General features: G+C 76.4%; 43 protein-coding genes (1 of these 43 running past the window's edge). 29 read left to right on the forward strand and 14 right to left on the reverse strand.

The genetic code is table 11. The features are described 5' to 3' along the window. Positions 1-179 precede the first annotated feature (179 nt). The 6 genes from nirB to bla all read left to right on the forward strand — a co-directional run bounded on the left by nirB (position 180) and on the right by bla (position 7,149). Positions 180-2,753 carry a nitrite reductase large subunit NirB gene (nirB, locus tag JIG38_RS17710; protein ID WP_199424585.1) on the forward strand — a complete coding sequence of 858 codons (2,574 nt, stop codon included), beginning with the start codon at positions 180-182 and terminating at the stop codon, positions 2,751-2,753. Continuing rightward, entirely contained in the window at positions 2,750-3,079 is a 330-nt protein-coding gene (gene nirD, locus JIG38_RS17715; protein ID WP_199424584.1) for a nitrite reductase small subunit NirD, read from the forward strand. Before nirB ends, nirD begins: the two co-directional genes overlap by 4 nt. Next, positions 3,076-4,359 (forward strand): uroporphyrinogen-III C-methyltransferase, encoded by a 1,284-nt coding sequence (gene cobA / locus JIG38_RS17720; RefSeq protein ID WP_199424583.1) that lies wholly within the window; start codon positions 3,076-3,078, stop codon positions 4,357-4,359. Before nirD ends, cobA begins: the two co-directional genes overlap by 4 nt. After that, complete coding sequence (locus JIG38_RS17725) at positions 4,356-5,069, forward strand: sirohydrochlorin chelatase (protein WP_199424582.1); 714 nt, start codon at positions 4,356-4,358, stop codon at positions 5,067-5,069. The genes cobA and JIG38_RS17725 overlap by 4 nt, the downstream gene beginning before the upstream one ends. A 223-nt stretch (positions 5,070-5,292) precedes the next feature. Continuing rightward, positions 5,293-5,973, forward strand: coding sequence for a DUF6803 family protein (locus JIG38_RS17730; protein WP_199424581.1), 681 nt, complete (start codon positions 5,293-5,295; stop codon positions 5,971-5,973). Positions 5,974-6,066: 93 nt separating this feature from the next. Then, on the forward strand, positions 6,067-7,149 hold the full coding sequence (bla, locus tag JIG38_RS17735) for a class A beta-lactamase (RefSeq protein ID WP_307844953.1): 1,083 nt from the start codon (positions 6,067-6,069) through the stop codon (positions 7,147-7,149). On the opposite strand, the gene JIG38_RS17740 is transcribed toward bla, so the two are convergent. Beyond that, on the reverse strand, positions 7,100-7,753 hold the full coding sequence (locus tag JIG38_RS17740; protein ID WP_199424580.1) for a class I SAM-dependent methyltransferase: 654 nt from the start codon (positions 7,751-7,753) through the stop codon (positions 7,100-7,102). The two genes, bla and JIG38_RS17740, sit on opposite strands and share 50 nt — an antisense overlap. A 100-nt stretch (positions 7,754-7,853) precedes the next feature. Beyond that, positions 7,854-8,801, reverse strand: a complete 948-nt coding sequence (locus JIG38_RS17745) for an alpha/beta fold hydrolase (protein ID WP_233405063.1) — start codon at positions 8,799-8,801, stop codon at positions 7,854-7,856. 55 nt (positions 8,802-8,856) lie between these two features. Here JIG38_RS17745 and JIG38_RS17750 point away from each other — a divergent pair, with 55 nt between their 5' ends. After that, a complete protein-coding gene (locus tag JIG38_RS17750) occupies positions 8,857-9,324 on the forward strand; it encodes a MarR family winged helix-turn-helix transcriptional regulator (RefSeq protein WP_199424579.1) in 468 nt (155 codons plus the stop codon). Positions 9,325-9,343: 19 nt separating this feature from the next. Here JIG38_RS17750 and JIG38_RS17755 read toward each other — a convergent pair whose 3' ends face one another. Continuing rightward, on the reverse strand, positions 9,344-10,396 hold the full coding sequence (locus JIG38_RS17755; RefSeq protein ID WP_307844952.1) for an FAD-dependent oxidoreductase: 1,053 nt from the start codon (positions 10,394-10,396) through the stop codon (positions 9,344-9,346). Positions 10,397-10,482: 86 nt separating this feature from the next. Then, entirely contained in the window at positions 10,483-11,169 is a 687-nt protein-coding gene (locus JIG38_RS20460; protein WP_233405062.1) for a TetR/AcrR family transcriptional regulator, read from the reverse strand. A 109-nt stretch (positions 11,170-11,278) separates the two neighbouring features. On the opposite strand from JIG38_RS20460, the gene JIG38_RS17760 reads away from it, so the two are divergent. From JIG38_RS17760 to JIG38_RS17770, 3 genes are all read left to right on the forward strand, one after another. Next, positions 11,279-12,070: an SDR family NAD(P)-dependent oxidoreductase gene (locus tag JIG38_RS17760; RefSeq protein ID WP_199424578.1), complete on the forward strand. Its 792-nt coding sequence runs from the start codon at positions 11,279-11,281 to the stop codon at positions 12,068-12,070. After that, positions 12,067-13,242 (forward strand): PQQ-dependent sugar dehydrogenase, encoded by a 1,176-nt coding sequence (locus tag JIG38_RS17765; RefSeq protein ID WP_307844951.1) that lies wholly within the window; start codon positions 12,067-12,069, stop codon positions 13,240-13,242. The genes JIG38_RS17760 and JIG38_RS17765 overlap by 4 nt, the downstream gene beginning before the upstream one ends. Before the next feature lie 142 nt (positions 13,243-13,384). After that, entirely contained in the window at positions 13,385-14,455 is a 1,071-nt protein-coding gene (locus tag JIG38_RS17770; protein WP_199424577.1) for a DUF808 domain-containing protein, read from the forward strand. A gap of 27 nt (positions 14,456-14,482) precedes the next feature. Here the strand turns inward: JIG38_RS17770 and JIG38_RS17775 are convergent, their stop codons facing one another. Further along, on the reverse strand, positions 14,483-16,135 hold the full coding sequence (locus JIG38_RS17775; protein WP_199424576.1) for an LCP family glycopolymer transferase: 1,653 nt from the start codon (positions 16,133-16,135) through the stop codon (positions 14,483-14,485). 39 nt (positions 16,136-16,174) lie between these two features. Between JIG38_RS17775 and JIG38_RS17780 the strand changes: the two genes are divergently transcribed. The 5 genes from JIG38_RS17780 to ligD all read left to right on the forward strand — a co-directional run bounded on the left by JIG38_RS17780 (position 16,175) and on the right by ligD (position 21,490). Then, positions 16,175-17,467 carry a flavin-containing monooxygenase gene (locus tag JIG38_RS17780; protein ID WP_233405061.1) on the forward strand — a complete coding sequence of 431 codons (1,293 nt, stop codon included), beginning with the start codon at positions 16,175-16,177 and terminating at the stop codon, positions 17,465-17,467. A gap of 69 nt (positions 17,468-17,536) precedes the next feature. Continuing rightward, complete coding sequence (locus tag JIG38_RS17785) at positions 17,537-18,097, forward strand: YqgE/AlgH family protein (RefSeq protein ID WP_199424575.1); 561 nt, start codon at positions 17,537-17,539, stop codon at positions 18,095-18,097. A gap of 156 nt (positions 18,098-18,253) precedes the next feature. Next, positions 18,254-18,475 carry a hypothetical protein gene (locus JIG38_RS17790; RefSeq protein ID WP_199424574.1) on the forward strand — a complete coding sequence of 74 codons (222 nt, stop codon included), beginning with the start codon at positions 18,254-18,256 and terminating at the stop codon, positions 18,473-18,475. A gap of 111 nt (positions 18,476-18,586) precedes the next feature. Then, on the forward strand, positions 18,587-19,840 hold the full coding sequence (locus JIG38_RS17795) for a hypothetical protein (protein ID WP_199424573.1): 1,254 nt from the start codon (positions 18,587-18,589) through the stop codon (positions 19,838-19,840). A gap of 33 nt (positions 19,841-19,873) precedes the next feature. Further along, positions 19,874-21,490 (forward strand): non-homologous end-joining DNA ligase, encoded by a 1,617-nt coding sequence (gene ligD, locus JIG38_RS21160; protein WP_307844950.1) that lies wholly within the window; start codon positions 19,874-19,876, stop codon positions 21,488-21,490. 125 nt (positions 21,491-21,615) lie between these two features. Here the strand turns inward: ligD and JIG38_RS17805 are convergent, their stop codons facing one another. From JIG38_RS17805 to JIG38_RS17815, 3 genes are all read right to left on the reverse strand, one after another. After that, positions 21,616-23,148, reverse strand: coding sequence for an ATP-dependent DNA ligase (locus JIG38_RS17805; protein ID WP_199425059.1), 1,533 nt, complete (start codon positions 23,146-23,148; stop codon positions 21,616-21,618). Positions 23,149-23,196: 48 nt separating this feature from the next. Continuing rightward, positions 23,197-25,278, reverse strand: a complete 2,082-nt coding sequence (locus tag JIG38_RS17810; RefSeq protein WP_199425060.1) for a S9 family peptidase — start codon at positions 25,276-25,278, stop codon at positions 23,197-23,199. Positions 25,279-25,339: 61 nt separating this feature from the next. Continuing rightward, positions 25,340-26,842 (reverse strand): helix-turn-helix domain-containing protein, encoded by a 1,503-nt coding sequence (locus tag JIG38_RS17815; protein ID WP_199425061.1) that lies wholly within the window; start codon positions 26,840-26,842, stop codon positions 25,340-25,342. Between the two features lie 127 nt (positions 26,843-26,969). Between JIG38_RS17815 and JIG38_RS17820 the strand changes: the two genes are divergently transcribed. The 5 genes from JIG38_RS17820 (at position 26,970) to JIG38_RS17840 (ending at position 37,698) form a co-directional block, all read left to right on the forward strand. Further along, entirely contained in the window at positions 26,970-28,886 is a 1,917-nt protein-coding gene (locus JIG38_RS17820; RefSeq protein ID WP_199425062.1) for a phosphoenolpyruvate carboxykinase (GTP), read from the forward strand. Between the two features lie 145 nt (positions 28,887-29,031). Further along, the gene (locus tag JIG38_RS17825; RefSeq protein ID WP_199425106.1) at positions 29,032-29,286 is read left to right on the forward strand and encodes a hypothetical protein; all 255 of its coding nucleotides are present in this window, start codon (positions 29,032-29,034) and stop codon (positions 29,284-29,286) included. A gap of 373 nt (positions 29,287-29,659) precedes the next feature. After that, the gene (locus tag JIG38_RS17830) at positions 29,660-34,267 is read left to right on the forward strand and encodes a multicopper oxidase domain-containing protein (RefSeq protein ID WP_307845011.1); all 4,608 of its coding nucleotides are present in this window, start codon (positions 29,660-29,662) and stop codon (positions 34,265-34,267) included. 238 nt (positions 34,268-34,505) lie between these two features. Further along, the gene (locus JIG38_RS17835; RefSeq protein ID WP_199425064.1) at positions 34,506-36,677 is read left to right on the forward strand and encodes a M66 family metalloprotease; all 2,172 of its coding nucleotides are present in this window, start codon (positions 34,506-34,508) and stop codon (positions 36,675-36,677) included. Positions 36,678-36,783: 106 nt separating this feature from the next. Then, entirely contained in the window at positions 36,784-37,698 is a 915-nt protein-coding gene (locus tag JIG38_RS17840; protein ID WP_199425065.1) for a hypothetical protein, read from the forward strand. A gap of 27 nt (positions 37,699-37,725) precedes the next feature. On the opposite strand, the gene JIG38_RS17845 is transcribed toward JIG38_RS17840, so the two are convergent. Further along, on the reverse strand, positions 37,726-38,754 hold the full coding sequence (locus JIG38_RS17845; protein WP_307845012.1) for a LacI family DNA-binding transcriptional regulator: 1,029 nt from the start codon (positions 38,752-38,754) through the stop codon (positions 37,726-37,728). 318 nt (positions 38,755-39,072) lie between these two features. Here JIG38_RS17845 and JIG38_RS17850 point away from each other — a divergent pair, with 318 nt between their 5' ends. The 4 genes from JIG38_RS17850 to JIG38_RS17865 all read left to right on the forward strand — a co-directional run bounded on the left by JIG38_RS17850 (position 39,073) and on the right by JIG38_RS17865 (position 44,289). Continuing rightward, on the forward strand, positions 39,073-40,404 hold the full coding sequence (locus JIG38_RS17850; protein ID WP_199425067.1) for an ABC transporter substrate-binding protein: 1,332 nt from the start codon (positions 39,073-39,075) through the stop codon (positions 40,402-40,404). 84 nt (positions 40,405-40,488) lie between these two features. Continuing rightward, the gene (locus JIG38_RS17855) at positions 40,489-41,469 is read left to right on the forward strand and encodes a carbohydrate ABC transporter permease (RefSeq protein WP_307845013.1); all 981 of its coding nucleotides are present in this window, start codon (positions 40,489-40,491) and stop codon (positions 41,467-41,469) included. 3 nt (positions 41,470-41,472) lie between these two features. Continuing rightward, positions 41,473-42,345, forward strand: coding sequence for a carbohydrate ABC transporter permease (locus tag JIG38_RS17860; protein WP_199425068.1), 873 nt, complete (start codon positions 41,473-41,475; stop codon positions 42,343-42,345). Between the two features lie 3 nt (positions 42,346-42,348). Beyond that, positions 42,349-44,289 carry a glycoside hydrolase family 127 protein gene (locus JIG38_RS17865; protein ID WP_199425069.1) on the forward strand — a complete coding sequence of 647 codons (1,941 nt, stop codon included), beginning with the start codon at positions 42,349-42,351 and terminating at the stop codon, positions 44,287-44,289. Positions 44,290-44,310: 21 nt separating this feature from the next. On the opposite strand, the gene JIG38_RS17870 is transcribed toward JIG38_RS17865, so the two are convergent. Beyond that, a complete protein-coding gene (locus JIG38_RS17870; RefSeq protein ID WP_307845014.1) occupies positions 44,311-45,063 on the reverse strand; it encodes a class I SAM-dependent methyltransferase in 753 nt (250 codons plus the stop codon). An 85-nt stretch (positions 45,064-45,148) separates the two neighbouring features. On the opposite strand from JIG38_RS17870, the gene JIG38_RS17875 reads away from it, so the two are divergent. From JIG38_RS17875 to JIG38_RS17890, 4 genes are all read left to right on the forward strand, one after another. After that, positions 45,149-46,597: an outer membrane protein assembly factor BamB family protein gene (locus JIG38_RS17875; protein ID WP_199425070.1), complete on the forward strand. Its 1,449-nt coding sequence runs from the start codon at positions 45,149-45,151 to the stop codon at positions 46,595-46,597. A 195-nt stretch (positions 46,598-46,792) separates the two neighbouring features. Next, entirely contained in the window at positions 46,793-47,425 is a 633-nt protein-coding gene (locus JIG38_RS17880) for a DnaJ family domain-containing protein (RefSeq protein WP_199425071.1), read from the forward strand. A 66-nt stretch (positions 47,426-47,491) separates the two neighbouring features. Continuing rightward, positions 47,492-47,671 (forward strand): hypothetical protein, encoded by a 180-nt coding sequence (locus JIG38_RS17885; RefSeq protein WP_199425072.1) that lies wholly within the window; start codon positions 47,492-47,494, stop codon positions 47,669-47,671. Positions 47,672-47,736: 65 nt separating this feature from the next. Next, positions 47,737-48,648 (forward strand): DNA-3-methyladenine glycosylase family protein, encoded by a 912-nt coding sequence (locus JIG38_RS17890; RefSeq protein ID WP_199425073.1) that lies wholly within the window; start codon positions 47,737-47,739, stop codon positions 48,646-48,648. 61 nt (positions 48,649-48,709) lie between these two features. Here the strand turns inward: JIG38_RS17890 and JIG38_RS17895 are convergent, their stop codons facing one another. Beyond that, positions 48,710-48,850 (reverse strand): hypothetical protein, encoded by a 141-nt coding sequence (locus JIG38_RS17895; protein WP_199425074.1) that lies wholly within the window; start codon positions 48,848-48,850, stop codon positions 48,710-48,712. 157 nt (positions 48,851-49,007) lie between these two features. Here JIG38_RS17895 and JIG38_RS17900 point away from each other — a divergent pair, with 157 nt between their 5' ends. Then, the gene (locus tag JIG38_RS17900) at positions 49,008-51,689 is read left to right on the forward strand and encodes an ATP-binding protein (protein ID WP_199425075.1); all 2,682 of its coding nucleotides are present in this window, start codon (positions 49,008-49,010) and stop codon (positions 51,687-51,689) included. 278 nt (positions 51,690-51,967) lie between these two features. Here JIG38_RS17900 and JIG38_RS17905 read toward each other — a convergent pair whose 3' ends face one another. The 3 genes from JIG38_RS17905 to JIG38_RS17915 form a co-directional block, all read right to left on the reverse strand. Continuing rightward, the gene (locus tag JIG38_RS17905) at positions 51,968-52,633 is read right to left on the reverse strand and encodes a hypothetical protein (protein WP_199425076.1); all 666 of its coding nucleotides are present in this window, start codon (positions 52,631-52,633) and stop codon (positions 51,968-51,970) included. A gap of 66 nt (positions 52,634-52,699) precedes the next feature. Next, complete coding sequence (locus tag JIG38_RS17910) at positions 52,700-55,438, reverse strand: FtsX-like permease family protein (RefSeq protein ID WP_199425077.1); 2,739 nt, start codon at positions 55,436-55,438, stop codon at positions 52,700-52,702. Beyond that, positions 55,435-57,671, reverse strand: partial view of an FtsX-like permease family protein gene (locus JIG38_RS17915; RefSeq protein WP_199425078.1) — the 3' portion only. The gene runs 1,027 nt beyond the window's last position; 2,237 of the gene's 3,264 nt are visible here — the last part of the coding sequence; its start codon lies off the right edge, out of view; the stop codon is at positions 55,435-55,437. Before JIG38_RS17915 ends, JIG38_RS17910 begins: the two co-directional genes overlap by 4 nt.

A 57,671-nucleotide genomic window follows, 5' to 3' on the forward strand; every position in this document is an offset into this window, starting at 1 on the left:
TACTACGCCCGCCCGGGCGCACCCAACCCCAGCTGACGCGTCGCCGCCGGGCCGGGGCCCGCCGGCACACGCCGGCGGGTCCGGGCCCTAGGGCCCGAGTTCTCACGTCGAGCGCCGGGAAAACTCGTCACGGCGGTCTCGACCGCCCTCACCACCCACCACCTCGGGAGCAACGCACCATGACCGCCAGGGCCCTCGGCCGGATCGTCGTCGTCGGAGCCGGCATGGTCGCGCACCGCCTCACCGACCAGCTCACCACCCGCTCGCCCGACGGCGCGTGGCAGCTCACCGTCCTGGGGGACGAGCCCGGCCTGCCCTACGACCGCGTCCACCTCTCCGAGTTCTTCTCGGGCCGCGACGCGCAGGCGCTGGCCATGGAGCCGGCCGTCTGGGACGACCCGCGGGTGCAGCTGGTGACCGGGGACCGCGTCGAGCGCCTCGACCGCGACGCCCAGACCGTCACGACCCGCTCCGGCCGCGTCGAGCCGTACGACACCCTGGTCCTGGCCACCGGCTCGTGGGCGTGGACCCCGCGGACGGAGGGGACCGACCTGCCCGGCGTCTTCAGCTACCGGACGATGGCCGACGTCACGGCGATCCAGGACTGGGTCGGCCGGCGCCGCGAGCAGCTCGGGCGGCCCCTGTGCGGTGCCGTCGTGGGCGGCGGCGTCCTCGGGCTGGAGGCGGCGGCCGCGCTGCAGACGCTCGGTGCGGCCCCGACCGTCGTGGAGTTCGCCGACCGGCTCATGAACGTCCAGCTCGACGACGGCGGCGGCGAGGCCCTGCGCGTCCTCGTCACGGGCCTCGGCATGGAGGTGCGTACCGGGACGGCGGCGACCCGCCTCGGGGCCGGTCCCGACGGGTCGGTGGCCACGCTCGACCTGTCGTCCGGCGAGAGCCTGGCTGCGGACGTCGTCATCTTCTCGACCGGCATCCGCCCCCGGGACCGCCTCGCCCGCGAGAGCGGCCTGGCGATCGGCGAGCGTGGCGGCGTCGTCGTCGGTCCGACGTGCCGCACGTCGGACCCCGCGGTCTGGGCCATCGGGGAGTGCGCGTCCTTCGAGGGCGAGTGCGTGGGTCTGGTCGCTCCCGGCAACCTCATGGCCGACGTCGTCGCCGACCAGCTGCTCGGCGGCACCCGCACCTACCGGCCGGCGCCCGAGGGCACCAAGCTCAAGGGCGTCGACGCCGAGGCCGCGAGCTTCGGCGACGTCTTCGCGCTCACCCCCGGGGCGCTCGAGGTCACGCTCGCGGACCCCGTCGCGCGGACCTACCGCAAGATCGTCGTCTCCGACGACGCGCGCACGCTCCTGGGCGGCGTCTTCGTCGGCGACGCGAGCCTGTACGCGTCGCTGCGCCCGCTGCTCGGCCGCCCTCTCGGCGCGGACCCGTCGGCGTTCCTGGCGACCGAGGGAGCCGCGCCGGCGCCGGGCGGCGACGTGCCCGACGACGTCGTCGTCTGCTCGTGCGCGAACGTCTCGGCCGGGACCGTCCGCGCGGCAGTGACCGACCACGGCTGCACGACCGTCGGCGCGGTGAAGGCGTGCACGAAGGCCGGCACCGTGTGCGGGTCGTGCGTCCCCCTCCTGACGAAGATCGTCAACGGGACCCTCGAGAAGGCCGGCATCACCGTCTCGCGCGCCATGTGCGAGCACTTCGCGATGCCGCGCGCGGACCTGTACGCGCTCGTGCGCGACGGCGGCCTGCGGACGTTCACCGAGATCGTCGCCGCCCACGGCACCGGGCGCGGGTGCGCGATCTGCAAGCCGGTCGTCGCCTCGATCCTGTCCTCGGTCGGCGCCGGGCACGTGCTGGAGCGCGAGCTCTCCGCCCTGCAGGACACCAACGACCACCTCCTCGCGAACATGCAGAAGGACGGGACGTACTCGGTCGTCCCGCGGGTACCCGGCGGGGAGATCACCCCCGAGAAGCTCGTCGTCATCGGGCAGGTCGCGGCGGAGTTCGGGCTCTACACGCGCATCACCGGCGCCCAGCGCATCGGCATGTTCGGCGCCCGGATGGACCAGCTGCCGGCGATCTGGCGCCGCCTCGTCGACGCCGGGTTCGAGTCCGGGCAGGCGTACGGCAAGTCGCTGCGCGCGGTGAAGTCGTGCGTCGGGCAGGCGTGGTGCCGGTTCGGCGTCCAGGACTCCGTCGGCATGGGCGTGCGGCTCGAGCTGCGCTACCGCGGCCTGCGCACGCCGCACAAGTTCAAGGTCGGCGTCTCCGGGTGCGCCCGCGAGTGCGCGGAGGCGCGCGGCAAGGACGTCGGCGTCATCGCGACGGAGAAGGGCTGGAACGTCTACGTCGGAGGCAACGGGGGCTTCACCCCGCGTCACGCCGAGCTCCTCGCCGAGGACCTCGACGACGACCGGCTCGTCCAGGTCATCGACCGCTTCCTCGCCCACTACATCCAGACCGGCGACCGGCTCCAGCGCACCGCGCCGTGGGTGGCGGACTACCCGGGCGGCATCGAGGAGCTGCGGCGCGTCGTCGTCGAGGACTCGCTCGGCATCGGCGCCGAGCTCGACGCGATCGTCGTCGAGCACGTCGAGGGCTACGCCGACGAGTGGCGCGCGACCCTCGAGGACCCCGAGAAGCTGCGTCGCTTCGAGGCCTTCGTCAACGCGCCCGGCGAGCACGACCCCGACCTCCGCTACGCCCCCGAGCGCGGCCAGGCACGCCCGGCCCGTCCCGGCGAGGCCGGCCACCACGACCCCGTCATCGCCCGCACGCTGGAGGTGCCGAAGTGAGCTGGACCCCCGTCTGCGGCCTCGCCGACCTCGTCCCGGAGCGCGGTGTCGCCGCGCTCGTCGACGGTGACCAGGTCGCCGTGTTCCGCCTCGCCGACGACCGTGTGATGGCCGTCCAGCAGAAGGACCCCTTCTCCGGTGCGAACGTCCTCGCGCGCGGCATCGTCGGCAGCGCCGGCGAGGAGCCCACGGTCACCTCGCCCATGTACAAGCAGGTGTGGTCGCTCGTGACCGGGGAGTGCCTGGACGCGGCCGGCAAGGCGCCCCAGGCGCTGCGCACCTACGCCGTGCGGGTCGTCGGCGGCACGGTCGAGGTGTCGCCGTGACCACGCTCGTGGGCCTGGACCTGACCGGGCGCCGGGTGCTGGTCGTCGGCGGCGGGCAGGTGGCCGCCCGTCGGCTCCCTGCGCTCGTCGCCGCGTCCGCGAGGGTCGTCGTGGTGACGGAGGTGGCGACCACCGAGGTCGCCGCACTCGCCGCGACCGGGCGGGTGGAGCTGGTGGAGCGGCGCGTCGTCGAGGCCGACGTCGACGGCGCGTGGCTCGTGCACACGTGCACCGGCGACGCGGTCGTCGACGCGCAGGTCGCCCGGTGGGCCGAGCAGCGCCGGACGTTCTGCGTCGTCGCCTCCCGGTCCGAGGCCGGCAGCGCCCGCTTCCCGGCGACGACCACGACGGGCGACGTCGTCGTCGGCGTCACCTCCGCCGGCGCGCCCGACCCCAGACGCGCGGCGGGTCTCCGGGACGCGATCGCCGACCTCCTCCTCACCGGTGCGCTCAGCGCCCGTCGGCACCGGGCCGGCGGGACCCTCGCGCCCGGGTCCGTGGCGCTCGTCGGCGGGGGACCGGGTGACCCGGACCTCATGACGGTGCGCGCCCGGTCGCTGCTCGCCCAGGCCGACGTCGTCGTCGCGGACCGGCTCGGCCCGACGTCGGTCCTGTCCGAGCTCGGGGACGAGGTGGAGGTCGTCCACGTCGGGAAGAGCCCGGGGGCCCACCAGGTGCCCCAGGGCGAGATCGAGGAGATCCTCGTCCGCCACGCCCGCGCCGGCCGGCGCGTCGTGCGCCTCAAGGGCGGCGACCCGTTCCTGTTCGGTCGCGGCGGCGAGGAGGTCCTCGCGTGCCGGCGCGCCGGTGTCCCGGTCACCGTGGTCCCCGGCGTCACGACCGCGGTCGCGGCACCCGCACTGGGCGGCATCCCCGTCACCCACCGCGGGACGGCCGACCGCGTCCACGTCGTCAACGGGCACGGGGACCTGCGGCCTGCGGACCTGGCCGCCCTCGCCAGCACCGACACCACGGTGGTGGTCCTCATGGGTGTCGCCGGCCTCGCGCGGCTGTCCGCCCAGGCGACGGCGGCGGGCGTCGACCCGGCCACCCCCGCGGCGGTCGTCTCCCACGCCGGGCTCCCCCAGCAGCGCACCGTCCGGGCCCGCCTGGACCAGATCGCGCGGGTCTGCGCGGAGGAGGGCGTGCGCTCGCCGGGCGTCGTCGTCGTCGGCGGCGTGGCCCGCGAGGACCTGCTCGTCCCGGATCTCGCCGCCGGCCCGCCCGACGGGCCGGTCGAGGCGCACCGGACGCGCGAGCTCGTCGGCGCCCCCGCATGACGGCGCCGGTCCTCGTCGCGTGCTCGCACGGGACGCGCAGCCCTGCCGGGCGTGCGGCGATCCGTCGGATCGTCGACGACATCCGTGCCCTGCGCCCCGAGCTCGACGTGCGGCCCGCCCACGTCGACGTCGAGGCGCCGGCGGTCGCCGACGTCGTCAGCGCCGCCCTGACCGGCCCGGGGGGCGGCGCCGGACCGGTTCCCGGCGTGGTCGTCGTGCCGCTCCTCCTGTCGACCGGGGTCCACGTGCGCCACGACATCGGCGCGGCCGTCCGCGCACCGCGGGCCGCGGCCGCGCGCCACCTGGGGCCCGACGAGCGCCTCGTCGACGTCCTCCACGAACGTCTGACGGAGGTGGACGTCGGGCCCGGCGACGCGGTCGTGCTGGCCGCCGCCGGGTCGAGCGACCCCAGCGCCCGGCACGACGTCGAGCAGGTGCACGCGTGGCTGGCGCAGCGGCACAGCGGCCCGGTCACCGTCGGCTACTGCGCCGCGAGCGGCCCGTCGGTCCCGGAGGCGGTCGCGCAGGCGCGCGCCGGGGGAGCGACGCGCGTCGTCCTCGCGAGCTACCTGCTCGCGCCCGGCTTCTTCCACTCCCTGCTCTCCGGGGCCGGCGCGGACGCCGTCACGGCACCGCTCGCGCCGCACCCGCTCCTCGCGCACATCGCCCTGGACCGGTACGAGGAGCGCGCCCGACGTCCCCAGCCCTGACGGTCGCCCCTGACGGTCGCCGCTGCGGCGGTCGTGGCCGGCTCGGGCGTCCCGCGCGACCCGACCGCGGCCGGCCTGGGCCCCTGGTCCCGTCGGCCGCGGTGCGCGGGCGGTCGACCCGCGGGCTTCATGCGTTCTTCATCGTTCCTCAGCACGACCTCGACCTGCGCCGTCGACGGTGAGGTGGCGCCGGACAGCCCGGCGCGCACGACGGAGGACTCCCATGGTCGCCACCGCACCCACCGCACCCAGCACGGCCGGCACGGCCGGCACGCCCCTGGCCCCGACGAGCAGGCGCGGCAGCCGCATCGCCGTCGTGACGGCCGTCCTCCTGGCCATCGCCGTCGTCGCGCTGCTGCTGCCGGCCTGGCCGGCCGGGGAGGACATGGGATCGACGCACTACATGGGCCTGCTCGCGGCGAACCAGCCGTGGAACCTGCTGCTGTTCATGGCGGTGCCCGTGGTCCTGGCCGAGACGATCGCCGTGACCGAGCTGGCGATCCTCTTCCGCCGCACCGTGCCGCCGGTCGTCGCGGGCCTCAACCGGTACGCCGGCCTGGTCTCCGGCTTCTACTTCCTCGGCGTCGTCGTCTACCTCACCAAGAACGCGGTCGTCCCGCTGACGACGGGCGGCGGCTGGCGTGGGTGGGTCGACGTCGTCGCCGTCGGGTTCTACCTGCTCGGCATCGTCCCGCTGCTCGGCATGAGCCTGCTCGAGACGCGCGTCGTGGGCGCGGCGTGGGACGACCAGCGCCGCCTCAAGGTCCACGCCACCCTGGTGGGCCTGTTCCTCGTGGTCGCCCACGTCGCGATGATCGCCGGCATGCTCGACCCGGCCGTCGCCGGGTGGGACCCCACGCACGTCATGGAGGACGGCGCGCGCATGGACGGCATGACGCACTGAGCCCGGGTCGCGCCCCGGCTGACGCGGGGCGGTCCGGCGGTCGTCACCGCGGAGTTGCGCACGGCGCGCGCGTGCGTCGCGGAGGATGGGCGGGTGCTCCCGGACCTGACGCGCCGCGCGGCCGCGGCGACGACCGCCGTCGTGCTCGCCGGGCTCGTCGCGTGCGCCGGACCGGTGCCCGGGGGGCCGTCGCCCGCGCCGGCCCCGCCGAGCACGTCCGTCGCCCCGGACGATCCGTCGCCGGGCGCCCCGCCGTCGGCGCCGGCCGAACGGGCCCTCGACCTACGTGAGCTCGAGGCGCAGTTCGGTGCGCGCGTCGGTGTCCACGTCGTCGACACGGGCACGGGCGCGACCGTGACCTGGCGCGCCGACGAGCGCTTCGCGTACGCGTCGACGATCAAGGCGCTCGCGGCCGGGGCGGTGCTCGACCTCGTCGGGGTCGCCGGCCTCGAGCAGCAGGTGCGCGTCGAGACCGCCGCCCTCGTCCCGTCCTCGCCGGTGACCGAGGCCCACGTGGGCGGCACCCTCAGCCTGCGGGAGGTGGCGGAGGCGGCCGTCACGCGCAGCGACAACACGGCCGGGAACCTCCTGCTCGAGGTCCTGGGCGGTCCGGCGGGGCTCGACGCCGCGCTGACCGCCCTGGGCGACGACGTCACCGTGGTGTCGCGCGTCGAGCCGGACCTCAACGAGGCGGTGCCCGGCGACGACCGCGACACGACGACGCCGCGCGCCCTCGCCGGCGACCTCCGTGCCTACGTCCTCGGAGACGTGCTGGACGAGGCGGAGCGGGGCGTGCTGCGGGACTGGCTCGTGGGGTCGCAGACGGGCGCGACGCTCGTCCGCGCCGGCCTGCCCGCCGGCTGGGTGGTGGGGGACAAGTCCGGGACCGGCGGCTACGGCACCCGCAACGACGTCGCGGTGGCCTGGCCTCCCGGTGGGTCGCCCGTGGTCGTCGCCGTCATGTCGGACCGCGGCGTACCCGACGCCGAGCGGGGACGACCGGCTCGTCGCCGAGGCCGCGGCCCAGGCGGTGCAGGCGCTGACCGCGGGCTGACGCGCCGCCGCCGGCCGCCCGCCGCCCGCCGCCCGCCGCCCGCCCGCTGCGCGACGCCCCCCGCCGGGCCCGCTACGCGGTGCGCCGGGCGAGGAGCGTGGAGTCGTCGACGTCGTGCGTGACGCCGTCGCGCGTGACGGTCCGCGGTCGCTGCTCGACGACGAGCACCTCGAACCCCTCGGGCAGGCCCGGCAGGAGGTCCTCGGCGAGGAACATCGCGCGGCGGTGCGCGCTCGTGAGCTGCGTGTGCCCGTCAGACGGTGCGTGGCCGACGACGAGCAGGTGCCCGCCCGGGGCGACCGCCGTCGCGAGGCGCCGCGTCGTGGCGACCATGCCGCCGTCCGGCGGGTGCAGGAAGTGGGTCGTCACGAGGTCCCACGTCCTGCCGGCGGCGTCGAAGGCGCGGGCGTCGACCTGCCACCAGTCGACGCGGTCCGCGACACCGGCCGCCGCGGCGTGGCGCGCCGCGCGCGCCAGGCCGTTGGCGGAGAAGTCGGCCCCGGTGACGCGCCAGCCCTGCTGCGCGAGCCAGACGACGTCGGCCCCCTCGCCGCAGCCGACGTCGAGCGCCGTGCCCGGCGCGAGCGGCGTCACCTCGGCGACGAGCTGGGCGTTGGGGCGCCCGGACCACACGGGCGCGTCCCCGGAGTACCGCTCCTCCCAGCCGTGCGGCTCGAACAGGGCCGCGGCCTCGTCCTCGGTCGGGCGGTGCTCGTGCGCGGTCATCGGGCGGCTCGTCTCGGTCCCATGCCGGGAGCGTGCGCGCCGCGGCGCCCCGGTGACAAGTCCCGTTGCCGGAACGGCAAGCGCACGACGGGCCCCGGGCTCACCCCTGGGAGGACGGCGCCGGCGGCGCGGTCGCCGCGTCGACCCGGGCGACGAACTCCAGGACGGCCGCCGCGAGCCGGTCGGGCGCCTCGAGCGCGGCGTAGTGCCCGACGCCGTCGAGCTGGGCCTGCGCGACCTCGCCGCGCGTCACCTGGGCGAGGGTCGCCGCCGTGAACGGGCCGCCCCCCGCCCCGACCGCCAGCACCGGCATCGTCAGCGGCCGGGTCGCCGCCAGGTCACGGAGCTCGTCGCCCTCGGTGAGCATCGACCGGTAGAGGCCGGACGCGCCGCGCCAGCCGCCCGGGACCGCGTAGGCGCGCGCGAGCTCGGCGACGTCGTCGGGACCGACGGCGTCGGGCGTGGCGGTCAGCGGCCCGAACGCCCAGCGGCGGAGCAGCTCCTCCTCGCGCCCGGGGAAGAGCAGGTCCGCGACGCCCGGGGTCGCGAGCGCGCCGATGTGCCACGAGCCGCCGGCCCGGACGTCGGCGAAGGCCTCGAGCCCGAACCCGGCGAGCCCCATCTCGACCGCGGTGAGGCTCCGGACGTCCTCCGGGTGGGTCGCGGCGAGGCGGAAGGCCGTGCCGCCGCTGATGTCCTGCGCGAGCAGGTGCACGGGCCCGGCACCGAGGTGCGCGACGAGCTCGTGGAGGTCCTGGGCCGACGTCGCGCTGTCGTACGGGCCGTCGCCGTGCGACGAGTCGCCGAAGCCCCGCAGGTCGACCGCGACCACCCGGTGGCGCGTCGCGAGGCGCGGGACGACCTCGTGGAACGCCCACCACGTCTCCGGGAACCCGTGGACCAGCAGGACCGGCGAGCCCGTCGACCCCGCCGAGACGTAGTGCAGCTCGGTGCCGTTGACTGCGGCCCGGTGGTGGGTGAGCCCCTCGACGTGGGACTGCTGCTGGACGACCATGACGACCTCCTTGAAGACAACCTGGTTGACCATTATAGACAACCTGGTTGACGGATGTCGATCGGGCGGCGGCCGTAGCCTGAGCCTCATGTCCCGATCCGGCGCCGAGCTGGCGCTGCTCCTGCTCGGCAGCTACCGCACCCTCGTGGACGCCGTGGTCCGTGAGCTCGCCGACCGGGGGTACGACGACGTCCGGCCGGTCCACGACTTCGCGATGCGCGCGATCGTCGCGGGCGCGGACAGCGCGTCGGCGCTCGGCCGGAGCCTGTCGGTCTCCAAGCAGGCCGCCGCGAAGACGATCGCCGTGCTCGTGGACCGCGGCTACGTCGCGACCGCCCCCGACCCCCGCGACGCCCGCCGCAAGCGGCTCGAGGTGACGCCGCTGGGGCACGAGGTCATGCGCGAGGGCGAGGCGGTCTTCGACCGGCTCCACCGCGAGCTCGCCGCGACCCTGGGCGCGGACGCGCTCGCCCTCCTCGAGGAGCAGCTCCGTGTCGTCGTCGGGGACACGCCCGTCCGGCTCGAGGCCCCGGGATGGGTCGCGCAGGACCTCTGACGAGCCGCCGCGGGCACGCTCAGGCCGCGACGGCGCCGAGCCGGTCGAGGACCGCGCGCGCGGCGACGCGGCCGGCGCGGTTCGCGCCGATCGTGCTCGCCGACGGCCCGTAGCCGACGAGCTGCACGCGCGGGTCGCGGACCGCCGTCGTGCCGTCGAGGCGGATGCCGCCGGCGGCCGCGCGCAGGCGCAGCGGCGCGAGGTGGCCGACGTCCGGCCGGAAGCCCGTCGCCCAGAGGATCGCGTCGGCGCGCTGCCGGCTGCCGTCCGGCCAGACGACGCCGTCGGGCTCGATCGAGGAGATCATCGGCCGCCGGTCGGCGTACACGCCGCGTGCGGCAGCCGCGCGCTCCTGCGCGCGGAGCATGAGTCCCGTGACGCTCACGACGCTCTGCGGCGGCAGACCCTGCCGCACCCGCTCCTCGACGAGCGCGACGGCGGCGCGTCCCTCGTCGGGCGTGAAGGGCGTGGTGCGCCACACGGGCTCGCGGCGCGTGACCCAGGTCGTCGACGCGACCTCGCTCAGCTCGGCGAGGAGCTGGACCGCGGAGAGCCCGCCGCCGACGACGACCACGTGGAGGCCGGCGAGCTCGTCCGGCCCGCGGTAGTCGCGGGTGTGCAGCTGCCGTCCGGCGAACGTGCCGGCGCCCGGGACCGCGGGGACGAACGGCCGCTCCCACGTGCCCGTCGCGTTGACGAGCGTCCGCGTGGTCCACGTGCGCCCGGACCCCGTGACGCGCAGCAGCCCGGCGCCGTCGTCCTCGACGCGGTCGACGCGGACCGGGCGCACCACGGGGAGGCCCTGGCGCCGCTCGTAGTCGCCGAAGACCGCGGGCACGACGGCGTTCGCGCGCTCGCGCGAGGTCGGCGGTGGGGCGTCGTCGGGCAGCGCGGCGACGCCGTGGACGTCGGCCATGGTGAGCGTGTCCCAGCGGTGCTGCCACGCGCCGCCGGGTGCGGGGTTCGCGTCGAGGACGACGACGTCGGTCCACGGGCGCAGGCCCAGGCGGAGCAGGTGGTGCGCCGCGGAGAGGCCGGCCTGCCCGGCCCCGACGACGACGGACTGCAGCACGGGCTCCACGTCGGGGCAACGCCGGTGCGCGGGGAACTCTTCCGCGGCATCAGCGCACCGGAGGCGCGGCGACGACGGAGGCGGCGTCAGCCCTCGGCGATCCGGCCGAGCCACTCGGCCAGCAGTGCGCGCTCGGGCTCGGTGAGGCGTGTCAGCCCCGGCAGGGCGGCCGTCAGCGTGCGGGCGGCGACGGCGACGGGCTCGGCGCCGGCGCCCGGTGCCGCGTCCGTGGTGATCGCGGCGACGACCGCCTCGCGCGTGACCTCGGCGACGTGCAGGTCGCGCTCGTCGGGCGGCTGCGTGAGGAGCAGCAGCGTGGTGCCGCGGCCGGCGGCCTGCACGACGCGGGCGGCGGTCGCCTCGTCGACCCGGAGCCTGCCGGCCGCGGCGATGCGGCGCACGATGCCCAGGAGGATCTCGTCCGAGCGCCGGACGGCCGGCGACGGCTCGCCGGGTCGCGGGACGCCGTAGATCGCGGTGTAGACGGCGGGGTGGGTCAGGCCGAACTCGAGGTGGAGGTCCCAGCCACGGCGCAGGTCGTCGACCGGGTCCTCGGCGCGCTCGCGGGTGGTCTTCGCGACCACGTACTGCTCGAAGCCCCGCTCGGTGACGGCGTCGAGCAGGCCCTGCTTGTCGCGGAAGAGCCGGTAGATCGCGGGCGCCTGGACGCGGGCCGCCGCGCTCACGGCGCGCGTGGACATCGCGTCCGGCCCTCCCTCGTCGAGCAGGCGCGTCGCCGCCTCGAGGATGCGGTCGCGCGTCGTCGTCGGCATGCGCCGCACGGTAGCACCGTTGGCTCCCCCTGATATTGCCAACGCTAACTCTTGACAGGTATCGGCGATTCGGTAACGTTGATGTTATCGCCGATACCAAGGAGCCACGATGACCGCCACGACCACCGCCCGACCCTCGTCCGCAGCCCTCCTCGCGCTCGTCACCGGCGGCAGCCGCGGGCTGGGCCGCAGCAGCGTCCGCCACCTCGCGCAGGCCGGGGTCGACGTCGTGCTCACCTACCGCAGCAACGAGGCGGAGGCGCGCGCCGCCGTCAGCGAGGTCGAGGACGCGGGTCGCCGCGCCGTCGCGCTGCCGCTCGACACGTCGACCACCGCGGGCATCCCCGCGTTCGTCGACGAGCTGGCGCACGTCCTTCCCGAGCGCTTCGGCCGCGACACCGTCGACCACCTGGTCAACAACGCGGGCACCGGGCTGCACCGGCCGCTCGCCGAGACCACCGAGGCCGAGCTCGACGAGCTGCTCGCGATCCACGTCCGCGGACCCCTGTTCCTCACCCAGGCGCTCCTGCCGACGATCCGCGACGGCGGCCGCATCCTGTTCACGTCCACCGGGCTCACGCGGTTCACGCTGCCGGGCGGGTACGGGGCGTACGCGGCGGCGAAGGCGGCGGTCGAGGCGCTCGCGCGCTACTTCGCGCTCGAGCTCGGCCCGCGCGGCATCGCCGTCAACACCATCGCGCCGGGCGCCGTGCAGACCGACTTCGCGGGCGGCGTCGTGCGCGACGACCCGGCCGTCAACCAGGCGGTCGCCTCGATGACCGCGATGGGGCGCCCCGGCCTGCCCGACGACGTCGGTGCCGCCGTCGCGGCGCTGCTCACCGGAGGGACGGGCTGGATCACCGGGCAGCGGATCGAGATCTCCGGCGGGCAGCGGCTGTGAGCGGCGTGGACGGGCGCCGCCCCGCCGGACGTGCGCGACCCGGCCGGGTCGCCGGTGTCGCGCTCGCGGTCGTGGTCGGCGGCGGGCTCGCCGGGTGCACGCCGCCGCCGACGCCGGCCGAGGGGCCGACGCCGGTCCCGAGCGCGTCCGCCGCGCCCGCGTCCGCGGCGGGCGCCCGAGTCGTCCCCGGCGCCGTGGCCGAGGTCGCGAGCGGGCTCGTCATGCCGTGGGGCCTGGCCTTCCTGCCCGACGGGACGGCTCTCGTCTCGAGCCGGTCCACGGGGGAGGTGCTCCACGTGCGGGGCGACGGGACCCCCGCCCGGGTCGTCGGCACGGTGCCCGGGGTCGAGGTCAGCGCCGAGGGAGGGCTGCTCGGCATCGCGGTCTCGCCCGGCTTCGCCGACGACCGGACGCTCTACGCCTACGTCTCCTCGGCGCCGACCAACCGGGTCGTCGCGCTGCGGGTCGGCGAGGACCTGCGCTCGCTCAGCCTGGAGCGCGTCGTGCTCGACGGCATCCAGACGGCCGACCGCCACCACGGCGGCCGCGTCGTCGTCGGGCCCGACGGTCACCTGTGGATCGGCACGGGCGACGCCTTCGAGCCCGAGAACGCGGCGACGCCCGACTCGCTCAACGGCAAGGTGCTGCGGATCGCGACCGACGGCTCGGTGCCCGCGGACAACCCCTCGGGCACGCCCGTCTACTCGACGGGCCACCGCAACGTCCAGGGCATCGCGTTCGGTCCCGACGGCACCGCGTACGCGTCCGAGCTGGGGCACCGCACGTGGGACGAGGTCAACGTCCTGCGGCCCGGCGTCGACTACGGGTGGCCCGCGTCGGAGGGCACGGTCGGCGGCCACGGCGAGCTTCCCCTCGTCACGCTGCACCCGGACGACGCGTCCCCGTCGGGCGTCGCCTACGCGCGCGGCTCCCTGTGGACGGCGGCCCTGGGAGGGCAGCGCCTGTGGCAGGTCCCCGTCGACGGGCCCCGCGTGACGGGGGACCCCGTCGCCTGGCTCGCCGGTGAGCACGGCCGCCTCCGCACGGTCGAGGTCGCGCCCGACGGCTCGCTCTGGGTCGTCACGTCCAACACGGACGGGGCGACGTGGGGCGGCACGGAGCCCCGACCCGGGGACGACCGCATCCTGCGTGTCGAGCTCGTCGAGAGCTGAGCAGCCCGGCCCGGCGCCCGGTGGGCCCCTCGCGCGGACGCCATCGACGGCCCGTAGTGTTGCCGCGTGACGGCGCCGGCGACGACCGGCCGGCGGCCCCCGCCGCCCGTCACCTGACACGTGAGCTCATGAGGGAGATCTGATGCCCGGCGGTCTTGCTGCGCTCCTGGACGACGTCGCCGCGCTCGTGAAGCTCGCCGCGGCCTCGGTGGACGACGTCGGCGCCGCAGCCGGTCGCGCGAGCGCGAAGGCGGCGGGCGTCGTCATCGACGACACGGCCGTGACGCCGCGCTACGTGCACGGGTTCACCCCCGATCGCGAGCTGCCCATCGTCCGGCGGATCGCCGTCGGCTCGCTGCGCAACAAGCTGCTGTTCATCCTCCCCGCGGCGCTGCTGCTCAGCCAGTTCCTGCCCTGGCTGCTCACACCGATCCTCATGATCGGCGGCACCTATCTCGCCTTCGAGGGCGCGGAGAAGATCTGGGAGCTCGTCAGCGGGCACTCCAAGCACGCGAAGGCCGTCCCGGCCGCGGCCGTCGGCCCCGACACCGAGAAGACGATGGTCTCGGGCGCGATCCGCACCGACTTCATCCTCTCGGCCGAGATCATGGTCATCGCGCTCAACGAGGTGGCGGACGAGCCGCTCGTCTCGCGCGCCGTGATCCTCGCGGTCGTGGCCCTCGGCATCACCGTGCTCGTCTACGGCGTCGTCGCCCTCATCGTGAAGATGGACGACATCGGCCTGCGGCTCGCGCGCACCCGCCACGGCGGCGTCGCGACCGCCGGCCGGCTGCTCGTCCGCGCCATGCCCAAGGTCCTCAGCGTGCTCTCGACCGTCGGCATCGTCGCGATGCTGTGGGTCGGCGGCCACATCCTCCTCGTCGGCGTCGACGAGCTGGGCTGGCACGCGCCCTACGAGCTCGTGCACCACCTCGAGGAGGCCGTGCACGACGTCGGCGGCATCGGCGGCTTCCTCGCGTGGCTCGTCAACACGCTCGCCTCCGCGGTCATCGGCCTGCTCGTCGGCGCGGTCGTCGTCGCCGTCATGCACGTCATCCCGCGCCGCGGGGGCCACGGCGACGCCGCCGCCCACGGCGCTGCGGCCCACGACGAGGCCGCAGGCCACGGCGCCGCGGCCGACGACGACATCGCAGGCCACGGCGCCGCGAGCCGCAGCGACACCGAGGCGCCGGGGCCCGGCCCCGCGCACTAGCGCCGTCCGGGGCGCGGGACCCGGGGGTCAGCCCGACGCCTCGAGGGTGTCGACGTGCTCGCCGACCGTGTCGGTGCGCAGCGCCTCCATGAGCGCGGCGAACGGGGCGGGGTCCGGCAGGACGACGTCCTCGCCGCCGGCCGCCTCGCTCGTGGGCGCCGCGACGACGTCGACGTCGTCGGGCCGCAGCTGACGCAGGCTCGCGAGCAGCCCGACCATCGTCGCGCGGTCGAGGCCCTCGTCGACGGCGACCGAGCCGGACACGACGTCGAGCAGCAGCGGCCAGCTCGTGGGGTTGCCGCGCACGTCGTCGTCGGCGACGCGGTCGAGGATCGCCTCGAGCCAGGCGAGCGCGCGCAGCGGGCGCGAGCCCTGGTCGGCCGAGCCGTGGACCAGGAGCAGCGCCTGCTCCCCGGAGAGCCGGTGCTCGCCCGCGGGCACGACGACGCGTCCGCCCGCCACGACGGCCTCGGGCACCGCCAGGTCGACGCCGCCGAGCGCGTCGGTGAGCCGCGCGAACGTCGCGGCGTCCGTGAGCGCCACGTGGTCCACGCGCACGTCGGTCACCTGCTCGACGGCCTGGACGGCGCCGGCCGGCCCGCCCTCGGCGAACGCCGACCGCAGCGTGGCGTCGTCGCCCGCGGCAGGGTCGCCCGCCGCGAGGTCCGGCGGCAGCGCCACGACCTGCGCGCTCTCCCGGTCCGCGGCCACGCGCGCGAGCAGGACGACGTCGGTGACCTCGGCGGCCTCCGCCCAGGCCTCGGGACCGGAGCCGACGTCGTCCGCGGAGCCGAGCACGAGGATCGTCACGGGCTCGGCGACCGGCTCGCCGGCGGGCACCTCGGGCTCGGCCGGCGCGGGCCGGGACGGCAGCCCCGCGAACGGGTCGGGGAAGCGCTCGATGCGGTCGTCCAGGCGGTCCAGCGCGACGAGCGAGGCGGTCGTGACGGCGACGACCAGGACGACGAGCGACGCGAGGACGACGAGCGCGACGTCGCGCCGCCGGCGGCGGCGGCGCACGGCCGGTCGCGGCGGGACGACCACGGGCGGCTCGTCCGACTCGGGCCCGGGCACGGGACGCACGGTGGCGACGACCGCTCCGACGGCGGCCGTGAGCTCGGCGAACGTCTCGTCGTAGGCGCGGCGGTCGTGACCGAAGGGGTCGGGGACGTCGTCCTCGACGGGGTCGAGCGGCGCCGTCCGCCCGCGCTGCGGCCCCGCCGCCCCGACGAGCGCGCGCAGACGCTCGAGCGCGTCGCCGTCGGGCAGCGCCTCGGGCCCGAGCGACCGCGCGACGCGCGCGAGCTCGGGGAGGGTGAACGTGCGCCGCAGCGCCGCCGGCACGCGGCGGACCACCTCGGCGCGCTCCTCGCGGCTCGCGGTGAGGACGAGGTCGGCGTCCTGGACGAGCTCGATGGTCAGCTCGCGGGGCGTGTGCCCGTCCGCCGGAGCACCCGTCGCCGCGAGGAGCTCGACGAGCGGCTCGGGCACCGGCTGCTCGAGCGCCGCGTGCGTCCCCGCGCTCGCGACGTCGATCGCGTCGGCGCCCGGCGCCCCCTCCAGACCGGCGCGCAGGAGCCGCTCGGCGGCGGCGGAGCGGCACAGGTTCATCCCGCCCACGACCAGCACGCCGAACCGGCCCGACGTGGCGTCGGGCGCGTCCCCGGGGGGCGGCCTCATCGCCCCATTGTGGGACGAACCGGACACCGTGGATACGGCATGTCCGCGGGGAGGGCCGCGGGGGCGGTCGACGCCCTCGGGCCGGGCCTGCCCGTGAGCCTGTCCGAGGGCCCGGGCGGCGCGGTAGGAAGGGGCATGGCTCCCGACGCCGCGGCCGTCGCCGCACCCGTCCTCGTCGTCGGCGCCGGGCCCGCGGGCCTCGCGGCCGCCGCGGCCCTCGGCCGCCGGGGCGTCCCGGCCGTCGTGCTCGAGCGGGCCGACGTCGTCGCGTCGTCGTGGCGCGGCCACTACGACCGGCTGCACCTGCACACGACGCGCCGCATGTCCGCGCTGCCCGGGCTGGCGATCCCCCGGTCGGCGGGACGCTGGGTGAGCCGCGACGACGTCGTCGCCTACCTCGAGCGCTACGCGGCCCACCACCGGCTCGACGTGCGTACCGGCGTGGAGGTCACCGCCGTCGTGCGCGACGGCGACCGGTGGCTGCTCGAGGGCACCGAGGCGGCCGGCGACGGCGAGCCGCTCGCGTCGCCCCACGTGGTCGTCGCCACCGGCTACAACCACGTCCCGGCGGTGCCGGCGTGGCCCGGCGTCGAGGCGTGGCCGGGGACGCTGCTGCACGCACGCGACTACCGGGCGCCCGCCGCGTTCCGCGGCCGGGACGTGCTCGTCGTGGGCTCGGGCAACACGGGGGCCGAGATCGCGGTCGACCTGGCCGAGGGTGGCGCGGCGCGCGTGCGGCTCTCGTTCCGGACGGCGCCCAACATCGTGCGGCGCAGCACGGCCGGGTGGCCCGCCCAGGCGACGGGCGTGCTCGTGCGCCACCTCCCCGTGCCGCTCGTGGACCGGATGGGGGTGGTCGTGACCCGGCTCGGCGTGCCGGACCTCACCGCGTACGGCCTGCCGCGCTCGACGGTCGGCGTCGCGACCCGCGTGCGTCAGGGCACGGTGCCGTTGCAGGACGTCGGCCTGGTGGCCGCGGTGCGCGCGCGCCGCGTCGAGCCGGTGCCTGCCGTCGTCGGCTTCGAGCCCGATGCCGTGGTCCTCGCCGACGGCGCCCGCGTGACGCCCGACGTCGTCGTCGCGGCCACGGGCTACCGGCCGGGTCTCGAGTCGCTGCTCGGCGGGCTCGGCGTCCTGGACGCGCGCGGGCTGCCCCGCGCGCGCGGCGCCCGGACGGCGCCCGGAGCGCCGGGGCTGTACGTCACGGGCTTCACGAACCCGATCAGCGGGATGCTCCGGGAGATGCGGATCGACGCGGTGCGGATCGCGCGCGCCATCGCGCGCGAGCGGGCCGGGGCCGGGGCTCCGTCCGTCGGGGTGGCGCAGCGCTGACCGCGGCCGCGGGCGGCGGGACGGCGTGCGGCGTCGCGAGCGACGGCCGCGGGGCCGATGATGGGACGCATGGTGCGGCAGGCCTTCTCCCCGGGCGACCTCCTCGTCGCCGTGCCGCACCTCGAGGACCCGAACTTCCGCCGGTCGGTCGTCCTGCTGCTGCACCACGACCGCGAGGGCGCGCTCGGCGTCGTGCTCAACCGTCCGCTCGGCGTGGACCTCGGCGCCGTGCTGCCCTCGTGGCAGGACGTCGTCAGCGAACCGGCGACGCTCTTCCAGGGCGGTCCCGTGGGCCTCGACGGCGCGCTCGGCGTCGCGACGCTGCGCGCGGGCACGGAGCCGCCCGCGCCGGTCACCCGGATCTCGCCTGCCTTCGGCCTCGTGGACCTCGACGGCGACCCCGACGTCCTCGGCGGCCTGCTCGGGCTGCGGGTGTTCGCCGGCCACGCCGGCTGGGGCTCGGGGCAGCTCGACGCCGAGGTGGCCGCGGGGGACTGGTACGTCGTGCCCGCGCTCCCGTCGGACGCGATCGCGCCCGACCCCGCGGTGCTCTGGCGCCAGGTGCTGCGTCGCCAGGGCGGCGCCATGGCGATCGTCTCGACCTTCCCGGACGACCCGCGCCTCAACTGACGGCCACCCGGGGCGGCCGCCTGGGCGCGGGGCCCGAGGTCCCGGATATCTCACCCACAGGTCCCGGACGGGACGGTGGCGCCGGTGGAACGCTGGTGGTGCGGACCGGTCACCCGGCCCGCCGGCCCCACGGGGCGCAACCCGTCCCGGGGGCCGATGGCGGCCACCACCCGCCTGCCCGACGACGCGCAGGAGATCCCCGTGCACCCCGACCTGTACCTCACGATCTACCGCCAGCAGATGCGCCGGCTCGAGCAGCGCCTCGAGATCCAGTGCGCGACGGACGCCCGCGGCGCCGGCACCCGCCGGCAGGAGCGTCGGCACACGCCGCACCTGCCGCACCTGCCCCTGCACCGGCGGTCCGCGCAGCACCGCTGAGCCCGCCCGGTCGCGAGGCCGGGGACGCACGGCCTCGCCGGCCGGGGGACGAGACGTCCCGGACATGAGCCGGACACCCGGCCGGACGGCCCGTGGCCCTACCGTGTGACCATGGTGACTGCTGCGCGCATCGAGGCCACGGCCTCCACCGCGGCCGACAGGGTCCTCGGCGGCTTCGCCCGGGCGTTCGCGTGGTTCACCGCGCGCCCCTGGTGGCAGCAGGTGGGCATCGTGTGGGCGCTCGGCCGGGTCTTCTCGGTGCTCGTCGTGCTCACGGTCGCGCGCATGCAGGCCGAGAACCCGTGGTCGCCCGTGCGGCCCGGGTACTTCGAGTACATCGACGGCTGGGACGCCGGCTGGTACCACAAGATCTACGACGAGGGCTATCCGTCCCCGCTGCCGCGGGACGCCGAGGGGCACGTCGAGACGAACCAGTGGGCGTTCTACCCGATGCTCCCGGGGCTGTCCCGCCTGGTGCACGCCGTGACCGGCGTGGACTTCCGGTACAGCGCGCCCATCATCGCGACGATCGCGAGCCTCGCGCTGTGCCTGGTGCTGTTCCGGCTGTTCTCGACGCGCGCCACGGCGCCGGTCGCGCTCACCGCGGTCGCGCTGTTCTCCTTCCAGCCGGCCGCGCCGATCCTGCAGTTCGGCTACGGCGAGTCCCTCGGGATGCTCCTGCTCGTGGGGATCTTCCTGCTCGTGCTCCAGCACCGGTACTACGCGGCGGTCCCGCTCGTGCTCGTCATGAGCGTCACGCGGCCGATGGCGGCCCCGCTCGCGCTCACCCTGCTGCTGCTGGGCATCGGCTGGTTCATGCGGCGCGACCGCGAGCCGGTCGACGCGCGGCGGTGGTGGGGCCTCGGCGTGCTCACCGCGGTCTCGGGCCTCGCGACGTTCGTGTGGCCGGCGGTCGCCGCCGTGACGACCGGCGAGCTCACGGCGTACTTCCAGACCGAGGGCGCGTGGCGCGGCGACGAGCACCCGCTGCCGGGCCAGCTGTGGTTCAACATCGGGATCCGGCTGTTCGGGCGGCCCTTCGGGCTGCTCGCGCCGATCCTCTTCGGGCTCGGGCTGGTCGTCGTCATGGCGACCAGGACCGTCCGTCGGCTCGGCGCGCTGATGTACCTCTGGACCGCCGTCTACCTCTTCTACCTGCTGGGCACGATCGCGCCCAACGGGTCGCTGTTCCGGCTCATGATGCCGACGTTCCCGCTGTTCCTGGCGGCGTCGATGGCGTCGAGCTCCAAGGCCTACCGGACCGCGCTGATCATCGGCTCGATGGTCGCCCAGATCGTCTGGGTCGCCTGGCTGTGGCACTGGTCGGGCGTCGGGCTCCACGGTGCGCGAGAGTCGAACCCCTAGGGACGGCACGAGCAGCGGCACGGGGGTGGCCGGGTGGCGAGGAAGCGCGACGCGCGCACGGGCGAGCTCGAGACCTACCGGTCGATGCGCGACTTCAGCCGCACGGCCGAGCCGGCCGGCGGGCCGCCCGAGCCGGAGCCCGACGGCGCCCTGAGGTTCGTCGTCCAGCGCCACCGCGCGCGCCGGCTGCACTACGACCTGCGGTTCGAGATGGGCGGCGTGCTCGCCAGCTGGGCCGTGCCACGCGGCCCGACGCTCGACCCGGCGGCGCGGCGGATGGCCGTCCACGTCGAGGACCACCCGCTCGAGTACGCCGACTTCGAGGGCGTCATCCCCTCCGGCGAGTACGGCGGCGGCGACGTCATCGTGTGGGACCGGGGCACGTGGGAGCCCCACGGCACCGACGACCCGGTGGCCGCGGTCGCTGCGGGCGAGCTGCACGCCGAGATGCACGGCGAGCGCCTGCGCGGGCGCCTCGTGCTCGTGCGCCGCGGCGAGGCCGACGAGCACGGCAAGGAGCAGTGGCTCCTGCTCCACAAGCGCGACGAGCACGCGGTCGAGGGCTGGGACGCCGAGGACCACCCGACGTCCGTCGTCTCGGGCCGCACCAACGACGAGGTGAAGGCCGACCCCGACCGGCTGTGGCGCTCGGACCTGCCCGCCGCCGAGGCGTCGATCGAGCTCCACCCGCCGGTGCCCGCGGGCCCGACGGACGACGAGCTCGCGGCGCTCGACGACCTCGGCGCGGGCGGCACGTGGGAGGTCCTGGGCCGCAGCCTGCGCCTGACCAACCTCGACAAGGTGCTCTTCCCCGGTCGCGACGGCGAGCCGGACGTCACCAAGCGCGAGCTCGTGCGCTACGCGGCGCGCATCGCACCCGTCGTCCTGCCGTACCTGCGCGGTCGGCCGCTCAACATGCACCGCTACCCCGACGGCGCGGCCAAGAAGGGGTTCTGGCACAAGCAGCTCCCCTCGCACGCGCCCGCGTGGGTGCCGCGCTGGGACAACCCCGAGGCCGACGACGGCGAGAGCACGACCTACCTCGTCGTCGACGAGCCCGCGGCGCTGGTCTGGGCGGCGAACTTCGGGGCCCTCGAGTGGCACGCGTGGACGTCCCGAGCGGCCGACCCGCACCACCCGACCTACGCGCTCGTCGACATCGACCCGGGCCCGTCGACCGCGTGGGACGACGTGGTCCTGCTCGCGCGCCTGCACCGCGACGCCTTCGCCCACCTCGGCGTGCGGGCGTACCCCAAGCTCACGGGGCGGCGGGGCATCCAGGTGTGGGTGCCGATCGCCGTCAGGCCGGGCTTCGACGAGGCGCGCGCGTGGGTCGAGCGGCTCTCGAAGACCGTGGGCGCCGTGGTGCCCGACCTCGTGAGCTGGCGGTGGGAGGTGCGCGACCGTGGCGGCCAGGCGCGGCTCGACTACACGCAGAACGCGATCAACAAGACGCTCGTCGCCCCGTACAGCCCGCGCGCGGCGGCCGGGGCGCCGGTGTCGGCGCCGATCACCTGGGACGAGCTCGACGAGGAGTGGCTCCGCCCCGACGCGTTCACGATCCGCACGGTCCTCGACCGCCTCGCCGACCGCGGCGACCCCTTCCGCGGGGTGCTCGAACCCGGCCAGACCCTCCCGCCCCTCACCTGACCCGTCGGCCCCACCGCCCCCGCCCTTCTCGCCGAGGTCGCTGGTTCACGTCGAGGTCGCTGGTTGCAACCAGCGACCTCGACGGCAACCAGCGACCTCGGCGTGGGTGGGTGGTGCTGTCGGCGTCAGGGGGTGGCGAGGGCGCGGACCGTGTCGATCGTGTCCGCCTCCGACGCCGGCTTGTCGTCGCGGTAGCGCAGCACGCGTGCGAAGCGCAGGGCGACGCCGCCGGGGTAGCGGGTCGAGCGCTGGAGGCCGTCGAACGCGATCTCGACGACCTGCTCGGGGCGGAGGGTGACGGTCCAGCCGTCGTCGGCGACCTCGAGCTCGCGGAAGCGCTCCGTCTGCCACGCGAGCATCGCGTCGGTCATGCCCTTGAACGTCTTGCCGAGCATGACGAAGCCGCCGGCGCCGTCGCGCGCGCCGAGGTGGATGTTGGAGAGCATCCCGGCGCGGCGGCCGGACCCGCGCTCGACGGCGAGCACCACGAGGTCGAGCGTGTGCCGTGGCTTGACCTTGACCCACGCCGCGCCGCGGCGGCCCGCCTCGTACGGCGCGGCGGCGTCCTTGACGATGACGCCCTCCTGGCCCGCGGCGACCCAGCGGGCGAACGCCTCCTGCGCGACGTCGGCGTCGCCGGTGGTCACGCGCTCGACGACGTGCCCCGCCGCGACCGCGTCGAGCACCGCGAGGCGCTCGGCGAGCGGCACGCCCATGAGGTCGCGCCCGTCCACGTGCAGCACGTCGAAGAAGAACGGGCTCAGGGCCATCGCGGAGGCGACGTCGGCGTCGCGCGTCGCGCTGCGGGACGCCGTCTCCTGGAACGGGCGCGGGCGGCCGGACGCGTCGAGCGCGAGCGCCTCGCCGTCGAGCACCGCCGCGCGCACGGGCAGCGAGCGCGCGACCTCGACCACCTCCGGCACGCGCGCGGTGATGTCGTCGAGGCTGCGCGTGACCACGAGGACGTCGTCCCCGTCGCGGTGCACCTGGATCCGGATGCCGTCGAGCTTCGCGTCGACGACGACGGGCCGGCCGGCGAAACCCGCCACCGCGGCGGCGACGTCGGGCGCCGAGGCCGCGAGCATGGGCCGGACCGGCCGCCCGACCGTGAGCGTGAAGGCGGCCAGCGCCGCGAGGGCGTCGTCGGGCGACGCGGCCCCGAGCGCCGCGGACGCCACGGGCTCGGTCGCGCCCGCGAGCATCGCCGCGCGCCGGACGGCGTCGGCCGGGACGCCGGCGGCCTCGGCGACGGCGTCGAGCAGCAGCGCGTCGAGCGCGCCCTGGCGCAGGTCCCCGGACACGAGCCCCGCGAGGAGCCGCTGCTCGTCGGCGGTCGCGGCGCCGAAGAGGTCGGCCGCGAGGGCCGCGCGCGTGGTCGCCGACCCCGACCCGGACAGCCCCGCCATGGTCTCGAAGGCGGCGTCGACCGCGAGCACCTCGAGCGACGGCTCGGCGGCGGGCGCCGGCATCGACGCGAGGGACCGGTAGCCGAGGCCCGTGCGCCGCTGGCGCAGCTCGCCGCCGAGGTAGCGCGCGACCACGGGCAGCTCCTCGGGCTCCGCGCGGCGCAGCACCTCGACGAGCAGCGCGCGCTTGGCGAGCCGGGACCGCGTGGCGGCGAGCGCGGACGAGGTGGCGGCGACGTCGGCGAGCAGCATGGGCGTCACGCTACGCACGCCCACCCACGTCGTCGCGTCGTCGCGCGGTCAGGCCGGGTGGACCGGGAGGTGCTCGGACCACCAGCGCAGGACGTGCTCGAACCTGGCGATGCGGTGCCGGGGCCTGCCCGACCGGGTCAGCTCGTGGCCCTCGCCCGGGAACAGCAGCAGCTCGGCGTGGACGCCGCGGCGCTTGAGCTCGACGAACCACCGCTGCCCCTGCTCGACAGGGCAGCGCCAGTCCTGCTCCGAGTGGATCACCAGGGTCGGCGTCCGCACGCGGTCGACGTGCGCCATCGGCGACTGCGCGGCGAGCGCGGCGGCGGCCTCGGGCGACGTCGCGTCGCCGAGGTACCCGAGCCCGAAGAACCAGCCGATGTCGCTCGACCCGACGAAGCTCACGGGGTCGAGGAACCCGCGCTCGACGATCGCGGCCGCGAAGCGCTCGGTCCGCGTCGTGAGCCAGGCGGTCATGTACCCGCCGTAGGAGCCGCCCATGACGCCGACGCGCTCGCGGTCGAGCGGCAGCCCCGGGTCGGCGAGCGCGCCGTCGAGCAGGGCGAGCACGTCGTCGGCGTCGACCGTGCCGAAGCCGCGGTGGATGGCCCGGCCGTGCGCGCGGCCGTACCCCGCGGAGCCGCGCGGGTTGCCGAGCACGACGGCGTACCCCGCCTCGGTGAGCGTCTGGACCTCGTCGAACAGCGCGTGCGTGTACTGGGCGAACGGGCCGCCGTGGATCATGAGGATCGTGGCGTGCGGCCCGGGGCCGTGCCGGTCCGCGTCAGGCAGCGCGACCCAGCCGTGCACGGGGTAGCCGTCCGGCGCGGTCGCGGTGAGCTCGCGGGCCTCGCGCACGCGCCCGGTCGCGCGCAGCGCCGCCGAGAGGTCGGTCAGCGCTGTGCTCGCCCCGGCCGGGTCGACCGCGTGCACGTCGCCCGCGGAGAGCGGTCCGGCCGCGGCGACGACGACGGCGCCGGCCGCCGCGTCGACGGCCGTCACCACTGCGGGCGCGTCGACGAGGACGCGCGGGGCGGCGCCCTCGGCCGCCGCGGCGAGCGCGAGGAGCACGACGGCGCCGCGCCGCTGGTCCGCCACGAGGACGTCGTCGGACGTCACGGCGAGCACGCCGGGGACGAGGTCGGTCGTCTCGACGTCCGTGTGGCGCCGCGGGGCGACGGGCGGGGCCTCGCCGGCGTCGCCGGCGTCGCCGGAGGCGTCGGCCAGGAGCGCGCGGGCCGCGCCGAGGTCGAGCGAGAACAGCCCGGTCTGCGCCGCGACGAAGTCGAGGCGCGACGGCCCCTGGTCGCCCGCGAGGAACCACAGCGTGCGCCCGTCCGGCGAGGGCTGGACTGTCTCGACGGAGAGGGTCGAGCCGCGCGCGGCGTCCGTGAGTGGCCGGGGGAGCGGCGGCTCGCCGGACCCGGGCCCCCGCCGGGCGTCCACGAGCACCGCGTCGCGCAGGAGGTCCTCCTCGCGGCCGGGGTGCGTCGCGGTGACGGCGACGAGCGCGTCGCCGTCGGGCAGCCACCGGTGGCCGGCGACGTCCTGGTCACCCGCCGTGAGCTGCACGGGCTCGGGGACGTCGCCGGAGGGCGCGGTCCCCGGCTCCGGGTCGCCGGGCACGTCGACGACGAAGACCTGCTGCGGGCGGTCGCGGACGAACCCGACGCCGTCGCCCCGGTAGCGGAAGGTCGTGATGTGCCGCGGCGGCTCGCCGCCGGCGTCCTCGCCCTCGACGTAGCGACCGGCCTCCGGCACGCGCGCGAGGTAGGCGATGCGGGCGCCGTCGGGCGAGAAGCGCGGCTCGGACGCACCGAGCGGGGCGTCGGTGACCCGCACCGGCTCGCCGCCGTGCGCGTCGACGACGTGGACCTGCGGCGTGCCCTTCGGCTCCGCGCGCACGAACGCGACGCGCCGGCCGTCGGGCGACCACGCGGGCGCGGTGTCGCGGTGCCCGCGCGTCAGGGGGCGCGGCGCGCGCGAGCCGTCGACGGGCACCGTCCAGAGGCCCCCGACGTACTCGTCGGTGCCCGGGTCGGGCGCGGTGACGGACACGACGACGGTCGTGCCGTCGGGGCTGAGCGCCGGGGCGCCGGGGACACGCAGGAGCGGGAGGTCGGAGGGGAGCACGCACCGAACCTACGGCGCGCGCACGACGCCGCGCACGTCGCCCCGGGGCACGCCCGCGGGCTCAGGACCGGCTGTGCTTCTCCAGGAAGGCGAAGACCTCGGACTCCTCGACGCCCGGGAACGTGCCGCTCGGCAGCGGGGCGAGGATCTGGGCGTGCACGGCGGCGCTCGGCCACGCCTGCGCCGACCATCGCGCAGCCAGCTCCGGGTCGGCCTGGCGGCAGCACGTCGGGTCCGGGCACGTCGAGCGCGTGCGCGTCGTCGTCTCGCGCCCCCGGAACCACCGGGCGGCCGCGAACGGCACACCGACGCTGATCGAGAACCCGCCCGACGCCGAGTAGCCCGTCTGCGTCGAGGCCCAGTACGTGCCCGCGGGGGTGTCCGTGTACTGGTGGTACTCGGTGGTGCGGTCGCGCCGCGTGAACGCCCGGCGCGCGGGCCACTGCCGGCACACGAGCTGGCCCTCGACGGCGCCGGTGCCGTCGACGGGGAACGGCATCCCGTCGTTCTCGTAGCCCTTGTAGAGCGCGCCGTCGTCGCCGACGCGCAGGAAGTGCAGGCGCAGGTCGAGGTGGCTCGTCAGCAGGTTGGTCATGCGCTGGGCCGCCGTCTCGTGCGTGACGCCGAACGCGTCCCGGAAGTCCTCGACCGCGAGGTCTTTCGCCTTCTTCGCGTCGGCGAGGAACGCGACGGCGGCCGTGCGGGGGAGCAGGCACGCGGCCGCGAAGTAGTTGATCTCGATGCGCTGGCGCAGGAAGTCGGCGTAGTCGGCGGGCCGCTCGTGGCCCAGCACGCGGTGCGCGATCGCCTGGAGCGCGAGCGAGCGCAGGCCGTGCCCGCCGGGGATCGACGCGGGCGGCAGGTAGATCCGCCCGCCCGCCAGGTCGGTCACGGTGCGGGTCGAGTGCGGCAGGTCGTCGACGTGGATGAGCGTGAAGCCGAGGTGCTCGGCCATGCGCGCGACGCTGCGGTGGGTCAGCGCGCCGGACGTGTACCCGCCCGTGCGCAGCGCCTCCTCGGCGGCCTCCTCGATCTCGGGCAGGTAGTTGTCGCGCTCGCGCATCCAGCGCCGCAGCGCGGTGTTGGCCCGGCGCGCCTCCTCGGGCGTGGCGATGGAGGCGTCCGCCCGGCGCGTGAGCTCGGCGTGCAGGCCGACGAGTGCCTCGAGCGCCTCGGTCGGCAGGCTCTTGCCGGGCCGGACGGCCGGCAGGCCCAGGCCCGCGTAGAGCGGGCTGCGCTGCGCCTGGTCGAGCGCGATCTCGAGCGCCGCACGGCGCGACGGCGGCTCGCTCGACAGCAGGTCCTCGACCCGCACGCCCAGCGCGCCGGCGAGGGCCGTGAGCAGCGAGAGGCGCGGCTCACGGTGCCCGTTCTCGACGAGCGACAGCTGGCTCGCCGTCGTGCCGGTGGCGGCCGCGAGCCGGTCGAGCGTCAGCCCGTGCTCGGTGCGGAAGTGGCGGATGCGCCGGCCGAGCGTGAGGAGGTCGGCGGCGGCGCGCGGCGGCGCGTCCGGGGGTGCGTCGAGGCGGATCGCGGGCGACCGGCCGCCGTCGGGAGCGGGCATGGCGTGACGGTAGCGCAAGAATCACCAATCTTGACGGCTGGCGCGGTTGTAAGCGGCCCGTCGGAGGGTCAGTGTGGAAAGGAGCCGCAGGAACCGGCCTGCGGCCTCGGCCTGACGGAGGACGGCAATGACGATGCTCGACGAGCCCCTGACGCGGACGACCTCGACGGGTCCGGGGGGGACGAGCACGGGATCCGCCGGACGCGAGCCGGCGGCCGGGCACCGGCCGGGTCAGCGCCACCGTCGCCTGCACGCGTGGGTCGCGTCGGTCGCCGAGCTGACCCAGCCCGACGCCGTGGTGTGGTGCGACGGCAGCCGCGAGGAGTACGACCGCCTGTGCGAGCTCCTCGTCGCGAACGGCACGTTCGTGCGGCTGAACCCCGAGCTGCGCCCGCGCAGCTTCCTCGCGCGCTCGACACCCGACGACGTCGCGCGCGTCGAGAGCCGCACCTTCATCTGCTCCGAGCACGAGGCCGACGCCGGCCCCACGAACAACTGGCGCGCCCCGGGCGCCATGCGCGCCCAGCTCCAGGACGTCTTCGCGGGCGCGATGCGCGGCCGCACCATGTACGTCGTCCCGTTCTCCATGGGCCCCGTCGACTCGCCGTTCGCCCGGTACGGCGTCGAGATCACCGACTCCCCGTACGTCGTCGTGAGCATGCACCTCATGACGCGCGTGGGCACCGCGGTGCTCGACCGCCTCGGGGCCGACGGCGGCTTCGTCGAGGCCGTGCACAGCGTCGGGCACCCGCTCGTCGACTCCTCCGGCCGGCGCCGCGCGGACGTCCCGTGGCCGTGCAGCCCGACCAAGTACATCTGCCACTTCCCCGAGTCGCGCGAGATCTGGTCGTACGGCTCGGGCTACGGCGGCAACGCGCTGCTCGGCAAGAAGTGCTTCGCGCTGCGCATCGCGTCCGTCCTGGGGCGCGACGAGGGCTGGCTCGCCGAGCACATGCTCGTGCTCGAGCTCACGTCGCCCGAGGGCCGCACGCACCACGTCGCCGCGGCGTTCCCGTCGGCGTGCGGCAAGACCAACCTCGCGATGCTGCAGCCGACCGTCCCCGGCTGGACGGCACGGACCGTGGGCGACGACATCGCGTGGATGCACCCCGTCGGGGAGGGCGACGACGCCGAGCTGCGCGCCATCAACCCCGAGGCGGGCTTCTTCGGCGTCGCGCCCGGCACGGGTGAGAAGACGAACCCGACGGCCGTCGCGATGGTCGCGAGCGACACGATCTTCACCAACGTCGCGCTGACCGACGACGGGGACGTCTGGTGGGAGGGCCTCACCGAGGACGTGCCCGCGCACCTCGTCGACTGGCAGGGCCAGGACTGGACGCCCGACGCCGGCCGCCCCGCCGCGCACCCCAACTCGCGCTTCACGGTGTCCGCGGAGCGCTGCCCCTCGATCGCGTCGACGTGGGACGCGCCCGAGGGCGTGCGGATCGACGCGATCCTCTTCGGCGGGCGCCGCGCGACGAACGTGCCGCTCGTCGTCGAGGCGCGCGACTGGGCGCACGGCGTCTACCTCGGCGCGACGATCTCGTCCGAGCAGACGGCCGCGGCCGAGGGCACGGTGGGCGAGCTGCGCCGCGACCCGTTCGCGATGCTCCCGTTCTGCGGCTACGCGATGCCCGACTACTGGGCCCACTGGCTGCGCGTGGGCGAGCGGCTCGGCGACCGCGCGCCGCGCATCTTCCAGGTCAACTGGTTCCGCAAGGGCCCCGACGGCGCCTACCTGTGGCCCGGCTTCGGCGAGAACTCGCGCGTCCTCGCGTGGGCGCTGGGCCGCGTCGAGGGGACGGCCGACGCCGAGGAGACGCCGCTCGGCCGCGTGCCCGCGCGCGACGACGCCGGCCTGCTCGGCCTCGCGCTGCCCGACGACGTCGTCGACCGGCTGCGGCACGCCGACCCGGCCGCGCTCGCGGAGGAGTACGACCTCACCGCCGCGTGGCTCGCCACGCTGGGCGACCGGGTGCCGCCCGAGGTCACGGCCGAGCTCACCCGGGCCCGGGAGCTCCTGGCGGCGGCCCCGCGCGGCTGACGCGGGCGGGCGCCCGGGCCGCGGATGTGCGGCGCGCCCCTGGACCGCGGGTGTCCAGGGGCTGAGGTCCGGGTTCCCGCACGGCCCGGCACCCCGTACCCTGGACTCACCAGACCCTCCGTCCCGGGCTTGGTGGGAGAGTCACATGGCCACCGCCCGCTCGGGTCAGTCCCGGTACCTCCCCTCGAAGCCGCGGTACCTCGCGACCAGCCCGTTCAACGCCGCGCGCGAGGCTGCCGCCGCGAAGATCGAGCCCGTGGCCATCGGCGACCGGGTCTCGCACGACAAGCACGGCCTCGGCCGCGCGGTCGGGCTCGACGGCGACCGCGCCGTCATCGTCGACTTCGGCGGCGACCTCCGCCGCGTGGAGCTCGACAGCCCGCGCCTCGTCCGTCTCTGACGGAGCCCGCCCGCTGACCCCGGCCTGGCCGGCGGTCGCACCCTCGCACGTCCACGCCTGTCGTCGCCGCGTGGATTCCTTGCGCGGGCGAATTCCCTCGGGAAGTGGCGTGGAAAAGGCCACGGCGTGGGTCGGGAAATGCGGGACCTAGGGCCTTGTCGGACGATTCCGGCACGCGCGTACCTTGCCCCCTGAGGGGCATTCTGTGTAGATCCTGTGCATTTCGCCCCGGTCTCCGCGAGCCGCCCTTCGAGCCCGCGGCGTGCCCACGCCCCGGGTGGCGACCAGGAGGTGCGCGATGTCATCGGTGCGGCCTGTCAGCACGTCCCCCAGCAAGGCCCGTCGCCGGACGCCCCGGGGTAGACGCGGCGCCGTGCTGGCCGTCGCGGTGACCGCGCTGGTCGCGGCGTCGTCCACGGCCGCCCTCGGCGGTCCCCGGCCGAAGGCGCCGGAACCCCTCGCCGCGGCAGAGGTGGTCCAGCCGGCCGCCCTGCCCACCGGGCCGACCGACGAGTCGACGGTCCCGCACTACTTCGGGCCGTGGCCGAACTGGGCGAACAGCCCGTTCACGCTGTCCGACGCCGCCGTCACCGTCACCGGGGACGGCTCGGGCGCCGAGGCCCGCGCGGTCGTCGACCCCGTCACGGGCGGGATCGCGTCGCTCGAGGTCGCGGCGCCGGGCTCCGGCTACACGACGCCGCCCACGGTGACCATCACCGGCGGCGACGGGACCGCGCAGGCCGCCGCGACCGTCTCGGCCACGGGCGTGGTCACGGGCGTCACCGTCGACACCCCGGGGTCGGGCTACGGCGGCTTCGTCGTCGAGCTCAGCGGCGGCGGCGGCACCGGCGCCACGGCGACCGCCTCGGGCGGCGTCGACGCCGTCGAGATCACCGACGGCGGTGCCGGCTACACGATGCCGACCGTCGAGTTCGACCTCCCGGCGCTCCCCGACGGGACGCAGGCCAAGGCCCACGTGCCGATGATCGCCAACGGCGACGCGGTCGACGGGATGGACGAGAACGGCACCATCACCGCCGTCGTCGTCGACGACCCGGGCTCGGGCTACACCACGGCCCCTGGGGTCGCCGTGCACGACGGCACGCTGTACGACCCGATCGCGGGCGCGACGCCGGCGACCGCGACCACGACGCTCGCGCTCAGCGCGGTCGCCGTCGACGCGTTCGGCTCCGGCTACACGAGCGCCCCCGCCGTCACGGTGAGCGACCCGGCCGGCGTGGGGACGGGTGCCTCGGCGACGTCGCACACGGACGTCGGCGCCGTGACCTCGTTCCAGGTCCTCACGCCCGGCGCGGGCTACCTCACGCCCGGCATGCGCAAGTTCCAGACCGAGCTGCCGCTGCCGTGCGACCCTGCTGGCGCCGGGTGCCCGACCGACCCGGCCGCCAAGTTCCTCCCCGTCGCGGTGCCGGAGGCGAAGACGTACGACGGCGTCGAGGCGGACGAGTACGTCATCGGCCTGGTCCAGTACCGCACGAGCTTCTCGGTGGACCTGCCGCCCACGCTCGTGCGGGGGTACGTGCAGCTCGAGACCGCGGACAACGCGGACGTGAGCCAGCACGTGCCGCTCGCCAACGAGCTCCTCGACGGCACCCGGGTACCCCTGGTGGACCCGACCGGGACCCCGTACCTCGGCGTCACGAGCCCGCAGTTCCTCGGCCCGATCATCGGGGCGACCAAGGACCGCCCGGTCCGCATCGTCTTCCGCAACCTGCTGCCGACGGGTGCCGACGGCGACCTCTTCCTGCCGACCGACAGCAGCCTCATGGGCTCGGGCATGGGCCCGATGGACATGGCGCCGCCGGTGGACCAGGGGTCGGTGACCGACGCGGTCCGCAACCCGGACTGCTCGCAGGACCCCAAGCCCGAGGGCTGCTTCGCGGACAACCGCGCCACGCTGCACCTGCACGGCGGGATCACGCCGTGGATCAGCGACGGCACGCCGCACCAGTGGATCACCCCCGCGGGTGAGGGCACGCCGTGGCCCCAGGGCGTGAGCGTGTCGGAGGTGCCGGACATGGGCGACGCGCAGTGCGCGGCGGCGGACGACGGCTGCCAGACGTTCTACTACACGAACCAGCAGAGCGCGCGGATGATGTTCTACCACGACCACTCGTGGGGTATCACGCGCCTCAACGTGTACGCGGGCGAGGCCGCCGGCTACACCATCACCGACCCGACCGAGCAGGCGCTCGTCGCCGCGGGGACGATCCCCGGTGCGGCCGAGACGATCCCGCTCATCGTGCAGGACCGCACGTTCGTGCCGGACGCCGCGCAGCTGGCGGCGCAGGACCCGACGTGGGACACCGGTCGGTGGGGCACCAAGGGCAGCTTCTGGTACCACCACGTGTACATGCCCGCGCAGAACCCTGGCGACCCGTCCGGCATGAGCTCGTACGGGCGCTGGATGTACGGCCCGTGGTTCTGGCCACCGGCCGCCGACACCGTGTACGGGCCGATCGCGAACCCGTACTACGACCCGACCTGCGACCTCGACGACCCGTCGACGTGGCAGTACCAGACCGACCCGTTCTGCGAACCGCAGGAGATCCCCGGCACGCCGAACATCTCGGTCGGCATGGAGCAGTTCAACGACACGCCGGTCGTCAACGGGGTCGCGTACCCGACCCTCACGCTCGAGCCGAAGGCCTACCGCCTGCGGGTGCTCAACGCCGCGAACGACAGGTTCTTCAACTTCCAGTGGTACACCGCGGACCCGACGCAGGGTGACGGGACGACCGAGGTCGCGCTCGACCCGGCCGAGCTCGCCGCGGCCCAGCAGGACCCGACCGTGTTCCCGACGCCCGTCCAGGCGAACGACAGCTCGGCCGGCCCGGACTGGGTGCAGATCGCGAGCGAGGGCGGCTTCCTGCCGGCACCCGCCGTCATCGACGGCCAGCAGCCGACGACCTGGATCACCGACCCGACGCGGTTCGACGTCGGCAACGTGGACCAGCACTCCCTGCTCCTGGCGCCGGCGGAGCGCGCCGACGTCGTCGTCGACTTCTCGCGGTTCGCCGGGCAGACGCTCATCCTCTACAACGACGCGCCGGCGGCGTTCCCGGCACGCGTCCCCTCGTACGACTACTACACCGGCGGGCCGGACCTCAGCCCCGTCGGTGCACCGGAGATCCTGCCCGGGTACGGACCGAACACCCGGACCGTCATGCAGGTCACCATCGCCGACGTCGCGCCCGCTCCGGCGTTCGACCTCGCCCGCCTGCAGGCGGCCTTCCGGCACAACGCCCAGGGCACCGGCGTCTTCGAGTCCGGTCAGCACCCGATCATCGTCGGGCAGTCCCCGTACAACTCGGCCTACGGCAGCACCTTCGCCGCGTCGGGCAACTGCAACGCCAAGGGCTCGACGCTGCAGCGCTGCGACGGCCTCGTGCGCGTCAACGACACGGCGTCGTTCGCGTTCAACACCCTGCGCGGCCAGTCCAGCCGGATGACGATGCCGCTCCAGCCGAAGGCGATCCACGACGAGATGAACGCGGTCACCTTCGACGAGTTCGGCCGGATGTCGGCCAACCTCGGCGTCGAGGCCTCACCGCCCACACCCGGGGCGCAGAACGTGACCCTCTACCCGTACGTCAACCCGGCGACGGAGATCATCGACGGGACGGGCCTGCCGGAGGCCGACGTGAAGGTCACGCCCATCTCGACGGCGAGCGACGGCACGCAGATCTGGCGGTTCACCCACAACGGGGTCGACACGCACCCCATCCACTTCCACCTCTACGACGTCCAGGTCCTCAACCGCGTGACGTGGGACAACATCGTCATGCGCCCGGACGCCAACGAGCTGGGGTGGAAGGACACGGTGCGGATCGCGCCCCTGCAGGACACCATCGTCGCCCTGCGGCCGATCGTGCCGACGGTGCCCTTCGAGGTGCCGAACTCCGTCCGGCTCCTCAACCCGATGATGCCCACCGGCTCGACGGCGATGTTCAACAGCGTCGACGTCCAGGGCAACCCGATCGGGGCGATCTCCAACCGCCTCGTCAACTTCGGGTGGGAGTACGTCTACCACTGCCACATCCTGTCCCACGAGGAGATGGACATGATGCGGCCGGTCAGCCTCGCGCTGCCGCCGCGGACGGCCGACGGGCTGACGTTCAGCACGTCGGGCACCGGGAACAACCGGCGGATCGTCGTCGGCTGGGCGGACAACTCGATCACGGAGACGGACTTCCAGGTCCAGCGCACGAGCGACGGGACGACCTGGACGACCGTCGGCACCCTCACCCAGCCCCTCGCCGGCAACACGCACGGCACCCGGACGTTCCGTGACCCGACGTCGAACGCGAGCACCGCGTACCTGTACCGCGTGGTGTCCCGCAACACCGTGGGCTACGGCTCCGGGCTGCCGAGCACGACGGTGCAGTCCGTCTCCGGGGCGGTCGGCGTCAACGCGCCGGCCACGCCCACCGGGCTGGCTGCGACGGCCCAGGCGGGCCCGCGGGTCGCCCTGGCGTGGTCGGACCGGGCGGGGAACGAGACGGGCTACGTCGTCCAGCGCTCGACGGACGGCGTCACGTGGTCGACGCTCGCGACGCTCGCCCGCAACACGACGTCGTACTCCGACACCACGGTGGCGCTCGGCGCGTCGTACTCCTACCGGGTCGGTGCGACCAACGTCGCCGGCACGGCCTTCGGCGCCCCGGCCGTGGTGAGCGTCGCAGCGCCGGTCGCGCCGGTGCTCAGCTCGGCGACCGCCGTCCGGCAGGGCGCGTCCGAGCGGATCACGGTCCGCTGGGGCGACGTGGCCGGCGAGACCGGCTACCAGGTCCAGTGGAGCCGCGACGGGGTGACCCCGACCGGCACGGTCACGCTCGGCGCGGGCAGCACGGCCTGGACGAGCGGCAACCTCGCCGTGGTCCCGTGGTCCGTGCGGGTGGGTGCGCGGAACGCCCTCGGCACGACGTGGTCGCCGTGGACGGTGGTGCCCGCCGCCTGACGTCGTCGCACGGGGCGCGGGGTCCTCCCTGCAGGAGGGCCCCGCGCTCGCGCGTCCGCGCCGTCCACGCCGGCCCGCGCCGTCGTGGCCGGCACACCCGAGTCGTCACAAGCGCGCGCCCGCCCGCTCCTGAGAGTGCGAGGGCGCCACCGCGACGACGGACCCGGCGTCCTCCCGCCGGCTCGCCGGCGGACCTCGCACGGACGGGCCCTCCGGGGCACGCGGGACGGGACGCACCATGGACATCAGCGAGCTCCTCCGCTCGGACCTCGAGGTCGAGCGGTTCCTCCCCGAGCACTACCACTCGATCTTCGGCCTCTGGTTCGCCGGGATCGAGGTCACGCAGGCGGTCCAGTGGTACGACGCGCCTCAGCACCTCACCGACGCGGGCGACCGCGGGCCCGACAACGGCGTCCGCCTCGTCGCGTACAAGCCCGCCTGGGTGCGGGTGTACGTCAACAGCCTCGTCGGCGCCGGCGGCGTCACCGCGACGCTCGAGGTCCAGCGGCGTCGCTGGGGCTTCCGGTGGGACACGATCGCGACGCTCAGCCCGGACCCCTCCTCGATGACGTCGGTCCCGCCGTCCCGCTCGACGAGCTACGCGGCCCGCCGCGGGAGCGCGAGCGGGTCGATCAACTTCGTCCTGCCGGCCGACGAGGTCATCGGCACCCTGCGCCTCGTCGCGCGGGTCGACGCGGGCGGTCGCTCGACGAGCGGGCAGGTCGAGGTCGCGGCGACGCTGCGGCAGACCCTGCGGCTCGCGGGCGTGATGATCGCGTACGACGGGCCCGCGAGCATGGCCGCGGGTGCACCCGACCTCACCATCGCCGCGCCCGGGCTGGCGGCCCTCCAGGCGATGTCCGGCACGGCGCTGACGCTCTTCCCCGTCGAGTCGACCGCCGAGTTCCGCACCGCCGGCACGCTCACCCTCACCACCCACCTCCAGCAGGCGGTCTTCCCGACGAGCGGCTGCGGCCCGAACTGGGACGCGCTGCACGGCCGGGTCGCGAACGCGCGCACCGCCGACGGCAACCGGCCGGGCTGGATCTACTACGGCCTGCTGCCCGCGGGCGTCCCGATGGGGCCGGTCGGCGGCTGCGGCGGCGGCGGTGTCGCCGTCGGGCCGGTCGACCAGCCCGGCATCCTCGCGCACGAGGCCGGCCACGCGGCCGGGCTGCCGCACGCCCCGGCGGGCGGCGCGCCGAACGCGGACCCGGCGTACCCCGCGTACGAGCCGTACGACACCCCGGCGGCGCGACGCGCCTCGACCGGCGAGTACGGGCTCGACGTCAACACCGGGACGATCGCGTCGCCCGCGACGTTCCGGGACTTCATGGCGTACGGCGGCCCCGCGTGGATCGGGCTGCACCACTACGGCAGGCTGCTGGACAACGACCGCTTCACGCCCCGGACCGTCGGCATCGACCACTTCTGGTGGAAGGACCTCGTCTGGGAGGAGATGCGCACGTGGCCGCCGTTCCCCGAGGAGCCGCCGCCCTTCGACCGTCCACCGTTCGAGCTGGAGCTGCCCGTGTTCCCGCCGTCGCGCGCCGAGGACGTCCTGTCACTCATCGTCAAGGTCGAGCGGGGCAAGGTCGTCGAGGTCATGCACGTCGCGCGCGTCACGGCGCACACCGCGCTGCGCGGCGCGGTCGAGACGGCGTTCACCGCGAACCTGCGCGACGAGGCCGGCGAGGTCCTGGCGAGCGGCGCGCTCCTCCGCCTCGACACCGACGCGTGCGGCTGCGGCGGGGGCGGCGGGACGGGCCGGGCGTTCGCGCCGACGAGCTACCTCGCGCAGGCCTTCGTTCCCGACGTCGCGCCGGGTGCGTCGATCGACATCACGAAGGGCGACGACGTCGTCTGGCGGCGGGGCGCTCCCGCCGAGCCGCCGCGCGTGGGCGACGGCCGGGCGGACGCCGACGAGGAGTCGGTCCGCGTCGAGTGGGAGGCGTCGGGCGACGTCGTCGAGTACTGGCTGCGCTGGTCGCGCGACGGCGAGGAGTGGCAGTCGGTCGCGACGGGCCTCACCGAGCGGGGCGCGCGGATCCCGCTCGCCGACGTGCCGGGCGGCGACGGCGTGCTCCAGGTCGTCGCGCACGACGGCTTCCACTCGGCCTACTCGAAGCCGTTCCGCGTCCGCCTGCCCGAGCGCGCCCCGTCCGTCGTCGTGCTCCACCCGGTCGACCGGCGCACGTACGTCGCGGGCCGGACGGTCCGGCTGTGGGCCTCGGTGACGGGAGCCGACGTCGAGCGCGACGAGGCCGTGTGGACCGTGGACGGGCAGGACGTCGCGCGCGGCCTGGACGCCTGGACGAGCTTCGAGCCGGGCGAGCACCGGGTCGCCGTCCACGTCCGCGACGCCGAGGCGACGGTCACGATCACGGTGGAACCCACCCCGGAGGCGTGACCAGCCCACGCCGAGGTCGACGGTCCCCGGCTGTCGACCTCGGCGCCGGGTGTCGACCTCGGCGGCTCGCGGGGTGGGGGTGACGGGGGCGGCGATCGTCGGCACGATGGCGAGGGTGAGCGTCCTCGACTGGCTGCTGGACTCCGACCCCGCGATCCGCTGGCAGGTGCTGCAGGACCTGCTCGACGCCCCGCCCGAGGAGGTCGCCGCCGAGCGCGCCCGCGTCGCGACCGAGGGGTGGGGGGCCCAGCTGCTCGCGGCGCAGCAGCCGGACGGCCGCTGGAGCGGCGGCACCTTCTTCCCCGAGTGGGTCTCGACCGAGGCGACGCTGCGTCTCCTGCGGACGTTCGGGCTCGACCCGGCGAGCGAGCAGGCGCGGCGCGCGCTCGCGCCCGTGCACGACGCCGCCCGCTGGGAGTACGACCCTGACCTGCGCTTCTTCGAGGGCGAGGTCGAGCCGTGCATCAACGGCCGCGTCGTCGCGATCGGCGCGTACTTCGGCCAGGACGTGCGCGGCGTCGTCGACCGCCTGCTCGGCGAGCAGATGGCCGACGGCGGCTGGAACTGCGAGCAGGAGAACGGCTCGGTGCGCGGCTCGTTCGACACGACGATCAACGTGCTCGAGGGCCTGCTCGAGCACGAGCGCTCGGTCGGGCCCGACCCGGCCGTCGCGGCCGCGCGCGAGCGCGGCGAGGAGTACCTGCTCGAGCGGCGCCTCCTGCACCGCCTGTCCGACGGCGGCGTCGGGCAGGAGCGCTGGCTCGAGCTCGCCTTCCCGAGCGGCTTGTACTACGACGTCGCGCGCGCGCTCGACCACCTGCGCCTCGCGCGGCCGGCCCCGGACGCGCGGGCCGACGAGGCGCTGGACCTGCTCGAGGCGAAGCGCGGGCCGGACGGCCGCTGGCCGCTCGAGAAGGCCCGCCACGCGCGGCTCCTCGTCGACCTCGGCGAGGTCGAGGGCGGGCCGAGCCGATGGCTCACGCTCCGTGCCCTGCGCGTCCTGCGTTGGGCGGGCCGCTGACGGACCCCGGCGGCACGGCCGGCCGGGTCAGCCGAGGGGTGCGGTCGAGGCCCGCGTCACGAGACGGCAGGGGAGCACCTCGGTGCCCGACGCGGCGTGCCCGTCGATCGCCGCGACGAGGCGCTGGGCCGCGACCCGGCCCAGGTGCTCGAGGTTGATGTCGACGCTCGTCAGGGGCGGCCGCGCGTTGGCGGCGAGCACCTCCCAGTTGTCGAAGCCGATGACGGCCACGTCCTCGGGGACGCGCTTGCCCGCCTCGTGCAGGGCGTCCACGACGCCCCGCGCGATCTGGTCGGAGCCCGCGAAGATCGCGTCGACCTCGGGCTCCTGCTGGAGCAGCAGGCGGGTCGCCCCGCGCCCCCACGCCTCGGACCACGTGCCGTAGTACACGGTGCCGCCCGCGAGCGTGAGGCCCGCGCGCTCGAGCGCGGCGATGGCGCCGGTCGACCGGTCCTGCGCAGCGCCGTAGGTCGGGTCCCCCGTGAGGTGCGCGATGCGCCGCCGGCCGCACGCGAGCAGGTGCTCGATCGCCATGCGCCCCCCGCCGACGTTGTCGCTCACGAGCGAGACGTCGTCCGGGTCCTGCGACGGCGCGTACGCGTACACGACGGGCACCGGGACGCCGGGCGAGAGCGGGGGACGGGGGTCCGGGCGCGCGCCGACGACGATGAGGCCGTCCACGCGCCGCGACAGCAGCGCGCGCACGTGGTGCTGCTCGCGGATGGCGTCGCCGCGCGCGTCGCACAGGAACACCGAGGTGCGACCCGACCCGAACGCGTCCTCGGCGCCCATGAGGATGGGGATGGAGAAGCGGCCGTCGAGGTCGGACGTGATGAGGCCCACGGTGCCCGTGCGGCCCGCGAGCAGCCCCTGGGCCAGCGCGTTGGGCGAGAACGCCAGGCGCTCCGCCGCGTCGAGCACGCGGGCCCGGGTCTCGGCCCGCACCTGCTCGCGCCCGTTGAGCGCCTTGGAGGCGGTGGAGATCGACACGCCGGCGAGGCGGGCCACGTCGCTGAGCGTCGTCGCGCGGGTCGACGCACCGCTCGTCCTCGACACCGCGTCTCCTCCCGGGCGCACGGCCGGGTCGGCCGCCGTGCCTGAACTGTAACCGCAAAGTCCCTTGACGCGGGTCCCTCGCCTGAATACTTTGTGAAAACCTTTTCGGCACGAGGACGTGTGTTCGCGCGCGTCGACCGGGATGCATCGTTGCAGGCAGCGACGGTTTCCCGCGTCGACGGAGCCGCGGTGCGGCGGTCTGGTGTCGTGGGCGGAAACACAGAACTGCATCGTTGCCCACGTCCCTCGCCCACCGGGGGCCGTGGACCCCCACCCAGGTGAGCGCTCACACGCTCGCCACGAGCCAGGAGACACACCATGAGGAGCTTCGTCAGGCCAGGCGCGCGTCGCGCCGTCGTCGGCATCGCGGCCGCCGCCCTCCTCGCGGGCGGCCTCGCCGCCTGCGGCGGCGACGACGGCGGCACGGCGGACGGTGGCGACACGGGTGACGGCGGCGCCGCCGCGTCGCCCGAGGGCGTCGACGACGGCACGACCCTCACCCTCTGGACCCGGGCGCCGCTCGAGGCCCAGGCCAACCTCCTCGTCGAGGCGTACAACGCCAGCCACGAGAACCAGGTCGAGCTGACCATCACGCCCAACGACGACTACGTCGCGCGCGTCGGCGCCGCCGCCGGCAGCGGGGACCTGCCCGACCTGTTCGCCGCCGACATCGTGTACGTGCCGAACTGGACCGAGCAGGGCCTGTTCGCGGACATCACGGACCGCATCGCCTCGCTCGAGTTCGCCGACGACATCAACCAGGGCCACGTCGAGGCGGGGACCTACGACGGCAGCCAGTACGTCCTGCCGTTCGTCCTCGACCTGTCGGTGATGTTCTACAACAAGGACCTCTACCGCGAGGCCGGCCTCGACCCCGAGCAGGGCCCGACGACGATCGAGGAGTTCAAGGAGCACGCGCTCGCGGTCCAGGCGCTCGACAAGCCCGGCGTGTACGGCTCGTTCTTCGGCGGCAACTGCGGCGGCTGCGGCGTCTTCACGTGGTTCCCGATGATCTGGGCCTCGGGCGAGGAGGTCATGAACGAGGACGGCACGGAGGCGTACCTCGACAGCGAGCCGGCCCGGGAGGTCTACTCCACCTGGCGCGAGCTCGACGAGGCGGGTGCGCTGTACCCGGGCGCGTCCGAGGAGACGGGCGCGACGTGGGTCGCGGGCTTCCAGGAGGGCAACATCGGCGTGATGCCCTACCCGGCCACGCTGCTCGCGACCGCGAGCGAGACGGTCGACGTCGGCGTGAGCGGCCTGCCGGGCGTCGACGGCGGCGTCTCGACCTTCATCGGCGGCGACGGCATCGGCATCTCCAAGGACTCCGAGGTCACCGACCAGGCGTGGAACTTCCTCGCGTGGCTCATGTCCGAGGACGCCCAGGTCGAGGTCCTCGCGAAGAACGGCGACGTCACGGCGCGCACGGACCTCGCGGACAACGAGTACTCGCAGGCGGACCCGCGCGTCGTGACCATCAACGAGGTCGCGGCCGACCCGAACAGCCGCACGCCGTTCGCCCGCAACTTCCAGCAGGCGTACAACGCGACCGACTCGCCGTGGCTGACCCTCTTCCGCAACGCGATCTTCGGCGACGGGGACTCCGTCGAGGAGGACAACGCGGCGATCACCGAGGTCCTCAGCCAGTAGTCCGGACGCCCGCGGCGGTCGGCGGGGGCGCACGCGCTCCCGCCGGCCGGCCCGGCCGCCACCGTCCGCGCAAGGAGACCCACCGTGACCCCCACCACCCCCACCATCCCGCCCGTGCCCGGGCTGGCCGGCCCGACCGACCGTCCGGGCGGCACGCGCCGGTCCGTCCTCACGGCCCGCCTCGGCCGCGGACGCCTGCCCCGCTCGCTCCAGGGCTGGGCCTACGCCGCCCCGACGGCGGCCATGGTCCTCGTGTTCTTCGTCGTGCCCATCCTGCTCGTGCTGCAGATGTCGGTCTCGGACTGGAGCCTCTTCGCGGGCAACCGCGGGCTCAACGCGCCCGACAACTTCGTCGACGCCGCGCAGCACCGGCTGCTGTGGCCGGCGATCGGCTTCACGCTCAAGTACACGGTCATCACGACCGTGCTGCTGCTCGGCGTGGCCCTCGGCCTCGCGCTCGTGGTGCAGGAGAGCACGCGCTGGAAGAACCTCCTGCGGACGGCGATCCTCGTGCCGAGCGCGCTCGGACTCGCGTCGGCGTCGCTGCTGTTCTACGCGCTGTACTCGCCGCAGAGCAGCCCGATCAACCCCGTGCTGGCCGCGCTCGGCGTCGTCGACCGACCCGTGTCGTTCCTCGGGACCCCCGACTCGGCGCTGTGGTCGACCGTCTTCCTCATCGTCTGGCGGTTCGCGGGCTTCTACATGCTCCTGCTCATGGTCGGCCTGCAGGGCATCTCGGGCGACGTCTACGAGGCCGCGCGGATCGACGGCGCGAGCCGGTGGCAGATCTTCGCGCGCATCACGCTGCCGCTCCTGCGACCGTCCCTCGCGCTCTGCACGATCCTCTGCGTCACCGGCTCGCTGCTGGCCTTCGACCAGTTCTTCATCCTCACCAAGGGCGGGCCGGACAACAGCACCGTGACCATCGTCCAGCTCGTCTACAACATGGCCTTCGCCGGTCAGAACCACCTCGGGCTGGCCGCCGCGCTGTCCGTCATGGTCCTCGTCGGCCTCCTGGCCCTCAACGCCCTGCAGTTCCGCGGCCTGCGCGGCAAGGAGGACTGACCCATGACCCTGACGACGACGCGTCCGGCTCGGGGCGGTGCGCCGGAGCGCCCCCCCGCCCTCCAGGCCCTCGTCCGCACGCCCTACTACGTGCTCACCGGCGGGCTGGCGATCCTCTTCCTCTTCCCGCTCGTCTGGGCGACCGTCGCCTCGGTCTCGCCCCAGGGCGGCACCGCGCAGACGGACGGCTGGGGCTTCGGCAACTACGCGACGCTCTCGACGTTCCAGGCGGGCATCGTGCAGTACCTGCTCAACTCGACGGCGGTCTCGCTCATGACCGTGCTGTTCACGGTGAGCATCTCGATGCTCGGCGGCTACGCGTTCGCGCGGTTCCAGTTCCCGGGCAAGAACGTGCTCTTCATGGTCACGCTCGCGATCCTCATGGTCCCGTACGCGACCCTGCTCATCCCGCTCTACGTGCTGCTCAACGCCCTCGGCCTGCAGAACTCGCTGCTCGGGCTCGCGCTGGTGCTCACGATGTTCCAGCTCCCGTTCGCGACGTTCATGATGCGGATCTCGTTCGAGGCCGTCCCGCGCGAGCTCGAGGAGGCGGCGCTCGTCGACGGGTGCGGCAGCTTCCGGGCACTGGTCCAGGTGCTCGTCCCGGCGGTCAAGCCCGGGCTTACCACGGTGGGCCTGTTCGCCTTCCTCGCGGCGTGGAACGACTTCATCGCGCCGCTCATCCTCATCAGCGACGCCTCGAAGGTGCCGCTCCCGCTCGCGATCGCCAACCTGCGCGGCCAGGTCATGGGGATCGTCGACTACGGCGCCACGGAGGCCGGCGTCGTCGTCCTCGCCCTGCCGTGCGTCGTCCTCTTCCTCCTGCTCCAACGCCACTACGTCCGCGGCTTCATGTCCGGCGCTCTCAAGGGTTGATCCATGACTCACGACACCACCGCCCCGCCCCGCCCCGCGACCGTGCCGGACGGCGGGGGACGCCCGGTCGCCCCGTCCTCGGGGCGCCTGCGCCCGCTCGGACTGGGTGAGGTCCGGATCACCGGCGGCTTCTGGGGCCGGCGCCAGGAGGTCAACGCCACCGCGACCCTCGCGCACATCGAGCGCTGGCTCGAGCGCGAGGGCTGGCTCGGCAACTTCGACGCCGCCGCGGAGGGGCGGCTCCCCGAGGACCGCCGCGGCCGCGAGTTCGCCGACTCCGAGACCTACAAGCTGCTCGAGGCGATGGCCTGGGAGCTCGGGCGCGCGCCCGACGCCGACCTCGAGCGCCGCTACCGGGCGATCGTCGCGCGGGTCGCGGCCGCGCAGGAGCCGGACGGCTACCTGCACACCCACTTCGGCCGACCCGGCCAGGCGCCGCGGTACTCCGACCTCGAGTGGGGCCACGAGCTGTACTGCTTCGGGCACCTCGTCCAGGCCGCGGTCGCCCGGGCGCGGACGGCGGGCGAGGACGAGCTCGTCGGCGTCGCGCGCCGGGTCGCCGACCACGTCTGCGCGACCTTCGGCGACGACGGCATCCGCTCGGTGTGCGGCCACGCGGAGATCGAGCCGGCGCTCGTCGAGCTATACCGCGTCACGGGCGAGCGGCGGTACCTCGAGCAGGCGCGGCTGTTCCTCGAGCGGCGCGGCACCCAGGTGCTCGACGACGTCGAGTTCGGGCGGTCCTACTTCCAGGACGACGTCCCGCTGCGCGACGCGACCGTGCTGCGCGGACACGCCGTGCGCGCCACCTACCTCGCGTCGGGCGGCGTCGACCTCGCCGTCGAGACGGCGGACGACGCGCTGCTCGCCGCGATCGCGGCCCAGACGGCGCGCGCGGTCGCCCGGCGCACGTACGTCACGGGCGGGATCGGGTCGCGGCACCAGGACGAGGCCTTCGGGGACGACTTCGTGCTGCCGCCCGACCGCGCGTACTCCGAGACCTGCGCGGGCGTCGGGTCGGTCATGCTCCACTGGCGACTCCTGCTCGCGCAGGGCGGTGCGCACCACGCCGACCTCGTCGAGCGGACGCTCTACAACGTGGTCGCGACCTCGCCGTCGCCGCAGGGCACGTCGTTCTACTACACGAACACGCTGCACCAGCGGGTCCCCACGACCGTGCCCGACGCCGACCGCGCGGTCCCGCGCGCCGCGTCGTCCATGCGCGCGCCCTGGTTCGCGGTCTCGTGCTGCCCGACCAACGTCGCGCGCACGTTCGCCAGCCTCGCCGCGTACGCCGCGACCGCCGACGACGACGGCGTGCAGCTCCACCAGTACGCGCCCGCGGAGATCCGCACGACGCTGCCGGACGGCCGCGCCGTCGCGCTCGACGTCGCGACGCGGTACCCCGAGGACGGCGTCGTGGTGGTGACCGTCGCGGGGGAGGCGACGGCGACCTGGACCCTCTCCCTGCGGGTGCCCGCCTGGGCGCACGGGGCCGTCCTCGTGGCCGACGGCGAGCGGAGCGAGGTCGCGCCCGGCACGGTCGAGGTCCGGCGGGAGTTCGCGCCCGGGGACGAGGTGCGGCTCGAGCTGCCGGTGGAGCCGCGGTTCGTGGTGGCGGACCCGCGCGTCGACGCCGTCCGGGGGTGCGTCGCGGTCCAGCGCGGTCCCGAGGTGCTGTGCGCCGAGTCCGTCGACCTGCCCGGCGGTGCGCACGTCGACGGCCTGCGGGTCGACACGAGCGCCGCCCCCGTCGAGCGGGACGGCCGGACGTCCGTGCGCGGCACCGTCGTGCCCGCGCCCGACGACGACTGGCCGTACCACGACGCGTCGGCGCCGCCCGGGGCGCCGGCGCCCGCGACCGTGGAGATCCCGCTGGTGCCGTACCACGACTGGGCGACGCGCGGTCCGTCGACGATGCGGGTGTGGCTCCCGGCGCTGTGAGCGGCCGGCCGCGGCCCGCCGTCAGGGCCGGCGGGCCACCGCCCAGCGGAAGGCGTTGCGGAGCAGGTAGCCGCCGTCGGGCGTGCGGAAGCGCACGGCCGCCGCGACGACGACCGGGCCCGTCCGGGCGAGCGTCCCGGGGTCCTCGCCGAGCAGCGCGCCGCGGACGAGCGCGGCGTCGTCCGCCGCCGACCACGGGACCCCGACGACGCCGGACGCCTCCACGGCCAGCCCGGCGGCGGTGAGCACGGCCTCGAGCCCGCCCTCGCGGGCGAGCGGGCCGTCCGGCGGCGGCTCGTCGTCGTCGGCGAGCGCGACCGCCGCGCCGACCACGTCGAGGTCGTTGAGCGCGGCCTCGGCCCAGCCCGCCACCGCGAGCAGGCCGCCGGGAACGAGGACGCGGACGGCCTCGGCGAGCGCCGCGTCGAGGTCCTCGACGAGGTGGAGCGTCGCGACGGCCGTGACGACGTCGACGCTCGCGTCCGGCCAGGGAAGGTGCGCGGCGTCGGCGACCCGGACGTCCGCGGCGGGTGCGCGGGCCGCCGCGAGCGCGACCATGCCCGGCGCGGCGTCCGCGCCCCGCGCGTCCGCGCCGCGCTCCGCGGCGAGCGCGAGCAGCTCGCCGCTCCCGCAGCCGACGTCGAGCAGGCGCGTGCCCGGTCCCGTGCGCGTGGCGTCGAGGAGCACGCGCCGGACCGGGTCCGCGAAGGACCCCCAGGCCGCGGCCCAGCCCGGCGCGAGGGCCGACCAGCCGTCGTCCTCGGGGGCGTCCACGGGCAGAGCCTCGCACGGGTGGGCCGCGGACGGCACTGCGCTCGCCCCCGTGCCCACGCCGGGCGCCCGGGGTTACGCTCGCCGCATGCGCGGGCCCACGGCGCAGCGGATCGCCGCGCCCCCGGGCCAGGTCGAGGTGGAGATCGTCGACGACGACGCCGCCCCCCTGACCCAGGGGGCGACCGGGCGCGCCCGTCGCCGACCCGGCGGCCTCTCCCGGCGGCTGCGCCGCCGCGGTGCGGTGCTCCTCGTCGCGGTGCTCGCGGTGGCCGCCGTCAACGTCGTCGAGCAGCGGCGCGAGGCCGAGCGCGTCGCTGCGGTCGCCGCGCTGCCGGGGGTCCTCGACGGGGTCGACGGCCCGCTGGTCCCCGCGTGGACGGTCGAGGGGTCGCAGCTCACCGGGCTCACCGCGCACCTGGTCGTCGTCTGGACGCGCGAGGCGACGCTCGCCGTCGAGCCCGTGACCGGCGAGGTGGCGTGGCGGTGGCCGGCCGAGACGGGCGTGCCGGGCGACGCGGAGACGTGCGAGCCGCTGCGCACCCCGGACCCGCCCGAGCTGCCCGCGCGTCCGCTCGCGGGCCCGGTGCTCACGGGGCCCCCCGGCGACCCGCCCGGGGCGCTGGTCGCGTGCGTGCGGGAGACCCCCGCCGTGCGGGACGACGGGCGCGTCGTGACCCAGCAGGTGCGCGTCTCGCTGCTCGACGCCGACGACGGGACGCCCCAGCACGGCTGGACCACGCGCGGCCGGACGGTCGTCGTGCACCACCTCGAGGCCGACGACGTCGTCGCCGCCGTGCGCATGCCGGACGGGCGTCTCGAGGCGAGGCGCTGGGACGTGCGCACGGGAGTGCAGCGGTGGCGCACCGTGACGGAGCGCGAGGTCGAGGGGCCCGTGCACGGCGTCTGGAGCGCGACGATCGAGGGCGCCGTGCTCACCGTCGAGCAGCCCGAGCCGCTGCGGCTCGACGTCGGCTCCGGGGCCGTGCTGGGGCCGGCCGTCGCCTCGGGCGCGCTGGGCGCGCAGGCCGGCGCCGACGACGCGGGCGGGGGCGCGCCGACCGACCCGCGGCCCGCACCCGTGACCGACACGACCGGTCCTCCGCTGCTGCTCCGGTCCGGCGCCGACGTCGTCGGCGTGGACCCGCTGACCGGCGAGGAGCGGTGGCGCCGCGCCACCGCCGGGACGCCGCTCGCCCAGGTCGACGGTCTCGTCGTGCTGCGCGAGGACGGCGCGACGGTCGCGGTGGACGCCGCGTCGGGCGACCTCGTGTGGTCCGTGCCGACCGCGGCGCACGTCCGGTTCGGGCCGATGCTCGACGGGCACGTGCTGCTGCTCCCCGTGCGCGGCGCGAGCGCCCTCTCCGCGCTGCCCGGCGCGCGCCCCCGGCCCGTGCTCGACCTCGTCGCCGTCGACCCGTCGGACGGCCTCGAGCGCTGGCGCGCCGCGCTGCCCCCGGGGACGTTCGCGATCTCGGCCACGCCCGACGGGCACGTCGTCGTGGAGACGACGGGCGGCGTCGTGGGCCTCCGTTAGCCCGAACGGGTGAATGTGCGACGAGGTCCTCAAGGTGGGCCGCCGACCGGCCGATGAGAGGTCATACCCCCTCTCCACCCGATCTCGGGTCGCGTCGTCGTGCCCGCTCCAGGTCGTCCGTACCGCCCGTGCCACCCGTGCCCCACGCGCACGGCCGCGCGACACTGGTCCCCGGACTCCGGACGGGGGAGGGCGATGGGCGAGGACGACGCGACGAGGTCTGCGGCGCGCTACCGCGTGGACCGTCTCGCCGCCGAGGACGCGGCGGCCGGGGTCTCGTTCTCGAGCGAGGACGCGCCGGAGGACGAGGCCGCCGCGCGCCCCCGCACGCAGCTCGACGGGCGCGGCCGCATGGACCGGCGCGGCGCGTGGGTCGACGAGCTCGTGCAGCAGGCGATCGCGCGCGGCGAGTTCGACGACAACCCGTTCGCGGGCAAGCCGCTGCCCGGGATCGACGGCCGGCACGACCCGGACTGGTGGCTCAAGGGTCTCGTCGAGCGCGAGCGGATCACGGGCGTCCTGCCCGAGGCGCTCCAGCTGCGCACCGACGACGCGGCGCTCGACGACCGGCTGGACCGCCTCCGCGGCGAGGACCAGGTGCGCCGCGCCGTCGAGGAGTTCAACGGGCGCGTCGTCGCGGCGCGGCGCCAGCTCCTCGGCGGCCCGCCCGTCGTCACGCCGCTGCGCGACGTCGAGGCCGAGGTCCGGCGGTGGGCCGAGCGCGCCGAGCAGCGACGCGCCGACGCGGCGGCCGCCGCCGCCGAGGCCGACGGCACGGACCGCGACGCCGCGTCCGCCGGGCGGCGTCGCCGCCGCTGGTGGCGCTGACCGGTGGTGATCGACTTGCGCGCCCGCCGTGGTGCACCAGCATGGGCGCGAGGAGGTGGCGAAGCGATGACGCTCGAAGAAGCAGATGCAGCGATCGACCGGCTGGTGCTCGACCTGGCTCGCGCGACAGGCCGCCCCGAGGCCCTGGTCCGACTGGGGTACGGGCTGGAGCGCGCGACGTCCGACGTGACGGAGGCGTCCGGCCGGGGAGGCGCGACGCCCCGCGGGGGCGGCCTGGCGGCCTGAGGTCGTCGCGTCCGGCGGAGGCGGGCGCGCGGAACCGTGACGGCGCGTCGTGTGACGATGGTGCGGTGGAGCGGCACACGACGGTCACCCTCCCGGGACCCGTGGACCTGCACCGCACCCTCGCGCCGCTGCGCCGTGGCGCGGGGGACCCCGCCTACCGGCGGACGCCCGACGGCGCGCTGTGGCGTGCGTCCCTGCTCGCGAGCGGGCCGGTGACGACGCACCTGCGCCAGGTCGGGCCGTGCTCGGTCGACGTCACCGCGTGGGGCCCGGGCGCGGGCGAGGCCGTCGCGACCGCGCCCGCGCTGCTCGGCGCCCACGACGACGCCTCGACCTTCGACCCGCCGCCGGGTCCCGTGCGCGACGCCTTCCGACGCGCGGCCGCGGTGCGGGTCACGCGCACGGGACGGGTCCTCGAGTCCCTGGTGCCCGCGATCCTCGAGCAGCGCGTCATCACGCGCACCGCGCACGACGCGTGGCGGTACCTCCTGCGCACGCACGGCACCCCCGCGCCCGGTCCCGCGCCCGAGGGGATGCGCGTGCCGCCGTCGGCCGCGGGCTGGGCGGACGTGCCCGTCTGGGACTTCCACCGCGCGGGCGTCGACCCGCGACGGGCGCGCGCCGTCGTCGCCGCGGCGCGGCTCGCGCACCGGATCGAGGAGACCACCGCGATGGCGCCCCTCGACGCCCTCGCCCGGCTGACGTACGTGCCCGGCGTCGGCGCGTGGACGGCGGCCGAGACCGCGCAGCGGGCCCTGGGCGACGCCGACGCGGTGTCCGTCGGCGACTACCACCTCGCGGGCCAGGTCGGCTGGGCGCTCACCGGCGCGAAGGTCGACGACGCGGGCATGCTCGAGCTGCTCGAGCCGTACCGGCCGCACCGCTACCGCGCCGTGCGCCTCCTGCTGCTCAGCGGGCAGGCGCGCGTGCCACGACGCGGCCCCCGGCTCACGATCGAGGACCACCGGTCCCGCTGAGCACCCGACCGCGGGCCCGCGGCGCGGGTCGTGCGGCGGGGCGTGCTCGCGCGTCGTGCGCTCAGCCGTGCCGCGGCTTGAGCACCCCCTGGTCGCCCTGCGCGTCGTCCGTGCCGGCGACCTCGAGCCGGACGCCGTAGAGCGCGCCGACGACGGCGAGCACCTGGTCGAGCGGCTCGGTGGAGTCGATGGTCAGCTGCATGGTGGGAGCCCTTCGTGCCGCCGGCCGAGGGGGACGGCCGTGATCACTCGGAGGCTAGGCGTGCGCGCCGCCGCTGCCTAGACCCCCGTCCGGGCGGTTCCCTGGCCCGTCGCGCTGGTGTTGGATCGGGGCAGGCGCGGCGCGGGCTGGAGGTGCGATGAGCGATCTCCCCACGGGGACCCTCACGCTCCTGTTCACCGACATCGAGGGCTCGACGGGTGTCCTGGCCCGCCTCGGCCCGCGCTACGCGGACGTCGTCTCGACCTACCGCGGGGTGCTGCGCGCCGCCTTCCAGCGCTGGTCCGGCCACGAGATGGGCACGGAGGGCGACAGCTTCTTCGTCGTCTTCCGGTCGGTGGGGGACGCGGTGCGCGCGGTGCGCGACGCGCAGACCGGGCTCGCGGCGACCGCCTGGCCCGACGACGAGGCGGTGCGGGTCCGCATGGGCCTGCACACGGGCGAGCCGACCCCGCACGAGGACGGGTACGTCGGCATGGACGTCCACCGGGCCGCGCGCGTCGCCGCGGCCGCGCACGGCGGCCAGGTGCTGCTCACCGAGGCGACGTACCGGATCGCGTCCGGCGAGGTCCCGGACGTCGGGTTCGCCGACCTCGGGCTGCACCGCCTCAAGGACCTGCCGCAGCCCGAGCGCCTGCACCAGCTCGTGCTGCCAGGGCTGCCGTCCGCGTTCCCGCGGCCCCGCAGCCTCGGGTCGGCGTCGACGCTGCCCGTGCCCGGCACGTCGCTCGTCGGCCGGGACGACGACGTCGCACGGCTCACCGCGACGCTGGGGGGCTCACGCCTCGTGACGCTCACCGGGCCGGGCGGTGCGGGCAAGACGCGGCTCGCGCTCGCCGCCGCCGCGGCCGTCGAGGACGCCTTCCCGGACGGCGTCTTCCTCGTCCCGCTCGCACCCGTGCGCGCCACGGAGGTCATGTGGACGACGATCGCCGACGTCGTCGGCGCGCCCGGCGAGTCGAAGGCACCGCCGACCGTCGCGGCCCACCTCGCGCCGCGGCGCGTGCTCCTCGTGCTCGACAACCTCGAGCAGATCGCGGAGGCGTCGTCCGTCGTCGTCGCGCTCCTCGAGGCGGGCCCGGGCGTGACCGTCCTGGCGACGTCGCGCCGCCCGCTGCGCGTCTCGGCCGAGCAGGAGGTGCCCGTCGACCCGCTCCCGGTGCCCGACGCGGCGGGCCTCGCGGGGACCGACGGGAGCGGCGCCGTCGAGCTGTTCGTCCGCCGCGCGCGGCTCGTCCGGCCGGCCTTCGTGCTCACGCGTGACAACGTCGCCGACGTCGTCGAGATCTGCCGTCGGCTCGACGGGCTGCCGCTCGCGATCGAGCTCGTCGCCGCGCGGTCCCGGCTCCTCACACCGCGCGCGCTCCTCGGGCGCCTCGGCGACGGCCTCGACGTGGCGCGCGCCGCCGTCGACGTCCCGGCGCGGCAGCAGACGCTGCACGCGGCCCTGACCTGGTCCTACGACCTGCTCACACCGGAGCTCCGGGGTGCGTTCCGCGCGCTCGGCGCGTGCGGCGGCGACGTCGACCTCGCGGCGGCCGCGGCGGTCCTCGGGCCCACCGAGGCGGCGGTGGCGGCACACGGCGCCCGCGACGGGCACCCGGGCGCCGCGCTCGCCGTGGACCCGGTCGACGTCGTCGCCGAGCTCGTCGACGCGAGCCTGCTCGTCGTCGTCGACGCCGAGGAGGAGCCGCGCGTGCGGATGCTGCGGACCGTCGCGTCGTTCGCGCGCGCCGCCCTGCGCGCCTCGGGGGAGCGCGACGTCATCGGGCTGCGGCACGCGGGCCACTTCGCGGAGGTCGCACGGACGGCGGCCGAGCAGCTGCGCGGGCCGCACCACCTCGCGGCGCGCGACCGCCTCGAGCGCGAGCTGCCCAACCTGCGCGCCGCGCTCGCGTGGTCGCTCGGGGACGGGACCCCGCGCGAGCGGCCCGCGGGCGTCGACGAGGACGAGCGGCTCGCGGTGGGCCTGCGGCTGTGCGAGCACCTGTCGTGGTTCTGGTACGCGTGCGGCTACCAGGCCGAGGGCCGGCGCTGGCTCGGCGTCGCCGTCGAGGCGGCGGGGGCGCGCACGTCGCGCGCCGAGGTCGTCACCGCGCTCTACGGGCTCGCCGTGCTCGTGCTGCAGCAGGGCCAGGCCGACCGCGCGCGCGAGATGCTCACGCGCTGCCTCGAGGTGTGGCGCGCCGCGGGCGACCTCGGCGGGTCGTCCCGCGCGCTCAACAGCCTCGCGGTCGCGCACCGCGCCCTCGGCGAGCCCGACGCCGCGCGCCGGCTCGGGGACGAGGCCGTCGCGCTCGCCCGGGCGGCCGGGGACCTCGGGCGCGAGGTGAACGCGGTCTCCAACCTCGCGCTGCTGGCGGTCGACGTCGGGGACACCGACCGCGCGATCGCGCTGCTGCGCCGCTGCCTCGAGCTCGACGTCGAGCTCGAGGACGCGTGGGGCCAGGGCGCGGACCACGTCAACCTCGCGGGCGCGCTCCTGCGCGCCGGCCGGGTCGACGAGGCCGAGGAGCACCTGCGCGCCAACGCGGAGGCGGCGGTCGCCCTCAACGACGTCGAGATCGTCATCGACGTCGTCTCCCTGTTCGCGGCGATCACCGCGCACCGCGGTCGCGCCGCGACGACCGCGCGGCTGCTCGGCGCGTCCGCCCGGCTCCGGGAGCAGGCCGACGTGCCGATGACCGCGACGGACGCGGCGTGGTTCGACGTCGCGATCGCGCTGGTCGAGGGCCGGCCGGACCCCGCGGCGTGGGCGGCCGAGGTCGCAGCGGGCCGCGAGCTCGACGCCGCGGCGGCCGTCGCCCTCGCCCTCCGTTGACCCCCCGCGGCTCCGCCGCCCTCGCGCTGCGCTGCCCCGCCGTGTCTCCACCGCCCCTCCGCTCCGCTCCGCCACCCCGCTCCGCCCCTGTCCAGATGCTCGAACGCGAGCGTGTCAGCGTTCTGGGCCGTCGAGTACGGGGCGATCCGTCACTGACGCTCGGATCCGAGCATCTGGACGCGGGGGGACAGGGACGGAGGCGGGGCGGGGGCCGGGCGGGGGCGGGACGGGGCGCGACGGGGAACGGCCTCGGGCGTCGGCGGCGGCGGTCGGGCGGCTCACGCGGCGAGGCGCGTGCGGCGGCGTCGGGCCGGGGCCTGCGCGGGTCCCGGGGCGGCGGCCGGCGCGGCCGTGGTCGCCTGCAGGCGCTCGGCGAGGCGGACGGCGCTCGTGAGCAGGTCGGTCAGGAGGGCGTCGGCGTCGTCCCGGCCGCACCCGGCGACGGCGAGCACCGCGAACTCCACGACGGCGGAGGCGTCGACGACCGGACGGCGCGTGAGCCCGCGCGTGTACGCCGCAGCCCAGCGGGACGCGTCGGGCGCCGTCGCGAGCGCCGCGCGGCTCTCGGGTCGCAGCGCGCCGGGTCCGCCGAGGACCGCGTCGCACCGCAGCACGGCGGCGGCCAGCGGGCGCTGGTCCCACGGGGCGGCGACCCGCAGCGCCGACGTCGCCGCGAGGAGCGCGATCTCCGCATCCCACGCCCGCGTCCCGCGCAGCCCGGCGAGCGTCGGGGCGAGGAGCGACAGGGGCGGCCGGGCCGCGTCGGAGACGGCGTCGTTGACGAGGCGCGCGAGTCTGGCCAGCAGCGGGTGGGTGCAGCGCGGGGCGTCCGTCCAGCGCTCGCCCGCGAGCACGCTCACCAGCTCCATGAGGCACGCGCCCTGGCGCGGCCGGCGGTGGCGGCCCGCGGCGAGGAGGGGGAGTCCGTCCGGGGTGCGGTCCATCGGATCACCTGCTCAGTGGTGGGTCCCTCGAGTCTGCGTCACGTCGCGGCGAAGGGCAACGGCTCGTCAGCCGCCGACGCGCAGCACCTCGCCGAGCCGCTCGCGCCGCCGCAGCGACGACTCGACCGCGACGACGACCACCACCGTGACCCCGGCGACGAGCACCGGCGCCGCGCTCCACCACGGCACCACGGCCGACGGCTCGGCCGCCTGCCCGGTGAGGAGGCGCAGGCCGAGCGGCGCGGTGCACACGGCCGCGACGAGCGCGCCGACGCCGACGGCGGTGGCGCACGCCAGGAGGGCGGGCGGCGCGAGCTCCCCGGCCGTGACGGCGTGGACCTCGCGCCGGGTGAGGCCGAGCGTCCGCAGCCGGGCGAGCGTCGCGCCGCGCGCGGGCGCACCCGTGGCGGCCGCGACGACGACGACGAGCGCGACGAGCGCGAGCAGGACGACCCCGGTCGCCGTCGTGAGCGCGGCGAGGGCCTGCGTGAGCGGCGCCGCGCGCCGCTCGGCGAGCACCGCGGCCCGCTCGACGACGTCGGCGTCGGCCAGCCCGGGTGTCGCGGCCACGGCAGCACGCGCCCCGGCTCCGACCACCCACACCGTGTCGGGCACGGCCACGTCGGCGAGGGCCGGGTCGCTCGCGTCCACGAGCACGGTCCCGGGTGCGAGGTTCGCCGTGCCGACGACCACGACGGACCGCGAGCCGTCGTCGAACGTCGCGCTGAGCCGCGACCCGACGGCGCCGGCGAGGTCCGGTGCGACGAGCGCGCGTGCCCCGCCGGACGAGCCGGACCCGGCGTCCGTCAGCGGCGCCTCGGGCAGCCCGAGCGCGGGCGCCGCGGCGGCGAGCCGCGCGAGGTCGGCCGGGTCGGCGACGACGACCCGGACCCGGCGACCGAAGTCCTCGCCGCGCGCCTGGACGGCGTCGTGCACGGCCACGGCGGCCGCCGCCGTGACCCCCGGCGCGTCCGCGAGGTCGCGCGCGAGGCCGTCCAGGCCCTCGTCCGGGACGCTCGTGGCGGTGACGTCGGCGCCGACGTCGGCCCACGATGCCGACTCCTGGCCGTGGTGCACGGTCGCGCCCACGGTCCACGCGAGCGTCGCGACCGCGCCGGCGACGGCGAGCGCCACGAAGGGCAGGGCGTCGCGCGCGGTCGCGTGCGCGCGGGCGCCCGCCAGCACGGGCACGAGCCCTCGGCCGCGCACGCCCCGGGCGAGCGACCACGCGGTGAGCGGCGGCACGACGCGCAGGAGGAGGACCGCGCCGGCGAGGGCGGCGAGCGTCGGTGCCGCCGCGGTGAGCAGGTCCGCATCGCCCTCGACCGCCCCCCGCGCACGCAGCGCGGCGACCGCGCCCGCGGCCGCCGCGACCACCGCGACCTCGGCGGCCAGGCGACGCACGGTGCGGGCGCGCCCGAGGGCCCGCCGCTGGTGCAGGTTCGCCGGGCGGCGCCGCCCGCCCGTGGCGCGCGCCGACGCGACGACGGCGAGCACCGGCCCCGCCGCGGCCGTCACGAGGAGCACAGGTGCCACCCAGGGCCACGGCACGGGCCCGGGCACGGCGAGCGCCGCGAGCGTCAGGCCGAGCGCGCCGCCCGCCGCGGCGACGGCGGCGGACTCCGCGAGCAGCTCGACCGCGATGCCCGCGAGCGTGCCGCCCCGCGCGCGCCGGTGGGCGAGCACCGCGGCGCGCCGGCGGACCACGAGGCGCGCGACGAGGACGAGCGCGAGCGCGGCCGCCGCGACCACGCCCGTGAGGAGCACGGCGGCCTGCGCGCGTGCCGCCCGGATGCTCCCGTCCACCTCCTCGAGCAGGTCGCCGAGGTGGGACTCGACCGTCACGCGCGCCCCCGGCACCGCGATGCCGAGCGGCGTCGCCTGGAGCCCTGCGAGCGCGCGCACGACGTCGTCGGCCGATCCCGCCGAGAGCGCGGCCGGGTCGGGTGCGAACGTGTACGTGCGCGACGTGCGGGCGCGCCGGTCCGCCTCGACGACGAGTCGCGCGACCGGCAGGGCCTCGTCCGAGACCAGGCCGGCGACGACCGTCTCGGTCGTGAGGCCCGTGCCGCGCACGCGCGGCTCGAGCAGCCCGGGTGCCGAGGCCCAGGCGGGGTCGTCCCGCTCGACGGGCCGGAAGATCCCGCTCACCGTCACCGCGACCGCGTCGCTGTCCGCCTCGAGCACGGTGAGCGGGTCGCCGGGGCCGACCTGGAGGAGCGCGGCGGCGGGCTCCGACAGGGCGACCTCGACGACGGGCGGCGGCGCGTCGTCGGGGGCCGCCGCGAGCTTCGCCGGCGTGATCGTCGCCTGCGCGGCGCGGCCCGCGACGAAGCGGACCTCGGGCGGGCCGTCGCTGCGCACGGACGTGAAGGTCAGGGCGGTCGACCCGCGCTCGCCCTCGGGCAGCAGGAGGGTGAGGCGGGCGGTCGAGACCGTCGCGACCGGGGGCCCGAGCACGTCGCGCAGCTCCGCCGGGAGCGCGTTCTCGAGCCGCACGGCGACGTCCTCGACGTCGGCGACCGTCTCCGTGCGCAGACGCGTGGGCCCCTCGTCCTCGACGAACGGGACGGCGGCGACGACCTGGGCGTCCGGCCCGGCGTCGGTCACCGCGGTGCGCACAGCGGTGTCCGCCGTCCGCTCGACGAGCCGGGGCGTCACCGCGGACAGCAGCACGGTGGCGCTCACGACGACGACGGCCAGCAGCAGGGGTCCGGCGTCGGCGCGCGCCCGGCCGAGCACGCTCGCGACGTGCACGTCGACCCGGCGCCGGGTGGGCCCGCCCGAGCGGTGGCGCCCGGTCACGCGGGGCCGTCCACGCGCAGGTGCGCCGCGGTGGCGAGGCGCACGAGCCGCACCACGACGGGCACGACGACGGCCACCGGAGCCAGCAGGAGCGCGGCGAGGAGCGGGCCCTGCGCGGCCCACGGCCAGACGGGGGACGCGGCCGGCACGGGCGGCGCGCCCGTCTCCGAAGCGGCGAGGGCGGGCGCCACGGTCCATGCGGTCGCCGCGCCGACGAGCGCGCCGAGAGTGACGACGAGCGCCACGAGGACGGCGTGCTCGAGCACGAGCGCGCCGATCAGGGACCGGCGCGGGACGCCGACGCCCTGCAGCCGCGCGACCTCGAGCGCCCGGGCCTCGACCGAGGCGGCCGTGTGCAGCGCCGTCCCGGCGAGGGCGAGCACGACGGCGGCGACCACGAGCAGCGCGAGCGCGGTCGGCACGCCGACCCGCAGCGGCCCGTCGCGCAGCGCGCCCGCGAGCTCGGCACGCGAGCCGGTGACCTCGAGGCCCGCGGCCTGCGCGCGGCCGGCGGCGGCCGCCGGGTCCTCGTCGGCGAGCCACCAGCGGTCGCCCAGCGGGCTGACGTCGCCCACGGCGAGCAGGGCGCGGCCCAGCACGTCGAGGTCGGCGAGGACGCCGGGTGTGCCGGGCGCGGACGGCAGGTACGGCGTGACCCCCGCGACCTCGGCACGCACCTCGGTGTCGCCGACGGCCAGGCTGAGCATCGACCCGTCGCGCAGCCCGGTCGCGTCGGCGACGTCGGCCGTGACGAGCACGGGCACGGCGGTCGGCGCGTCGAAGGCCGTGGCCGAGAGCGCGGTCGGCACGCCGCCGAGCGCCCCGAGCATGACGGTCGCGGACGTGGTGAGCGACCGTGCGTCCCCGGTCGCCCCCAGCGACCAGACGCTGAACTCGTGCTCCTCGGGCGTGGACCACGCCGTCGCCCCGTCCGCGGCCGTGTCTGCCGCGAGCGTGACCTCCACCCGGGCCGAGGCCGCCGACTCGGGCGGCACGAAGGCCTCGGGGCCGAGCGTCACGCGCAGCGACACCGCGACGAGCTCGAGCTCGCCGCCGACCGGTTGCGGCGGCAGGACCACGGGCCGCGTCGTGCCGTCGAGCGGCTGGGCCTCGCCCGTGAGCGGCGTCCGCGTGCCCCACGCGTCCTCGAGGACGAGCGTCGGCGTGAGCACGAGCGGGACGCCGTCGCCCTCGCCCGTGCCCGTGAGCGTGAGGTCGGTGCCGCCGTCGCGGGCGAGGCTCACGGGCAGGCCCGTGACGCGATCGGCGGCGCCGAGGTCGGCGGTCAGCTCACCCCAGCCCGCGCCCGCGGGCAGCCGTCCGCGCAGCAGGGCCCCGGCCCGCGACGTGTCGAGCGCGACGAGGTGCGGCACCTCGTCGCCGCGCCACCGCCCGACGGCGACGGGCCGGTCGGTGACCGGGGCGGCCGTCCCAGCGACCGCAGCGACGGCGGGGCCCTGCGCGAGCGGGGCGAGCGACGTGGCGTCGAGCGCCACGTCGGTCCCGGTGCGCGCGTCCGCCTGGTCCTGCTGGGACGCCGACCACGTGGCCCCCGCCGCCACGGCGAACGTCGCCACCCCGGTCGCCAGCACGAGGAGGAACGCGAGGCCCGCGGACTGGGGGCGGCGCGCGAGGTCCCACGCGGCGAGCGCGCGCACGAGTCCCGTCGAGCGCCGGGCGCGGCGGTCGGCGCCGTGCAGCACGGCGGGCACGACGCGCAGGACGAGCGTCGCGCCCGCGAGGAGGCAGAGGACCGGGGCGGCGACGAGCACCGGGTCGGTGCCGCCGAGGCGTCCGGGACCCGCGACGACCGTGTGGTCCTGGGCCTGGAGCGCGGCGACGACGGCGAGCGCTACGAGCACCACGTCGGCGCCGGACCGGGCCAGGTCGCCGCCGTGGGCGCGCCGGCCCCGCGTCGCGCGGGCGCGCGCCCCGATGCCGGTGAGGCCCGTGAGCACGGCGGCGAGCGCGAGCGCACCGGCGACCACCGCGAGGACGAGGGCGGGGGTCACGCCGGCGCCCGTCCCGAGACCCGCGGCGGCGAGCCGGGGCGACGTGCCGAGCGCGCGGTAGGCGGCGAGCGCGAGCGGGACGGCCGCGACCGCCGCGAGTGCCGCGACGGCGAGGCTCTCGAGCGCCGCCTGGAGCACGAGCTGGGAGCGTCCCGCCCCCCGCGCGGCGAGGAGCGCCGTCTCCGCTTCGCGCCGGCCCGCGACGAGGCGCCCGGCGAGCG

The organism is Actinotalea solisilvae, from assembly GCF_016464425.1.
Lineage (GTDB): Bacteria > Actinomycetota > Actinomycetes > Actinomycetales > Cellulomonadaceae > Actinotalea > Actinotalea solisilvae.

Excerpts from the sequence above, each read along its gene's own strand:
- JIG38_RS17745 (WP_233405063.1), bottom strand. The coding sequence starts at position 8,801 with ATGGTCAACCAGGTTGTCTTCAAGGAGGTCGTCATGGTCGTCCAGCAG.
- JIG38_RS17875 (WP_199425070.1), top strand. The coding sequence starts at position 45,149 with ATGCGCGGGCCCACGGCGCAGCGGATCGCCGCGCCCCCGGGCCAGGTC.
- JIG38_RS17780 (WP_233405061.1), top strand. The coding sequence starts at position 16,175 with ATGTCCGCGGGGAGGGCCGCGGGGGCGGTCGACGCCCTCGGGCCGGGC.
- JIG38_RS17750 (WP_199424579.1), top strand. The coding sequence starts at position 8,857 with ATGTCCCGATCCGGCGCCGAGCTGGCGCTGCTCCTGCTCGGCAGCTAC.
- JIG38_RS17815 (WP_199425061.1), bottom strand. The coding sequence starts at position 26,842 with ATGCCCGCTCCCGACGGCGGCCGGTCGCCCGCGATCCGCCTCGACGCA.
- JIG38_RS17725 (WP_199424582.1), top strand. The coding sequence starts at position 4,356 with ATGACGGCGCCGGTCCTCGTCGCGTGCTCGCACGGGACGCGCAGCCCT.
- JIG38_RS17730 (WP_199424581.1), top strand. The coding sequence starts at position 5,293 with ATGGTCGCCACCGCACCCACCGCACCCAGCACGGCCGGCACGGCCGGC.
- JIG38_RS17770 (WP_199424577.1), top strand. The coding sequence starts at position 13,385 with ATGCCCGGCGGTCTTGCTGCGCTCCTGGACGACGTCGCCGCGCTCGTG.
- JIG38_RS17785 (WP_199424575.1), top strand. The coding sequence starts at position 17,537 with ATGGTGCGGCAGGCCTTCTCCCCGGGCGACCTCCTCGTCGCCGTGCCG.
- JIG38_RS17840 (WP_199425065.1), top strand. The coding sequence starts at position 36,784 with ATGGCGAGGGTGAGCGTCCTCGACTGGCTGCTGGACTCCGACCCCGCG.
- JIG38_RS17775 (WP_199424576.1), bottom strand. The coding sequence starts at position 16,135 with ATGAGGCCGCCCCCCGGGGACGCGCCCGACGCCACGTCGGGCCGGTTC.
- JIG38_RS17860 (WP_199425068.1), top strand. The coding sequence starts at position 41,473 with ATGACCCTGACGACGACGCGTCCGGCTCGGGGCGGTGCGCCGGAGCGC.
- JIG38_RS17740 (WP_199424580.1), bottom strand. The coding sequence starts at position 7,753 with ATGACCGCGCACGAGCACCGCCCGACCGAGGACGAGGCCGCGGCCCTG.
- JIG38_RS17825 (WP_199425106.1), top strand. The coding sequence starts at position 29,032 with ATGGCCACCGCCCGCTCGGGTCAGTCCCGGTACCTCCCCTCGAAGCCG.
- JIG38_RS17865 (WP_199425069.1), top strand. The coding sequence starts at position 42,349 with ATGACTCACGACACCACCGCCCCGCCCCGCCCCGCGACCGTGCCGGAC.
- JIG38_RS17790 (WP_199424574.1), top strand. The coding sequence starts at position 18,254 with ATGGCGGCCACCACCCGCCTGCCCGACGACGCGCAGGAGATCCCCGTG.
- JIG38_RS17885 (WP_199425072.1), top strand. The coding sequence starts at position 47,492 with ATGACGCTCGAAGAAGCAGATGCAGCGATCGACCGGCTGGTGCTCGAC.
- JIG38_RS17900 (WP_199425075.1), top strand. The coding sequence starts at position 49,008 with ATGAGCGATCTCCCCACGGGGACCCTCACGCTCCTGTTCACCGACATC.
- nirB (WP_199424585.1), top strand. The coding sequence starts at position 180 with ATGACCGCCAGGGCCCTCGGCCGGATCGTCGTCGTCGGAGCCGGCATG.
- JIG38_RS20460 (WP_233405062.1), bottom strand. The coding sequence starts at position 11,169 with ATGCCGACGACGACGCGCGACCGCATCCTCGAGGCGGCGACGCGCCTG.
- JIG38_RS17880 (WP_199425071.1), top strand. The coding sequence starts at position 46,793 with ATGGGCGAGGACGACGCGACGAGGTCTGCGGCGCGCTACCGCGTGGAC.
- JIG38_RS17820 (WP_199425062.1), top strand. The coding sequence starts at position 26,970 with ATGACGATGCTCGACGAGCCCCTGACGCGGACGACCTCGACGGGTCCG.
- JIG38_RS17760 (WP_199424578.1), top strand. The coding sequence starts at position 11,279 with ATGACCGCCACGACCACCGCCCGACCCTCGTCCGCAGCCCTCCTCGCG.
- JIG38_RS17835 (WP_199425064.1), top strand. The coding sequence starts at position 34,506 with ATGGACATCAGCGAGCTCCTCCGCTCGGACCTCGAGGTCGAGCGGTTC.
- JIG38_RS17805 (WP_199425059.1), bottom strand. The coding sequence starts at position 23,148 with ATGCTGCTCGCCGACGTCGCCGCCACCTCGTCCGCGCTCGCCGCCACG.
- JIG38_RS17850 (WP_199425067.1), top strand. The coding sequence starts at position 39,073 with ATGAGGAGCTTCGTCAGGCCAGGCGCGCGTCGCGCCGTCGTCGGCATC.
- JIG38_RS17905 (WP_199425076.1), bottom strand. The coding sequence starts at position 52,633 with ATGGACCGCACCCCGGACGGACTCCCCCTCCTCGCCGCGGGCCGCCAC.
- JIG38_RS17895 (WP_199425074.1), bottom strand. The coding sequence starts at position 48,850 with ATGCAGCTGACCATCGACTCCACCGAGCCGCTCGACCAGGTGCTCGCC.
- JIG38_RS17795 (WP_199424573.1), top strand. The coding sequence starts at position 18,587 with ATGGTGACTGCTGCGCGCATCGAGGCCACGGCCTCCACCGCGGCCGAC.